This is a genomic window from Stenotrophomonas sp. MMGLT7 (assembly GCF_021168555.1).
Classification (GTDB): domain Bacteria; phylum Pseudomonadota; class Gammaproteobacteria; order Xanthomonadales; family Xanthomonadaceae; genus MMGLT7.
Genome location: NZ_JAJOZS010000020.1, coordinates 1 through 41,102, shown reverse-complemented (window position 1 = coordinate 41,102; position 41,102 = coordinate 1). Strand labels below are relative to the sequence as shown.

General features: G+C 70.5%; 28 protein-coding genes and 1 pseudogene. 9 read left to right on the top strand and 20 right to left on the bottom strand.

Going from position 1 to position 41,102, the window contains the following annotated elements; all coding sequences use genetic code 11:
* Positions 1-156 precede the first annotated feature (156 nt).
* Positions 157-870: pseudogene (locus LRX76_RS17590) on the bottom strand (NYN domain-containing protein); the annotation flags it as partial.
* A 187-nt stretch (positions 871-1,057) separates the two neighbouring features.
* Here LRX76_RS17590 and LRX76_RS17585 point away from each other — a divergent pair.
* Positions 1,058-2,356, top strand: coding sequence for an NAD(P)/FAD-dependent oxidoreductase (locus tag LRX76_RS17585; protein WP_231806932.1), 1,299 nt, complete (start codon positions 1,058-1,060; stop codon positions 2,354-2,356).
* A gap of 530 nt (positions 2,357-2,886) precedes the next feature.
* Here the strand turns inward: LRX76_RS17585 and rpoH are convergent.
* From rpoH to rhlB, 6 genes are all read right to left on the bottom strand, one after another.
* Positions 2,887-3,765, bottom strand: a complete 879-nt coding sequence (gene rpoH / locus LRX76_RS17580) for an RNA polymerase sigma factor RpoH (RefSeq protein WP_231806931.1) — start codon at positions 3,763-3,765, stop codon at positions 2,887-2,889.
* 313 nt (positions 3,766-4,078) lie between these two features.
* Positions 4,079-4,789, bottom strand: a complete 711-nt coding sequence (gene ung / locus LRX76_RS17575; protein WP_231806930.1) for a uracil-DNA glycosylase — start codon at positions 4,787-4,789, stop codon at positions 4,079-4,081.
* Positions 4,786-5,631, bottom strand: a complete 846-nt coding sequence (locus LRX76_RS17570) for a response regulator (protein ID WP_231806929.1) — start codon at positions 5,629-5,631, stop codon at positions 4,786-4,788. Before LRX76_RS17570 ends, ung begins: the two co-directional genes overlap by 4 nt.
* A 4-nt stretch (positions 5,632-5,635) precedes the next feature.
* Complete coding sequence (ftsX, locus tag LRX76_RS17565) at positions 5,636-6,586, bottom strand: permease-like cell division protein FtsX (protein WP_231806928.1); 951 nt, start codon at positions 6,584-6,586, stop codon at positions 5,636-5,638.
* A complete protein-coding gene (ftsE, locus tag LRX76_RS17560; protein ID WP_231806927.1) occupies positions 6,583-7,269 on the bottom strand; it encodes a cell division ATP-binding protein FtsE in 687 nt (228 codons plus the stop codon). The genes ftsX and ftsE overlap by 4 nt, the downstream gene beginning before the upstream one ends.
* 46 nt (positions 7,270-7,315) lie before the next feature.
* A complete protein-coding gene (gene rhlB / locus LRX76_RS17555) occupies positions 7,316-9,082 on the bottom strand; it encodes an ATP-dependent RNA helicase RhlB (RefSeq protein ID WP_231806926.1) in 1,767 nt (588 codons plus the stop codon).
* 197 nt (positions 9,083-9,279) lie between these two features.
* On the opposite strand from rhlB, the gene trxA reads away from it, so the two are divergent.
* The 4 genes from trxA to LRX76_RS17535 all read left to right on the top strand — a co-directional run bounded on the left by trxA (position 9,280) and on the right by LRX76_RS17535 (position 15,665).
* The gene (gene trxA, locus LRX76_RS17550) at positions 9,280-9,621 is read left to right on the top strand and encodes a thioredoxin TrxA (protein ID WP_231806925.1); all 342 of its coding nucleotides are present in this window, start codon (positions 9,280-9,282) and stop codon (positions 9,619-9,621) included.
* A gap of 239 nt (positions 9,622-9,860) precedes the next feature.
* The gene (rho, locus tag LRX76_RS17545; protein WP_231806924.1) at positions 9,861-11,648 is read left to right on the top strand and encodes a transcription termination factor Rho; all 1,788 of its coding nucleotides are present in this window, start codon (positions 9,861-9,863) and stop codon (positions 11,646-11,648) included.
* Between the two features lie 347 nt (positions 11,649-11,995).
* Positions 11,996-14,596: a TonB-dependent receptor gene (locus LRX76_RS17540; protein ID WP_231806923.1), complete on the top strand. Its 2,601-nt coding sequence runs from the start codon at positions 11,996-11,998 to the stop codon at positions 14,594-14,596.
* A 52-nt stretch (positions 14,597-14,648) separates the two neighbouring features.
* Positions 14,649-15,665 carry a nuclease gene (locus LRX76_RS17535; RefSeq protein ID WP_231806922.1) on the top strand — a complete coding sequence of 339 codons (1,017 nt, stop codon included), beginning with the start codon at positions 14,649-14,651 and terminating at the stop codon, positions 15,663-15,665.
* Between the two features lie 31 nt (positions 15,666-15,696).
* Here LRX76_RS17535 and fos read toward each other — a convergent pair whose 3' ends face one another.
* The 4 genes from fos to LRX76_RS17515 form a co-directional block, all read right to left on the bottom strand.
* On the bottom strand, positions 15,697-16,110 hold the full coding sequence (fos, locus tag LRX76_RS17530) for a fosfomycin resistance glutathione transferase (protein WP_231806921.1): 414 nt from the start codon (positions 16,108-16,110) through the stop codon (positions 15,697-15,699).
* Positions 16,111-16,122: 12 nt separating this feature from the next.
* Positions 16,123-17,004: a TonB family protein gene (locus LRX76_RS17525; RefSeq protein WP_231806920.1), complete on the bottom strand. Its 882-nt coding sequence runs from the start codon at positions 17,002-17,004 to the stop codon at positions 16,123-16,125.
* A gap of 238 nt (positions 17,005-17,242) precedes the next feature.
* On the bottom strand, positions 17,243-18,955 hold the full coding sequence (aceK, locus tag LRX76_RS17520; protein WP_231806919.1) for a bifunctional isocitrate dehydrogenase kinase/phosphatase: 1,713 nt from the start codon (positions 18,953-18,955) through the stop codon (positions 17,243-17,245).
* A gap of 9 nt (positions 18,956-18,964) precedes the next feature.
* Positions 18,965-19,921, bottom strand: a complete 957-nt coding sequence (locus tag LRX76_RS17515) for a LysR substrate-binding domain-containing protein (protein ID WP_231806918.1) — start codon at positions 19,919-19,921, stop codon at positions 18,965-18,967.
* Positions 19,922-20,014: 93 nt separating this feature from the next.
* Between LRX76_RS17515 and LRX76_RS17510 the strand changes: the two genes are divergently transcribed.
* Positions 20,015-20,236, top strand: coding sequence for a hypothetical protein (locus LRX76_RS17510; RefSeq protein WP_231806917.1), 222 nt, complete (start codon positions 20,015-20,017; stop codon positions 20,234-20,236).
* Between the two features lie 655 nt (positions 20,237-20,891).
* On the opposite strand, the gene LRX76_RS17505 is transcribed toward LRX76_RS17510, so the two are convergent.
* From LRX76_RS17505 to queF, 4 genes are all read right to left on the bottom strand, one after another.
* On the bottom strand, positions 20,892-23,123 hold the full coding sequence (locus LRX76_RS17505) for an NADP-dependent isocitrate dehydrogenase (protein ID WP_231806916.1): 2,232 nt from the start codon (positions 23,121-23,123) through the stop codon (positions 20,892-20,894).
* A 359-nt stretch (positions 23,124-23,482) separates the two neighbouring features.
* The gene (locus tag LRX76_RS17500; protein WP_231806915.1) at positions 23,483-23,977 is read right to left on the bottom strand and encodes a hypothetical protein; all 495 of its coding nucleotides are present in this window, start codon (positions 23,975-23,977) and stop codon (positions 23,483-23,485) included.
* 69 nt (positions 23,978-24,046) lie between these two features.
* Positions 24,047-24,340, bottom strand: a complete 294-nt coding sequence (locus LRX76_RS17495; RefSeq protein ID WP_231806914.1) for a LysM peptidoglycan-binding domain-containing protein — start codon at positions 24,338-24,340, stop codon at positions 24,047-24,049.
* A 98-nt stretch (positions 24,341-24,438) separates the two neighbouring features.
* A complete protein-coding gene (gene queF, locus LRX76_RS17490) occupies positions 24,439-25,260 on the bottom strand; it encodes an NADPH-dependent 7-cyano-7-deazaguanine reductase QueF (protein WP_231806913.1) in 822 nt (273 codons plus the stop codon).
* A gap of 311 nt (positions 25,261-25,571) precedes the next feature.
* Here queF and LRX76_RS17485 point away from each other — a divergent pair, with 311 nt between their 5' ends.
* The 3 genes from LRX76_RS17485 to LRX76_RS17475 all read left to right on the top strand — a co-directional run bounded on the left by LRX76_RS17485 (position 25,572) and on the right by LRX76_RS17475 (position 33,359).
* Positions 25,572-26,798 carry an efflux RND transporter periplasmic adaptor subunit gene (locus LRX76_RS17485; protein ID WP_231806912.1) on the top strand — a complete coding sequence of 409 codons (1,227 nt, stop codon included), beginning with the start codon at positions 25,572-25,574 and terminating at the stop codon, positions 26,796-26,798.
* 71 nt (positions 26,799-26,869) lie between these two features.
* Positions 26,870-30,103: an efflux RND transporter permease subunit gene (locus LRX76_RS17480; RefSeq protein ID WP_231806911.1), complete on the top strand. Its 3,234-nt coding sequence runs from the start codon at positions 26,870-26,872 to the stop codon at positions 30,101-30,103.
* A gap of 115 nt (positions 30,104-30,218) precedes the next feature.
* A complete protein-coding gene (locus LRX76_RS17475) occupies positions 30,219-33,359 on the top strand; it encodes an efflux RND transporter permease subunit (protein ID WP_231806910.1) in 3,141 nt (1,046 codons plus the stop codon).
* Positions 33,360-33,595: 236 nt separating this feature from the next.
* On the opposite strand, the gene LRX76_RS17470 is transcribed toward LRX76_RS17475, so the two are convergent.
* The 5 genes from LRX76_RS17470 to LRX76_RS17450 form a co-directional block, all read right to left on the bottom strand.
* On the bottom strand, positions 33,596-35,656 hold the full coding sequence (locus LRX76_RS17470) for a TonB-dependent receptor (protein WP_231806909.1): 2,061 nt from the start codon (positions 35,654-35,656) through the stop codon (positions 33,596-33,598).
* A 98-nt stretch (positions 35,657-35,754) separates the two neighbouring features.
* Complete coding sequence (locus tag LRX76_RS17465) at positions 35,755-37,818, bottom strand: TonB-dependent copper receptor (protein WP_231806908.1); 2,064 nt, start codon at positions 37,816-37,818, stop codon at positions 35,755-35,757.
* Positions 37,819-37,896: 78 nt separating this feature from the next.
* Entirely contained in the window at positions 37,897-38,412 is a 516-nt protein-coding gene (locus LRX76_RS17460) for a DUF2946 family protein (RefSeq protein ID WP_231806907.1), read from the bottom strand.
* 36 nt (positions 38,413-38,448) lie between these two features.
* A complete protein-coding gene (locus tag LRX76_RS17455; protein WP_231806906.1) occupies positions 38,449-39,813 on the bottom strand; it encodes a VOC family protein in 1,365 nt (454 codons plus the stop codon).
* A 200-nt stretch (positions 39,814-40,013) separates the two neighbouring features.
* Complete coding sequence (locus tag LRX76_RS17450; protein WP_231806905.1) at positions 40,014-40,580, bottom strand: hypothetical protein; 567 nt, start codon at positions 40,578-40,580, stop codon at positions 40,014-40,016.
* Between the last annotated feature and the right edge of the window lie 522 nt (positions 40,581-41,102).

Genomic DNA, 41,102 nt, shown 5'->3' with positions numbered 1-41,102 from the left:
CGCGATGGGGCTTTGCCGGCAAAGCCCCATCGCGACTGAAGTCGCTCCTACGGGGGGCTCTCCTGGTCATCGGTCCTGTGCGACAGCAGCGGCCTACTGCAATTCGCGATCGCGACCCTACGCCTTGCCGGTCCGCTTCCCGGCCGGACGCACCGGCTTGGGGGTATCGCGCACCCAGATGCCCTGCTCCTCCTGCCTCAGCTCGAACAGCCCGGTGGCTCGGATCAGGTCGCTGAGCTTGCGGTAGCCGTAGTTGCGCGAGTCGAACGAGGCCTGGTTGGCGACCTGCTTGCCGACTGCGCCCAGGTGCGCCCAGCCGTCGTCCTCGCTGGCCGATTCCACCGCGCTGCGCAGCATCTGCACCAGCCGGGTATCGCTGCGCAGTTCCTTCTCGCCCTTGCGCGCGCCGGACCCATCGCCGCCGCCGGCGGTCTCGCCCAGCGCCTCGACGTAGGTGAACTTGGAGCAGGCGTTGACGAACGCGGCCGGGGTCTTCTTCTCGCCGAAACCGTAGACCTTCATGCCGTCGGTCAGCAGCCGCATCACCAGCGGGGTGAAGTCGGCATCGCTGGAGACGATGGCGAAGCCGTCCAGGTTGCGCGCGTACAGCAGGTCCATGCCGTCGATCACCATCGCCATGTCCGAGGCGTTCTTGCCGGTGCTGTAGGCGAACTGCTGGATCGGCCGGATCGCGTACTCCTGCAGCACCGCCTCCCATCCCTTCAGGTGCGGGCTCTTCCAGTTGCCGTAGGCGCGGCGCACGTTGGCCACGCCGTAGCGCGCCACCTCGGCCAGCACCACGTCGATCTTGGCCGCCGGCGCGTTGTCGGCGTCGATCAGCAGGGCAATGCGCTTTTCCACTTCGGCCATGGGTGTTCCTTCCTTCGGGCTCGTCGCGCTCGGGCAGCCTCCGGATCGGAGCCGTGCCCGCGCCCCTGCAGTGTCCGCCGCCGCGGCCTGCATCGCAACGCCAACGGTGGTATAGCTGGGCGGCTGCGCCGCCGGTCCACCGCCACGGCGCGCGCCCCACCCCCACCGTGCTCCCTCTCTCATCCCGATGAATCCAGCCACTCCCCACCTGATCGTGATCGGCGGCGGCTTCGCCGGTCTCTGGGCCACCCGCGCCCTGGCCTCCGAATCGCTGCGCATCACCCTGATCGACCGCCGCAACCACCACCTGTTCCAGCCGCTGCTCTACCAGGTCGCCACCGCCGGCCTGTCGGCGCCGGACATCGCCGCGCCGCTGCGGCACATCCTGCGCCGCCAGCGCAACGTCGAGGTCTGGCTGGGCGAGGTCGCGCAGGTGCTGCCCGACCAGCGCCAGGTGCAGCTGGCCGACGGCCGCACGCTCGGCTACGACTACCTGCTGGTGGCGTCCGGCGCCACCCATGCCTACTTCGGCCACGACGAATGGGCGCGCGACGCCCCCGGCCTGAAGACCCTGGGCAACGCGCTCAACCTGCGGCGCAAGCTGCTGATGGCCTTCGAGCAGGCCGAGATGGAACCGGACCCGCAGGCGCGGCGCGCCTGGCTGGACTTCGCCATCGTCGGCGGCGGCCCGACCGGGGTCGAGCTGGCCGGCACCCTGGCCGAGATCGCCCGCCACACCCTCAAGGACGAATTCCGCCACATCGACCCGCGCCAGGCGCGCGTGCGCCTGATCGAGGCCGGCCCGCGGGTGCTGCCCTCGTTCCCGCCGGACCTGACCGACAAGGCCCGCAAGCAGCTGGAGAAGCTCGGCGTGGAGGTGGTGACCGGCACCCCGGTGACCGAGATCAACGCGCACGGCTACCGCCTGGGCGAGACCTTCGTGCCGTCGCGCACGGTGGTGTGGGCCGCCGGCGTGGCCGCCTCGCCGCTGGGACGCACGCTCGGCGTGCCGCTGGACCGTGCCGGCCGGGTGCAGGTCGGGCCGGACCTGAGCGTGCCCGGTCATCCCGAGATCTTCGTCGGCGGCGACCTGGCCGCGATCGCGCAGGACGGCAAGCCGGTCCCCGGGGTGGCGCCGGCCGCCAAGCAGATGGGCGGGCACATCGCCTCCGTGCTCAAGCGCCGCCTGCGCGGCGATGCCTCGGCGGCGCCGTTCCGCTACCGCGACCACGGCAACCTCGCCACCATCGGCCGCATGGCCGCGATCGTGCACGTGGGCAGGCTCAAGCTGTCCGGGCTGCCGGCCTGGTGGTTCTGGCTGGCCGCACACGTCTACTTCCTGATCGGCTTCCGCAACCGCTTCGTGGTGCTGGTGAACTGGGCGCTGGCGTACTGGAGCTACCAGCGCGCGGCCCGCATCATCTTCGGCCAGCCGGACGAGGGCCAGGCCGGGGAGAAGCAGGAAACCCCGCCGCCTGCGCTCTAGCGCAGGGGCGGCGTCAGCCGCGAGGGCTTTCCCGGAACTGATTCCCCAGCAATCGCATCCAGACCGGGGACAGCAACGGCCGCCCTCCCCAACCCTCCCCTGCTTCGCAAGGGAGAGGACAACAGCAGAGAGCCGGATTCGCCGTGCTGTTGCTGGTAACCGTGAGCGACGAGGACCTCTCCAGACCCACAGGGCGCTGCCCATGGATGGGCAGCGTTTTCCGACCGAGCCAGGGATGGCGAGTCGGAAAATGCCGATAGACCATCGGACGCAGGCTCGTTACCTTGCAGGGAAAGCGTTTTTTCCTTGGTTCCGTTTCTTCTGGCGCTTTCCAAAAGGGTGAACCCAGCCGCGCAGCGGACGGAAACCCTTGCTCCTGCTTCCGGGCAGGGGGAACTTCGAAGGGGCAAGTCCGGGAAAGCCCTCGCGGCTACGCCGCTCCTGCATGACAGACACCTGGCGGTGATTCCCGCACAAACGCAGACGGCCCGGATGACCGGGCCGTCTGGCGATAACCGCTGCAGCGAAGATCAGGCCACGAACAGCGCCTTCATCTTCTTCAGCGCGTTGGCCTCGATCTGGCGGATGCGCTCGGCCGACACGCCGTACTCGTCGGCCAGCTCCTGCAGCGTCACCTTGCTTTCCGAGTCCAGCCAGCGGCGCCGGATGATGTCGCGCGAGCGCGCATCCAGTTCGGCCAGGCCCTCGCGCAGCAGCTGCAGCTGGTTGTCCTCGCTGTCCGCGCGCTCGTAGGCCTGCGACGGATCCTCCTGGTCGGCGACCAGGTAGGCGGCCGGCGACGGCGGCGCGTGGTCGTCGTCCTCGTCGGACGGCGCATCGAAGCCGATGTCGCGCCCGGACAGGCGCGACTCCATCTCCAGCACCTCGCGCTCGGACACGTTCAGGTCCTTGGCCACGGCGCTGACCTCGGCCGCGTTCATCCAGCCCAGGCGGGTCTTGGACTTGCGCAGGTTGAAGAACAGCTTGCGCTGCGCCTTGGTCGTGGCGACCTTGACGATGCGCCAGTTCTTGAGGATGAACTCGTGCATCTCGGCACGGATCCAGTGCACGGCGAAGCTGACCAGGCGCACGCCCATGTCCGGGTCGAAGCGCTTGACCGCCTTCATCAGGCCGATGTTGCCTTCCTGGATCAGGTCGCCCAGCTGCAGGCCGTAGCCGTTGTAGCCGCGGGCCACGTGGACGACGAAGCGCAGGTGCGAATGCACCAGCTCGCGCGCGGCGTCCAGGTCCTCATGGTCGCGGAAGCGCACGGCGAGCGCATGCTCGTCCTCGGCCGTGAGCACCGGGATCTGGTTCACCGCGCCGATGTAGGCATCCAGCGAGCCGAGCGCGCTGGGGATCGGCAGATTGTTGGCCACCAGGGCGGTGGCAGTGGTGTTCTGGCTCATAGGACCTCATCTTAGCAGTCTGGATATTGGACTGCCGGGTATAGAAAAAGTTCCTGCTTTCCGCTCATGGAACACTCCGCTCATGGAGCATCGGCAATGCAGGTCCGTCCGGCCGACAAACGGCTCCCGGCCGGCATCACAGCCCGGCGACCGGAAACAGCCGTCATTCCTCCCAGCCCAGAAGCCTACCACCGGCCACGGCGGCAGGCTGAACCTGGGGGAAAGCGCTTTGGGGCGGGGATTGGGGATTGGGGATTGGCAAAAGCCCCTGGACCTGTTCTTTCCGAATCCCCGGGCTCCGGGGATTCCAGCCCTATGGCAACGCCAGTTCGGCGCGTGGCGGCAGCGACCAGTCGATCGGCGGCTTGCCGTGCCGCTGCAGGTACTCGTTGGCGGCGGCGAAATGGCCGCAGCCGAAGAAGCCGCGGTGCGCCGACAGCGGCGAGGGATGCGGCGCCTTGAGCACGCGGTGGCGGCGCGGGTCGATCACCTTGCCCTTGGCCTGGGCGTAGCTGCCCCACAGCAGGAACACCAGCCCTTCGCGCTCGCGGTTCAGGGTCTCGATCACGTGGTCGGTGAAGCCTTCCCAGCCCTTGCCCTGGTGGCTGCCGGCGCGGCCCTCCTCCACCGTCAGCACCGAGTTGAGCAGCAGCACGCCGCGCCGGGCCCACGGCATCAGGTAGCCATGGTCGGGCGGGGCGATGCCCAGCTCCTGCTGGATCTCCTTGAAGATGTTGACCAGCGACGGCGGCGCCGGCACGCCGGGCAGCACCGAGAAGCACAGCCCGTGCGCCTGGCCGCGGCCGTGGTACGGGTCCTGGCCCAGGATCACCACCTCGACGTCGTCGAACGGGGTGGCGTCGAAGGCGGCGAAGATCTGCCGGCCGGGCGGGAACACGTGCGCGCCGGCGGCCTTGCGCTGGCGCAGGAACGCGGCCAGCGCCTGCATCTCCGGGCGCACCAGCCAGTCGCCCACGCGCGCCTTCCACGACGGCTCCAGCTGCACGCGATCGGCCGCGCTCATGCCACGCTCGCCGCCGGTGCGGCCAGGCGCGCCAGCCGCAGCTGGAACAGCACCTTGGTCACCAGCAGGCGCTCCTCGATGGGCTTCTGCACCAGGTCGTTGGCGCCGGCGCGCAGCAGCTCGGACTGGTTGTGCGGATTGCTGTCGCCGGTCATCACCAGCACCGGCAGGCGGCGCTTGCCGTAGGCGAAGTCGATGCGGATGCGCTCGACCACGTCGCGCCCGCTCAGCTCGCCCTTCAGGGTGACGTCGGTCAGCACCAGGTCGACATGGCGGCTGGTGCGGCCCAGCGACTCGGCGGTGAGCAGCGAGAATGCGTCCTCGGCGGTGAGCACGTGCACCACGTGCAGCTGGTGCCGCTCGAGCATGCGCTTGGTCGCCTCGGCGACGACGCGGCTGTCCTCGACGTACAGCACGGTGGCGCCGGGCATCGGCTCGGGCTGCACGTAGCCGCGGACGAACGCGGCCAGCGCCTCGTGGCCGAGGGCCTTGTCGAAGTAGTCGGTGACGTACTCGTTGAAGCGGCGCTCGACCAGGTGCTGCTGGGCATCGCCGGAAACCACGATCACCGGCACGTAGGCCTGCCCAGAGGCCTCGCGCACGCTGCGCGCCAGTGCCAGGCCGTCGCCATCGGACAGCGCCAGCGCGGTGGTGACCAGGTCGACCGGTCCGGCCTGGAGCGCACGGCGCGCGTCCTCGACGCCGGCGCAGCCCACCACCTCCACGCCCGGCAGCTCGCGCTGCAGCACGTCGGCGATCAGCTTGCGCACCAGGCGCGAGCCATCGACCACCATCACCCGCGGGGCGTCGCTGATCAGATGCCTGAGATCGGTCGCGGGCATGGGCTCAGACCTCGGTCGGGCGGGTCTGGCGCAGGAAGTGCCCGGCCACCAGCCACGCGCCCAGCCAGCCGAGCAGCATCGTGCCGGCCAGCACCATCGCCGAGTGCGGCAGGTCCAGGCCGTGCAGCACGAAGCCGCCGCCGTAGCTGTCGGCCAGCGCCGCCAGCGGCGTGCGCAGCGCCAGCCCGGCCAGGCCGATCAGGCCCAGCGCCACCGCGCCGGCGCCCAGCCCGTACCAGGCGCCCAGGTACAGGAACGGGCGGCGGATGAAGCCGTCGCTGGCGCCCAGCAGCTGCAGCACGCCGATCTCCTCGCGCCGGGTCTGGATGTCCAGCCGCACCGTGTTGCCGACCACCAGCACCGCGCCGACGCCCAGCAGCACCGACAGCACCTGCACCAGCCGGCTGCCGAAGTGCAGCCAGCCGTCGAGCCGCTGCCGCCATACCGCGTCGTGCTGCACCAGGTCGGCCTGCGGCAGTTCCTGCAGCGAAGCCGCCAGGCGGCTGTCGTCGGCCTCGGCCGAAGGGGTGACGACCAGCAGCGTCGGCAGCGGGTTGTCGCCCAGCGCGTCGATCGCCTCGCCCAGCCCGGCGCTGGCGCGCAGTTCCTCCAGGCCCTGCTGCGGCGTGCGCAGCTGCACCGCGGCCACCTCGCCGCGGCCGCGCAGGGTCTCGGCCAGCGCCCGCGCCGGACCGGCGCCGACCTCGGCCTTCAGGAACAGGCTGATGTCGCGCGACTGCTGCACGCTGCCGGCGAAGTGGCGCAGGTTGTCCAGCGCGATCGACATGCCCAGCGGCAATGCCAGCGCCAGCGCCATCACCATGACCGTCAGCAACGTCGACCACGGCCGGCGCAGCGCGCGGCCGAGGCTGAAGGCGATGCTGTGGACGTGGTGGTCCCACCACACGCCCAGCCGCGACGGCGCCGCCGCGGGATTGTTGGCGGGCTTGCTCATTCGGCCAGGTCCTGTGGCGAGATGTCGTCCACCAGCCTGCCGTGGTCGAGGATCAGCACGCGCCTGCGCATGCGCTTGAGCAGCGCCAGGTCGTGGCTGACCACCAGCACGCTGGTGCCGCGTTCGGGCAGTTCGGCGAACAGTTGCATGATCTCCGCGGCCAGGGTCGGGTCGAGGTTGCCGGTGGGCTCGTCGGCCACCAGCAGCTTGGGCTCGCCGACGATGGCGCGGGCGATGCCCACGCGCTGCTGCTCGCCGGCCGACAGCTGCGACGGCAGCGCCTGCTCGCGGTGCGCCAGGCCGATCCGCTCCAGCGCCGAGCGCACCCGCTTGCCGATCTCGCCGCGGCGGGTGCCGCGCAGGATCAGCGGCAGCGCCACGTTCTCGGCGATGGAACGGTCCATCAGCAGGCGGTGGTCCTGGTAGACCGCGCCGACCTGGCGCCGGTGCAGCGGGATGCGCCGGCCGCGCACCTTGAGCAGGTTGCGCTCGTCGAAGATCACCGCCCCGCGCGAGGGCCGCTCGCTGAGGTGGATCAGCTTGAGCAGCGTGCTCTTGCCGGCACCGGAATGGCCGGTGACGAACAGCATCTCGCCGGGCGCCACCTCGAAACTGACATCGACCAGGGCCTGGTGGCCACCGGCATATTGCTTGCTGACGTTGTCGAACCGCAGGACGCTCATGCGGCGATTATGCCGGAGCGTCGTGCGGGAACGGCAGTACCGCCGGTCAGGAACCGGAAACCAGCGAACGGATCTTGCGGCCCAGGCGGGTCAGGAAGGAGTCGTTGTTGCGGTTGCCGGCCGGCTTGGCGATCACCTGCACCGGCTTGCTGCTGCGTGAGGCAGCCGCGCGCGCGGCCGGCTTGGCGGCCGGTTTGGCGGCGGGCGGCGGCGCGACCGGCGCGACCGGCGCGGGCGCGGCAACGCCCTCGCCGCCGGCGCCCTCGAGCGGACGGCCCTTGCGGCGGCGGCGGCGCTTGCGCGGCGCGTGCTCGCCTTCGGCCACGGCGGCATCCGCCGGCGGCGGCGCTGCGACCTGCGGCTTGGCGGCTTCTTCGCCGGCGGCCACGGCCACCGCCTGCCCGTCCGTCGCGGCGGCCGGGGTGCGGCGCGGGCGCGGCTTGCCGTCGCCCCCGCGGGCGCCGCCGCGGGATTCGCCACGGCCGCCGCTGCGCTCGCCCGGACGGCCGCGGCCGCCGCCACGGCGCTGCTCGTCGGCGGCACGCTGCTCGCGCGCCTCGCGGAAGATCTCGCCGATGCTTTCCTCCTCTTCCTCGCCTTCACCGGCCACCGGCGCCGGGCGCTGCGGGCGCGGCTGCGGCGTCAGCAGCTCGGCGGTGACCGGCTCGACCGGGATCTTCTGCTCGATGTAGGCCTCGATGTCCGGCAGGCTCATCGCGTACAGCTCGCAGGCGAAGCTGATCGCATCGCCCTCCTCGCCCAGCCGCGCGGTGCGGCCGATGCGGTGCACGTAGTCCTCGGCGTCGAACGGCAGGTCGTAGTTGTAGACGTACTTGATGCCGTCGATGTGCAGGCCGCGCGCGGCCACGTCGGTGGCCACCAGGATCTCCAGCTGGCCCTTCTGGAAGCGGTTGAGCAGGCTCTCGCGCTTCTTCTGCGGCACGTCGCCGGAGAGCACGCCGACGCGGTAGCCGGCCTTCTCCAGCGAGCGCGCCACCCGCTCCACCCAGGCCTTGGTGTTGACGAACACCATGGTGCGCGCGCCCTCGCTGCGCGAGAGCAGGCCCAGCAGCAGCGGGATCTTCTCCTCGTTGGACGGGAAATACACGCGCTGGCGCACGCGGTCGGCGGTGATGTGGTCGGTCTCCACCACCAGCTTCTCCGGCTCGTTCATGTGCTCGTAGGCCAGCTCCAGCACGCGGTGGCTGAGGGTGGCGCTGAACAGCAGCGTCTGCCGGGTGCCGCGCTCGGGCATGCGCCGCAGCAGGAAGCGGATGTCCTTGATGAAGCCCAGGTCGAACATGCGGTCGGCCTCGTCGAGCACGCAGATCTCGCAGGCGTGCAGCGACACCACCTTGTGCTGCTTGACGTAGTCGATCAGCCGGCCGGGGGTGGCGATGATCACGTCCACGCCCTGCTGCAGCAGCTCGCGCTGCTTGTCGTAGTCCACGCCGCCGTAGACCAGCGCGAAGCGCAGCCCCAGGTCGGAGGCGAACTTGACCGCGTCCTTGTGGATCTGGATCGCCAGCTCGCGGGTGGGCGCCAGGATCAGCGCACGCGGGTCCTCGGGCTTGCGCTCGGCCAGCGCCGGGCGGGTCATCAGGCGGTCGATCACCGCCACCAGGAACGCCAGCGTCTTGCCGGTGCCGGTCTGCGCCTGGCCGGCGACGTCGCGCCCGGCCAGGGCCACAGGTAGGGTCAGGGCCTGGATCGGCGTGCAGCGGGTGAATCCGGCTCCCTCGAGACCGGCCAGCAGTTCCGGCTGCAGGGCGAAGGAGGAGAAGGTTATGTCGGTCAGCGGTTTGTCGCTCATTGATTCCGTCTTTATTGGGCTGCCCGCAATCTGGCGGACGCGGCTTGCATCGGTTCCGGCGGCATCGCACACTGCGGCGCCTGTACCGGATCGCGCGCGAGCGGGGACACACCCTTGATTTCGCGACGCAGTGCTCCAGTTTACCGCAATGCGGCGATCAACCCGCCCCGGGCAGTCGCGCTACCCCAGGAGACGCAATGAACGATAAGGTTTTCCAAGTCAGCGACGCCGACTTCGACAGCGCCGTGCTGCAGTCCGGCGAACCGGTCCTGGTGGATTTCTGGGCCGAATGGTGCGGCCCGTGCAAGATGATCTCGCCGGTGCTGGACGAGCTTGCCACCGCCTACGAGGGCAAGCTGAAGATCGCCAAGGTGAACGTGGACGAAAACCGCGCCACCGCGATCAAGTACCACGTGCGCTCGATCCCGATGCTGCTGCTGTTCAAGGACGGGCAGATCCAGGCCACCCAGATCGGCGCGGTCGGCAAGGGCCAGTTGTCGCAGATGATCGACAAGACCCTGGGCAGCGCGGCGGCCTGAACCCGGCGCGCAGCCACTGCGTTGCCCGCCCCCATGCCCGCCGCCGGGGAAGGCGGCGGCGGCTGAATCGCCTGCCCTGCATGGCTTGCGCACCGCGGCGGGGCAGTGGTAGTGTCGTCGCATCCGGCCCGCATTCGCGTGCCGCACCCTGTCTAGAACCCTCTTTCTAGAACCCTCAATCCACTCCACTTGGTTCGCCCCATCCGGGCGCTCGCACGTCTTAGCGAGGAATCACGCACTTGTCCGAGAACACTCCTACCGATACCGGGAGCGCCGACGCTCCTGTCGAAAAGCGCGTGCGCAAGCCGCGCGTCAGCAAGGCCGCGGCCGGCGGCGAAGGCGCCGCGACCGATGCCGGCCAGCCGAACCTGCCGCTGCCGCCCCCGCCTGCGCCCGCCCCTGCCGAATCCGCACCGGCCGCGCCCAGCGCGCCTGCGCCTTCGGCCGCACCCGCCGAATCCCGCCCCGCCGCACCGGCGACGGCCTCCGGTGAGCAGTCCGGCGGCGGCAATCCGTCGCAGCAGGGCGAATCCGGCGAACCGCGCGAAGGCGGCAACCCGCAGCGCTCCGGCAATCCCCAGGGCAACAACCCGCAGGGCAACAACCAGAACCAGCAGGGCAACCGCCGCGACCGCTTCCGCAACCGCCGCGACCGCGACCGCAACCGTGGCGAGCGCTTCGGCACCGAAGGCCTGCCCAGCGACGGCGGCAACGACAACACCTTCGTCTCGCGTCCGCAGCCGGGCGTGCCCGAGGGCTTCCCGCAGTACTCGCTGAGCGACCTCAAGCAGATGCCGGCGCAGAAGCTGCTGGACATCGCCGAGCAGCTCAACATCCACGACGGCGTGGCCCGCGCGCGCAAGCAGGACGTGATCTTCGCCCTGCTCAAGGTGCTGGCCCGCCACGGCGAGGGCGTGGCCGCCGACGGCGTGCTGGAGATCCTGCCCGACGGCTTCGGCTTCCTGCGCGCGGCCGAGGCCAGCTACCTGGCCGGCCCGGACGACACCTACATCTCGCCCAGCCAGATCCGCCGCTTCAACCTGCGCACCGGCGACTACCTGTCCGGCCGCATCCGCTTCCCCAAGGACGGCGAGCGCTACTTCGCCCTGTCCACGATCGACACCATCAACGGCGAGCCGCTGGAAGCGTCCAAGAACAAGGTCCTGTTCGAGAACCTGACCCCCCTGTTCCCGCGCCGGCGCTTCCGCCTGGAGCGCGGCGACGGTTCCACCGAGGACATCTCCGGCCGCATCCTCGACCTGATGGCGCCGCAGGGCAAGGGCCAGCGCGCGCTGATCGTGTCCCCGCCCAAGGCCGGCAAGACCATGCTGATGCAGCAGGTCGCCACCGCCATCACCACCAACCACCCGGAAGTGCACCTGATCGTGCTGCTGATCGACGAGCGCCCGGAGGAAGTGACCGAGATGCAGCGCACCGTGCGCGGCGAGGTCATCAGCTCCACCTTCGACGAGCCGGCCGCGCGCCACGTGCAGGTCGCCGAGATGGTGATCGAGCGCGCCAAGCGCCTGGTCGAGCACAAGAAGGACGTGGTGATCCTGCTCGACTCGATCACCCGCCTGGCGCGCGCCTACAACAACGTGGTGCCCAGCTCGGGCAAGGTGCTCAGCGGCGGCGTCGACGCCAACGCGCTGCACCGGCCGAAGCGCTTCTTCGGCGCGGCCCGCAACGTCGAGGAAGGCGGCAGCCTGAGCATCATCGCCACCGCGCTGGTGGAGACCGGCAGCAAGATGGACGAGGTGATCTACGAGGAGTTCAAGGGCACCGGCAACAGCGAAGTGCACCTGAACCGCCGCATCGCCGAGAAGCGCGTCTACCCCGCCATCGACATCAACCGCTCCGGCACCCGCCGCGAGGACCTGCTGATCGAGCCGGAACTGCTGCAGAAGATCTGGATCCTGCGCAAGCTGCTGCACCCGATGGACGAGATCGCGGCGATGGAGTTCATGCTCGACAAGATGAAGAACACCAAGTCCAACGACGAGTTCTTCAGCTCGATGAAGCGCTGAGCCAACCGGCCGCGCACGAGCAAACGCCCCGCGATCGCGGGGCGTTTTTCGTTTGCGGGCCGGCATGGCGGTATCGTCGCCGGCCGCTCCGGCGCATCGCGACGACGCCTGCGGGAAATCCGCCACGCCGCCTTGCTGCCCGCGGACGCCGTGCCGGCGGTGCAGTCCCGTTCGCCTGCCCGCCATCGCCGATCCGGCATGGGCACCGCCGCGGGACTGCCTGCGGTGCCCGGCACGGCGGCGCAATCCGACGCGCGTCACATCGATGGCCATTCCGCGGCAAAAGGTAACCGGGGCGCAACAAATGCGACACAGGCTGCGAAGTCCTCCCGCACCCCGCCGCCCACATGAACAATCCCGTCCCGCGCCCGGCGCCGCCGTCGCGTCCTGCCCTGCATCCTTCGATCCTGCATGCCGCGCTGCTGTGCTGCGCATTCGCGACGAACGCGCAGGCCCAGCAGGTCGCCGCCGCACAGCCGCAGGGCCAGGACGCCCCATCCGAACCGGCCGAAAGCGGCAACCCGGCCGCGCGCGCGGCCAGCGCCGGCAAGGACGATGCCGGCATCTTCTCGATGGATCGCCTGATCGTCACCGGTACCGGCCAGGCGCAGACCCAGTTCGATGCCTCGTTCGCCACCACCAACCTGCAGGCCGAGCAGATCGACAAGCTCGCCCCGCTCAACCTGGCCGCGCTGATCGGCTCGATGCCGGGCATCTACGCCGAGTCCAACGGCGGCGAGGTGCAGAACGTCTACCGCGTCCGCGGCATCCCCGACGAGGGCTCGTTCACCGTAATCCAGGAGGACGGCATCTCGCCCTACCCTGACAACAACGGCTACTTCTACAAGACCGAGGGCCTGGTGCGCCCGGACCTGATGATCGAGTCGGTCGAGGCGGTGCGCGGCGGGCCGTCGCCGGTGTTCGCCTCCAACGCCGCGGCCATCGTCAACTTCGTCACCCGCCAGGGCGGCGACACCCCCGAGGGCGCGGTGCGCACCACCTTCGGCGATACCGGCCAGTACCGCCTGGACGGCTACTGGTCCGGCCCGGTCGCCGAACGCACCTACCTGGCGGTGGGCGGCTTCGTGCGCCGCAACGACGGCTACCGCGACGTGGACTTCGCCGCCGACGAAGGCGGCCAGCTGCGCGCCAACCTCACCCGCGCCTTCGACAACGGCAAGCTCAACCTCTCGTTCAAGCACCTGGACGACAAGAACGCGTTCTACATGCCGATCCCGCTGTACGACCCGCGCGATCCGTCGGTCTCGCTCGACTCGCTGATCGACCGCTTCACCGGCACCCTGAGCACGCGCCAGCTGCGCGACGCCACGATCATCGCCAGCGACGCGGACGGCACTCCGTACCGGCAGGCGCGCGACCTGTCCGACGGCCGCCACATGAAGTTCAACAGCATCGGCGCCTCGCTGGACCTGGCCTTCGACAACGGCTGGAACCTGTCGGACAGGTTCGTCGCCAACCGCCTGGACATGAGCTTCGACGCGCTGTACTCGAGCAGCGCGCCGCAGGATGCCGACGGCTACGCCGCCGACCGCCTGGCCGCGGCGGCGGCGGCCTTCCCGAGCACGGCCGCGCTGCGCTACTTCCACGTCGACGACGGCAGCGCCTTCGATCCGGCCAGCACCGCCGGGCTGGTGATCCAGGGCCAGTACCGGGCGATGGACGTGCGCGCCGACTCGATCGCCAACGACGCGCGCCTGACCCGCCGCTTCGACTGGGGCGGCGACAGCCACGACGTCTCGATCGGCCTGTACGGCGCCTACTACGCGCGCTGGTACGACTCGCGCTACCAGAGCTACCTGATGGAGATGCGCAGCAACCCGCGCCTGCTCGACCTGCTCGCGGTCGACGCCGCCGGCGACGTGGTCGGCGCGGTCACCGACGACGGCGTGGTCGGCTACGGCGCCAGCCGCAGCCGCGGCGGCACCTACACCACGCTGCTGGCGCCGTACCTGGCCGACACCTGGCAGGTCAACGAGCGCCTGCGCCTGGAGGGCGGCATCCGCTACGAGCGCTACCGCTACCGCGGCTGGAGCGGGTTGACCGCGCAGGGCACGCTGGGCCTGGACGGCACCCTGGCCGACGACAACGCCCAACTGCTCACCGGCGCGCGCCGGCAGGCGGCGCTGGACGTGGGCGTGACCAACTGGACCGCCGGCTTCAACTACGACCTGACCGGCACCCTGGGCGTGTACGGGCGCGTGGCGCGCGCGCACCGCTCGCCGTCCGAGGGCGCCAACGCCGGCAACGTCACCATCCCGCAGGCCAACCAGTACGAGCTGGGCGTCAAGCTCGACTTCGCCACCGTGGACGTGTTCGCCACCGCGTTCTACACCAAGTACGACCCGTACAACGTCAGCGTCACCAGCATCGATCCGCTCACCGGCGCGTCGGTGGACCAGGACCTGCGCGGCAGCGTGGTCAATCCCGGCATCGAGCTGTCGGCGGTATGGACGCCGCTGCGCTGGCTGCGGCTGGACGTCAACGCCACCTACAACGACACCGAGATCTCCGACCTGACCGCGGTCGGCGACAGCCGCGGCAACAGCGGCGGCGGCACGATCACGGTGGACGGCAACATGCCGATCCGCCAGCCCAGGCTGTACGGCAACCTCGCCCCGACCGTGCTGTTCTCCACCGGAGCGTTCGACTGGGAGGCCAGCCTGCGCTACGCCTACGTCGGCAAGCGCTACGCCGACCTGGAGAACAACACCGTGCTTCCCGCCTACGGCACGCTGGCGGCCACCGTCATGGTCCGCAACGGCCCCTGGGACCTGCAGCTGTCGGTGGACAACCTGACCAACGAGTTCGGCCTCAACGAGGGCAACCCGCGCACCGACGCGCTGTCCGGCCAGGGCGGCGCCAAGGTGATCTACGGCCGCCCGATCTACCAGCGCAACTCGCGCCTGACCGTCACCTACCACTTCTGACGATCCGCGCCGGTGGCGAGCACCGGCCGGCATCCTCACCCGGGAGCACACGATGAAGAAGTACACGCTGGGGATCGCGCTGGCCTGCCTGCTGGCCGCCGCGCCCGACCACGCCCAGGCCTGGGGCGGCCGCGGCCATGCGGTGATCGCCCGCGCCGCGGTCGATGCCCTGCCCGCCGACGGCCCCGTCTTCCTGCAGCGCCAGGCCGACTACATCGCCGCCTCGGCCAGCATCCCGGACGGCTGGCGCAACGAGACCGAGCCGTTCCTGAAGATCGAGGAAGATCCCAACCACGGCTGGTTCCGCGAGCAGTTCGCCTTCATGCGGCAGCCGCCGCGCTCGCGCCATGCCTTCATCCTGGCGCTGCGCGAGGAACAGCAGCGCATCGCGGCCAGCGACCCGGAGCTTGCGCGGCTGATGAACGTGCGTTGGACCGGCACCCTTCCCTACGCGGCGATGGAGGGCTACGGCCGCCTGGTCGCGGGCATGCGCCAGATCCGCCGCGCGCACGCCGCCGGCGAGGACACCGCGGCGCTCGAGCAGACCTGCGCGTTCTACGCGGCGTGGTTCTCCCACTACATCGCCGACGGCGCCCAGCCCATGCACGACACCATCCACCACGACGGCTGGCAGGGTCCCAACCCGCACGGCTACACCCGCGACCCGAAGGTCCACGGCCGGATGGAGAGCGAGTACGTCGAGCTGATCGCGCTGTCCGAGGCCGACCTCGCCCCGCGCCTGCCGGCCGTCCCGGCACACCAGGACGGCGACGTGTTCGAGATCATCCTCGCCCAGCTCGACCGCGGCACCGCACGGGTCGAGCAGGTCTACCAGCTGGACAAGGCCGGCGCCTTCGCCGACGCCGACAACCGCCAGGCGCGCGAACTGGTCTACCTCACCGCCGGCGAGGGCGCCGCGCTGCTGCGCGACCTGCTCTACCGCGCCTGGCGCGAGAGCGCGCTGCCGCAGCCGCCCGTGCCGGTGCCCGGCAGCCCGGACCCGGCCAATCCCGCCTACGACCCGGCCACCGGCAGCGCGCCGGCCGCCCGCTCGCGGCCGCTGGACTGAGCCGCTGCGCCGGGGTGCGCAGCGCCGGCGCTCAGTCCTCGGCCAGGCGCATCCCGGCGTAGGGATGACGGCGGCAGTGCGCCAGCCGCGCCGCCAGGTCGCCGACATGCAGTTCCAGCCGGTGCCCGTCCGGATCGAGGAAGTAGAACGAATCGCCCTCGCTGCGGTTGTCCTGCCACGCCCGCACGCCGTGCCGGCGCAGCTTCGCGACCAGGGCGTCGAAGTCTTCCGCCGCCACCGAGAAGGCGTAGTGCGTGTAGCCGCCCGCCGGCGCCACCTCGCCTGTACGCAGCGCGGACAGGCACAGCCACAGGTCGCCCGCCTGCAGGTAGGCGCCATTCGTCCAGTCCGCGGCCAGCCGCATCCCCAGCAGGTTGCGGTAGAAGCCGACGGCGCGCCCCAGGTCCGCGACCGACAGGGTGAGGTGGTTGAAGCCGCGGATCACCGCCAGGACGGCTCAGCCGCCATCGAGCGGCGTCAGCAGGCGCGGGCCGTTGCCCGCGCCGGCCATGTAGACGCCGCCTGCCTGCGCCAGCGTGTCAGGCGAGAAGCCCGGCGCGTCCTGCTGCGCCCGCCACGGCACCGGCTGGCGCGGGCCGGGCACGTAGGCGCTCCATTTGCCGTAGGCATCCGACTCCGGGTCGCCGTGGAACGCGTAGTTCACCGGCACCCGCACCGTCCAGTACGGCTCGTTGGCTGCATCCCCGCGCACGGGCGGAACGAAGCTCCACCGTCTCGCCGCGGCCACCGAGGCCCTGGCCAGCAGGTCGCGGCCGATCCGCATCTGGTTCTCGCTGGCGATCACCCTGAGATTGACCTGTTCGGCGACGACATCCTCGACACGGCCGTCGCGGCCGACCTTCAGGATGAGGTAGACCGTTCCCTTGAAGCCGCTGCGGTACGCCGCCTCCGGATAGCGCGGCGGATTCATCGACTTGCTCGTCACCGACTCGCCGTCTTCGTCCTTTGCGGGAACGGAGAAATCGGCATGCCGGATCGCGACCTGGTAGTTGCCGTCGTCCCGCTTCTTGGCCACAACGCGCAGGCTCACCGGCGCACGCGCCAGCACCGGCTTGCCGTCGCGCACGACCGGCTCGAACTTCCATTGCGCGACCGAGCCGCGTACGAAATCGACCACGCCCTGCGGCAGCTTGTCCTCCTGCTCCAGCGCCACCTCCGTCACCGATCCGGTACGGTCCAGGTCGATGCTGCCGCGCAGCAGCATGCTGCTCTCGACCTGCTTGCGCACCGCGCCGGGCCCGACCGCGGCCGCGGAGGCGAGGCCGGCGAAGCCGGCCAGCAGCAGCGTCATCCATTGCAAAGCCTTCCTGCCACGCATCATTCACCACTCCATAGTCGTCGATGTGCGCCGATTAGACCGCGCCGAGCCGATCCAGGCAACAAGCGCATGCAGGCCTGGCCAACGTCTTCCAAGGAGCGAAGAACCGTAGGGAGCGACCTCAGTCGCGCTGGAGCTTTCCCGGCAAGGCCCCATCGCGACTGAAGTCGCTCCTGCAGGCGCCGCCGTGCCGATGCGCCGCCGCGACCGGTCGACGCTTCCCGTCCACATCGAGTTCTCAGGCCAGTTTCAGCGATTCGGCGTACGGCGGCGTGTCCGGGTAGTCGCCGGCCGCCAGCCGTGCCTGCAGGTCGCGCCACCACTGCGGGTCGAACAGTTCGCCGTGGGCGGCGCGCACCGCCTCGCGTTGCGCCGCCGGCAGGCCCATGAAGGCGATGAAGCGTTCGGGGAAGGCGTCGTGCGCGCCGACGTGGAACCACGGCTCGGGCGCGATCTGCTGCTCGTAGCCCACCGGCTTGGGCCAGTCGCGGAAGTTGCAGTCGGTGACCAGGCACAGTTCGTCGTAGTCGTAGAACACCACCCGCCCGTGCCGCGACACGCCGAAGTTCTTCAGCAGCATGTCGCCGGGGAAGATGTTGTTGCGCGCCATGTCCTTGATCGCCTGCGCATAGTCCAGCGCGGCCTCGCGCGATGGCTCGGGCGCCTGCTCGCGCAGGTACAGGTTGAGCGGGCGCAGGCGCCGCTGCACGTAGCACAGCGAGATGATCAGGTCGTCGCCGTCGGCCACCATGCCGTTGCCGCAGGTCCGCTGCAGCTCGCGCAGCAGCTCGGGCGAGAATCGCGAGCGCGGGAAGCGCAGCGCGCGATAGGGCTGGGCGTCGAGCAGGCGGCCGACGCGGTCCAGGTGGAACACCAGTTCGTACTTGGCCTCCACGTCCTCGCGGCTCATCATCTTCGGATAGGCGAAGCGGTCGCGGATGACCTTGAACACCAGCGGATAGCTGGGCAGGGTGAACACCGCCATGACCATGCCGGGGGTGCCCTCGGCCAGCACCAGCTGCTCGTCCGGCTGCGCCTGGAAGTGGCGGAAGAAGGTGCGGAAGCGCTCGGTCTTGCCCTGCTTGGCGCGCCCGAGCACCGTGTACAGCTCGTCGATGGGCTTGTGCGGCAGCAGCCCGCGCAGGAACACCACCGCGTCGCCGACGGTGGCCAGGTCGGCATGGAAGTAGCTGCGGGCGATGCCGAACAGCTGCGCCACGCTGGCGCGGCGGGTCAGCACCGCCTCCACCCGCAGGCCGTCGCCGTCGTTGACCAGGGCGATCACGCAGGGCGAGAAGCGCTCCTCGCCGAACACGCGGCCGACCAGGTAGGCGCGGCGCTCGCGGTAGAACACCGTCTCCAGCAGCTCGATCGCCCGCACCGGCTGCTCGCCCCAGTGCGCCAGGTCGTCCTGCAGCCGCACCGCGACGTTGGCCGCGCAGCGCAGCTGGTTGGAATACGGCACGCCGAAGCGGTAGTCGCCGAGCACGCGCATGAAGGTGTCGGTGGGACGCAGGGTGGACACCGCGTAGCTGTGGCGCGCCACCGGATGGGTGATGGCGTCGGTGGGCTCGATGTCGAGCGCGACGAACTCCACCGCCGGGTCGACGCCGCGGGTGTCGAACAGCCGCCGCGACAGGGTGTTGTAGAAGGTCTTGTACAGCTCCTGGTCGATCAGCCCGGCCAGCAGCCGTTCGAACTGGGTGCGCACTTCGGCCCACAGCGCGCGGTCGTGGGCGCGGTCTAGCAGCACCGCCTGCAACCGCAGCAGGCATTCGCCGATGCACTGGTCGTACAGCTCGATGCGCTCGACCGCATCGGCCCGCGCCGCGTTCCAGTCGCCGCTCTCGAAGCGCAGCCGCGCGCGCCGGGTGATCTCGGCAAAGCGCGCGTGGTAGTCCTCGAACGCGTCGCGGACCAGATGGGCGATGGCTTCGGCGGTTCCGCTCATGGCGGCATCTTACCCAGGGTCCGTGCGCGGCCCGTGTCGACCGCGGCGGCCGCGCCGGGACGGCATGGACGCGGTGGCCGGCTCGGCCTGGCGCGCGTGCTCGGCCGCCTGCGCGAACAGCCACTGGCGGAAGGCCAGGAATCCGCGGTGGCCGGCGCTGCGCGGCGGATGGACCAGGTAGTGCGACCAGGCTGTCTTCAGCCGGTGCGGCGACAACACGACGAGCTGGCCGGAATCGAGCAGCAGCCGCGCGCGCGTCACCCGTCCCAGCGCGACGCCCACCCCGTCCAGCGCGGCGCGGTGGTGGGCCTCGGAATCGTCGAACGAGGCCACGTAGCGACTGGCCGGCGGCTCGCCGGCCAGTTCGAACCAGCGTTCCCACTCGCCGTCCGGATCGCCCAGCAGCGGCCAGTCGGCGAGCCTGCGCACGCCCTGCCGGCGCATGCGCGCGATCAGCGCGGGACTGGCCATCGGCACCAGCCATTCGTCCAGCAGCGGCTCGGCGCTCAGGCCCGGCCACTGCCCGGTGCCCACGCGCAGGGCAGCATCGACCTGCAGCTGGCGCTCGAAGTCGACCAGCCGTTCGCTGGACAGCATGTTCAGCTCCAGCGTCGGATGCGCGGCCAGGAAGCTGGGCAGGCGCGGCACCAGCCAGGCCGAGGCCATCGACGGGGTGATGCTGATCGTCAGCACGTCGTCGCGCCGCGCCGCGAACGGCTGCATCGCCTGGGCGATGGCATCCAGGTGCGGGGCGACGCGGTCCAGCAACACGCGGCCCTCGGGCGTCGGGCTCACGCCGCGTGCGTGGCGCTCCAGCAGGCGGTATCCCAGCCGCGTCTCCAGGGTGCGCATCTGGTGGCTGAGTGCGCTGACGGTCAGGTGCAGCGAGGCCGCCGCGCGCGACAGGGTGCCGAAGCGCACGGCGGCGGCGAAGCCTTGCAGGGCGTGCAGCGGGGGACGGGACACTTGAATCTCCTTCAAGTCCTGGTTGCAGAATCGTCGCTTTTTGCCTTGTCAGCGTGCCTCTATCTTGACCACCACTCAAGTGGAGGCATTGCCATGAAGATCCATCGCGACCTGCTGTTCCACCATGGACACGTCGCCAACGTGGAACTGGCGCAGTCGTTGGCCGAGCCGGCGCCGCCGCACGAAGGCGCCGCGGAAGACGCGGCGCAGGCAACGGAACGCAATCCGGCCACGGGGGCCGACCCGGCCGCCACGCGGCGGGATTTGCATGCACGGCTGATCCGCAGCATGACCGCGCTGTCGCCGTTCCGCTGAGGCCGCCACCTTGCCGGAAACGCAGCGGCCTGAGGTTTCCTCCGGCCGCCCGGCAAACCCGGAGGGCCGCGTGGCACGGCCCCGGGGTGGGACTTGGAGCGGCCAACAAGATTCGTCGTATCCGCCAAGACGCACTGCTGTCCGGAGAAAACGCGGGATCGGACAGTCGTCGGCTGAAGTGACGTGGCCCACGTTCGGAAGAACCGAAAGCATCGTCCCCGCACAGGCGGGGACCCAGCGACTTGCACAGTGAAATCGATCAGCTACGCAGTCTTCCGGTAGCCCCACCTTTCAAGGCACAGGCACTGGGTTCCCGCCAGGGCGGGGACGACAAGCCCACGGATGGCGGTCCACGGCCCGGGTCCCGCTGTTGCCAGCGGGGTCGCAAGGCCTCGGCCGCAAGCCCTCGCTGGCCAGCCAGGAAACTTCCCCGCCAGCAGTGCGCGAAGGCGGGAAATGCCTTTCGGCAGCCGAAGCGCGAAGCGCTCCGTCACAGCCGAGCGCTTTACTACGGTCGAACGGCTGGCCGTGGCTGGTCATGGCTGACCCATCCGGTGCCCTTAGTTCGTGGGTGGGAGCCGCCGGTTCCCCGCCTGACCAGCCATGCGGCCGTAGAAAGCCGCGGGGACGACGGCCCTGGTTCTGTCAGCCGCTCCTAGCCGGCCAGCGTGGCCACCGCCTCGTTCAGGGTCTGGCTCGGGCGCATCGCCGCGGCGGCCTTGCCCAGGTCCGGATGGTAGTAGCCGCCGATCGCCACCGGCTTGCCCTGCACCGCGGCCAGTTCGGCGACGATCTTCTGCTCGTCACGCGCCAGCGCTTCGGCCAGCGGCGCAAAGCGGGCCTTCAGCGCCCCGTCCTCGTCCTGCGCGGCCAGCGCCTGCGCCCAGTACAGGGCGAGGTAGAAATGGCTGCCGCGGTTGTCGAGCCCGCCGAGCTTGCGCGACGGCGACTTGTTGTTGTCCAGGATCTGGCCGTTGGCCTGGTCCAGCGTCCTGGCCAGCACCTTGATCGCCGCGTTGCCATAGCGCTCGCCCAGGTGTTCCAGCGAGGCCGCCAGGGCCAGGAACTCGCCCAGCGAATCCCAGCGCAGGTAGTCCTCGGCCAGCAGCTGCTGCACGTGCTTGGGCGCCGAGCCGCCGGCGCCGGTCTCGAACAGGCCGCCGCCGGCCATCAGCGGCACCACGGAGAGCATCTTGGCGCTGGTGCCCAGTTCCATGATCGGGAACAGGTCGGTCAGGTAGTCGCGCAGCACGTTGCCGGTGACCGAGATCGTGTCCTGGCCCTGGCGGATGCGCTGCAGCGACACCGCCATCGCCTGCTGCGGCGGCAGGATGCGGATGTCCAGCCCCGCCAGGTCGTGGTCCTTGAGGTAGCGCTCGACCTTGGCGATCACCTGCGCGTCGTGCGCGCGCTGCGGGTCGAGCCAGAAGATCGCCGGGGTACCGCTCAGGCGCGCACGGGTCACCGCCAGCTTCACCCAGTCCTGCACCGGCGCGTCCTTGGTCTGGCACATGCGCCAGATGTCGCCGGCCTCGACCGGGTGCTCGAACACCACGTTGCCGTCCTGGTCGGTGACGCGCACGCTGCCGTCGGCGGGCACCTGGAAGGTCTTGTCGTGGCTGCCGTATTCCTCGGCCGCCTGCGCCATCAGGCCGACGTTGGGCACGCTGCCCATGGTCGCCGGGTCGAACGCGCCGTGCGCCTTGCAGTCCTCGATCACCACCTGGTAGATGCCGGCGTAGCTGCGGTCCGGGATCACCGCCTTGGTGTCCTGCAGCTCGCCGGCCGCGTCCCACATCTTGCCGGAGTCGCGGATCATCGCCGGCATCGAGGCGTCGACGATCACGTCCGAGGGCACGTGCAGGTTGGTGATGCCCTTGTCGGAGTTGACCATCGCCAGCGCCGGGCGCTTGGCGTACTCGGCCTCCAGGTCGGCCCTGATCTGCGCCTGGGTCGCCTCCGGCAGCACCGCGATGCGCGCGGCCAGGTCGCCGATGCCGTTGTTGGGGTCGAAGCCGGCCTGCCCGAGCGCGGCGGCATGCTTGCCCAGCACGTCCTTGTAGAACTCGCCGACGACCACGCCGAACATGATCGGGTCGGAGACCTTCATCATCGTCGCCTTCAGGTGCAGCGAGAACAGCACGCCCTGCCGCCTGGCGTCCTCGATCTGCGCATCGACGAAGGCGGCCAGCGTCTTGCGGCTCATCACCGAGGCATCGACGATCTCGCCGGCCTTGACCGGGGTCTTCTCCTTGAGCACGGTGGCCGCGCCGTCCTTGCCGACGAACTCGATCTTCAGGCTGCCCTCGCCATCCAGCGTGGCCGACTTCTCGCTGCCGTAGAAATCGCCGCCGTCCATGTGCGCCACGTGGGTCTTCGAATCGGCGCTCCAGGCGCCCATGCGGTGCGGGTGCTTGCGGGCGTAGTTCTTCACCGACAGCGGCGCGCGGCGGTCGGAATTGCCCTCGCGCAGCACCGGATTGACCGCACTGCCCTTGACCCTGTCGTAGCGTGCCTTGATGTCGCGGGCGACGTCGTCGGCAGGCGCGTCCGGATAGTTGGGCAGCGCGTAGCCCTGGTCCTGCAGTTCCTTGATCGCGGCCTTGAGCTGCGGCACCGAGGCGCTGATGTTGGGCAGCTTGATGATGTTCGCTTCCGGCCGCTTGGCCAGCGCGCCCAGCTCGGCCAGGTCGTCGGCGACCTTGTGCGCGGCATCGAGGTAGTCGGGGAACTGCGCCAGGATGCGCGCGGCCAGCGAGATGTCGCGGGTTTCCACGCCGATGCCGGCGGTGCCGGCGAAGGCCTCGACGATCGGCAGCAGCGACTGGGTGGCCAGGAACGGGGCTTCGTCGGTCAGGGTATAGATGATCTTCGGGGTGTCGGACATGATCGGTACGCAGTCTCGGTCGGTTCGTGGGACAACGGGATGGCATCGCTGCGCCCGGGCGCGCATGCGGCCTGCGAGGCGTCGCGGCGCGGGCCAGGGACCGCTGCCGCTTTCGGCAGGCGCGGACGCGCGCGCCGGGCCCTCGATTGTCGCGGTTTACGCAGCCCCGGGAAAGCCGACGTTGGTCGCGTCTGCAACCTTCCGCCCAGGTACCGTGCCCCTCGCACGGGGAGCATCCGTTCGCGGCCGCCATGCGCGTCGCGGTCGACGCGGCGGCACACGCAAAAAGGGCGCAGCCTGCGCTGCGCCCGAAGGTGTAGGTCCCGGGCCGGGAGAGAGTCGGCCCGATGGACGATGGATCACCTCACCTCGAATTCCTGCGCGGTACCGGCAGGCTGGCCGTTCACGGTCACTTCCGCGCGGTACTTGCCGGCCGGCCAGGCGTTGGCGTTGGTGAACTCGATATTGGTGACCTCGGCACCGCCGGTGTTCAGCGACGCGCGCTGCTCGCCGGCCACCTGGCCGTCCTGGTAGGTCAGCTTGGCGCCGATCTCGGCGTTGCTGGCGGCTCCGTCGGTCCTGACCGAGACGATGATCTTGTCGGTGGGCTTGAGCAGCGCCACCGGCGCCACGCTCCTGTCGGCCGCGGCGGTGTTGCCCACGCTCACGCTGGACACGGTCACCGCTGCGGTGGTCGGGGCGGTCGCCGGCGCCTCGCTCATCGGGGCCGGGGCGGTGGTCGCCGCGGTCTCGGTCGCCGGGACGGCTTCTTCCTTCTTCTTGCAGCCGGTCACGGCAACGACGGTACCCACGGCCAGCACGAGTGCGTAGGCGGCTTGCTTGTTGATTTTCATGTTTGGATCTCCAATGCGATTAATACGGGGACGCACGCCCAGCGGCGCGCGACGGGAATGTGTGGCGGATCACTTGGGCGGGATGCGCAGGGTCTGTCCCGGCTGGATCTTGTCCGGGTCCTTGAGCAGGTCGCGGTTGGCCTCGAAGATGCGGTTCCAGGCGTTGCCGTCGCCGTAGAAGTGCTTGGCGATCCTGGACAGCGAGTCGCCGCTCTTGACCGTGTACTGCTGCTCGCCGACGACCTGCGCGGTACTGTCCACGCTGGAGGTGACGCCGGAGAAATCGGCCTTCTGTGCCGGTGCCGCGCTGCTGTCGACCTTGGCGGTCACGCCGGAAAAGTCGGCCTTGTTTTCGTTGGCCATTGCCATGCTCCCTGCTCTTGAATGCTGGAGGCGAACATGACACACGAGTTGTTAACACGGCATCGCATGGGCGTGAACCCCATGCATGCCGCGTCGGTTCACTGCCGCGCGTCGCGGAAGATCCCCAGGGGAGCCGGGACGTCGGCGGTGGCGCGCCAGGGATTGATGTCCAGCCCGCCGCGGCGGGTGTAGCGCGCCTCCACCGACAGCGACGTGCAGCGGCAACGCTGCAGCACGTCCTGGAAGATGCGCTCCACGCACTGCTCGTGGAACTCGGCATGGTCTCGGAAGCTCACCAGGTAGCGCAGCAGGCCCTCGCGGTCGATGCGCGGGCCGCGATAGCGCAGCGTCACGCTGGCCCAGTCCGGCTGGCCGGTGACCGGGCAGTTGGACTTGAGCAGGGCCGAGGTCAGCACCTCCTGCACGTGCTCGCCCGGGGCGGCGAGCAGGTGCCCGGCATGCGGCGGGCCGTAGTCGTCGATGTCGATGTCCAGCACGTCGATGGACTCGCCCTCGCCCGGCGCGTCCACCGGCGGCAGGCCGAACGCCACCTGCACGTCGGCGCCGGCGCGCGCGGACAGGTCGGTGGCGATGCGTTCGCGCACGGCGGCGGCGCTGTTGAAGCGCGCCGAGTTGAGCGAGTTGAGGTAGAGCTTGAACGACTTGGACTCGATCAGGTGCGGCGAGGTCGCCGGCACCAGGAAGGTCGCGGTGGCCACGGACGGCTTGCCGCGCGCGTCCAGCCAGCCCAGCTCGTAGCCGTGCCAGCGGTCGTGGCCGTGGAACGGCAGCGCGGCATCGGCGCCGATGCCGATCTGGGCACGGGCGGCGGCGCGCGGAATCGGGAACAGCAGGGATGGATCGTAGCGGTCGGGGTAGGCGACCTCGCGGCCGAGGCTGGAATCTTGTGGGGTGTTCATCGGCGGCAGTGTAGCGGGGCCGGTTTGAGCGGAGGATGTACGGACCGCGGGCCCGGCCGGACGCCTTGCCGGCGGCCGTCCGCGACCGGATTGCCGGCGGCGTGGCAGGGCTGAACCCTGGCGATCGCGGCCCCCGGCCCGCCGGCCGCCACCCCGCCGCGCCCCAAGTGGAAACAGCCACTTGGCGGGGCCCCGCCGCCGCCGTATGTAACGTCAGTCATGGTCCAATTGCCCGGCGCCGACGATATGCTTGCCGGGCTGAAGCCCCCCAAGCGGGAAATCGTTCCCGTCTTCGCCACAGGAGTCGTTGAATGTCGCGTTTCTGGAAGATTGCGCTGCTCGTCGTGGCAGCGCTGGTCGTCGTGGTGCTCGCCATGCGCCTGTTCGGCGGCAAGTCGCAAGCGGGCGCCGGCCAGCAGGGCGAGGACACCGCGCCGGTGCCGGTCACCGTGGTGGCCGCCACCACCCGCGACGTTCCGGTCTACGCGACCGCACTGGGCACGGTCAGCGCGCTCAACACCGTCACCGTCAACCCGCAGGTGGGCGGCCAGCTGATGAGCATCGACTTCAAGGAAGGCCAGGAAGTGAAGAAGGGCCAGCTGCTGGCGCAGATCGATCCGCGCTCGCTGCAGGCCAGCTTTGACGAGGCCGCGGCGGCCAAGCGCCAGAACCAGGCGCTGCTGGCCACCGCGCGCTCGAACTACCAGCGCTCCAACACGCCCGAGTACCGCCAGTACGTGTCCAAGACCGACCTGGACACCCAGCACAACCAGGTGACGCAGTACGAGGGAGCGGTGGCGGCCAACGACGCCGCCATGCGCGCGGCCCAGGTGCAGCTGCAGTACACCCGCATCACCGCGCCGATCGACGGCATCGCCGGCATCCGCGGCGTGGACGCCGGCAACGTGGTCAGCACCAGCAGCAGCATCGTCACCCTCACCCAGATCCATCCGATCCACGTGCTGTTCAACCTGCCCGAGCGCGAGCTGCAGGGCCTGCGCGAGGCGCAGGCCGCGGGCGCGGTGGAGATCATTGCGCTGGACCGCACCGACGCCCATCCGATCTCCGCCGACGGCCAGCTCGACGTGATCGACAACCAGATCAGCAGCGACAGCGGCACCTTCGCCGTGCGCGCGGCGTTCCCCAACACCGACAACGCGCTGTGGCCGGGCCAGTTCATCAACGTGCGGGTGCGCCTGCGCACCATCGCCGGCGGCGTGGTGGTGCCGGCGCAGGCGGTGCAGCGCGGCCCCGACGGCGACTACGTGTACGTGGTGCAGGGCGACGACACGGTCAAGGTCCAGACCGTCCTGCAGGGCGTGGAGGTCGACGACAGCAACGTGCAGATCGCCTCCGGGCTGAAGGCCGGCGAGCGGGTGGTGACCGAGGGCCAGTTCCGCCTCAAGCCCGGCGCCAAGGTCAACGCGCTCAAGCCGGGCGAGACCCCGGCCGCGCCCACCGAGGCCGAGCTGAAGGCCGCCGCCAGCCAGCAGCACCAGCGCGGCGGCCAGCGCGGCCCCGGCGGCGGGCCGCGCTGAGCGCGCGCATGACCTGACTTCCCCCGCCGGCCCCCGGGCCGGCACCCGATCCATCCAGCAAGGATCCGCCCGTGGGCTTTTCGACCATCTTCATCCGCCGCCCCATCGCCACTTCTCTGCTGATGGCCGGCGTACTGCTGCTGGGCATCCTCGGCTACCGCCAGCTGCCGGTGTCGGCGCTGCCGGAGATCGACGCCCCCAGCCTGGTGGTGACCACCCAGTACCCGGGCGCCAACGCCAGCACCATGGCCTCGCTGGTGACCACGCCGCTGGAGCGCCAGTTCGGGCAGATCTCCGGGCTGGAGCTGATGACCTCCGACTCCTCGGCAGGGCTGTCGACGATCATCCTGCAGTTCTCGATGGACAAGGACATCGACATCGCCGCGCAGGACGTGCAGTCGGCGATCCGCCAGGCCACCCTGCCCTCGTCGCTGCCCTACCAGCCGGTCTACAACCGGGTGAACCCGGCCGACGCGGCGATCCTGACCCTCAAGCTCACCTCCGACACGCTGCCGCTGCGCGAGGTCAACCGCTACGCCGACTCGATCCTGGCGCAGCGGCTGTCGCAGGTGCCGGGCGTGGGCCTGGTGTCGATCGCCGGCAACGTGCGCCCGGCGGTGCGCATCCAGGTCAACCCGGCGCAGCTGTCGAACATGGGCCTGACCATGGAGGCGCTGCGCAGCGCGCTGACCGAGACCAACGTCTCCGCGCCGAAGGGCTCGCTCAACGGCAAGACCCAGTCCTACAGCATCGGCACCAACGACCAGCTGACCACCGCCGAGGAATACGCGCAGACCATCATCAGCTACAGCAACGGCCGCCCGGTGCGGCTGTCGGACGTGGCGCAGGTGGTGGACGGGGTGGAGAACGACCAGCTGGCGGCCTGGGCCGACGGCAAGCCGGCGGTGCTGCTGGAGGTGCGCCGCCAGCCCGGCGCCAACATCGTGCAGACGGTGGAGCAGCTGCGCGCGATCCTGCCGCAGCTGCGCGCGGTGCTGCCGGCCGACGTGCACCTGGACGTGTTCTCCGACCGCACCGAGACCATCCGCGCCTCGGTGGCCGAGGTCAAGTTCACCCTGGTGCTGACGATCTGCCTGGTGGTGGCGGTGATCTTCGTGTTCCTGCGCCGGCTGTGGGCGACGATCATCCCCTCGGTGGCGGTGCCGCTGTCGCTGGCCGGCACCTTCGGGGTGATGGCCTTCGCCGGCATGTCGCTGGACAACCTGTCGCTGATGGCGCTGGTGGTGGCGACCGGCTTCGTGGTGGACGACGCGATCGTGATGATCGAGAACATCGTGCGCTACATCGAGCAGGGCAAGAGCGGGCCGGAGGCGGCCGAGATCGGCGCGCGCCAGATCGGCTTCACCGTGCTGTCGCTGACGGTGTCGCTGGTGGCGGTGTTCCTGCCGCTGCTGCTGATGCCGGGCGTGACCGGGCGCCTGTTCCACGAGTTCGCCTGGGTGCTGTCGATCGCGGTGACGATCTCGATGCTGGTGTCGCTGACGCTGACGCCGATGATGTGTGCCTACCTGCTCAAGCCCGACGCCCTGCCCGAGGGCGAGGACGCGCACGAGCGCGCCGCCGCGGCCGGCAAGCAGAATCTGTGGACGCGCACCGTCGGCCTGTACGAGCGCTCGCTGAACTGGGTGCTGGCGCACCAGCCGCTGACCCTGGGCGTGGCGATCGCGGCGATGCTGCTGACGGTGCTGCTGTACGTGGTCATCCCCAAGGGCCTGCTGCCCGAGCAGGACACCGGGCTGATCACCGGCGTGGTCCAGGCCGACCAGAACATCGCCTTCCCGCAGATGGAGCAGCGCGTGCAGGCGGTGGCCGAGGCGCTGCGCAAGGACCCGGCGGTGACCGGCGTGGCCGCCTTCATCGGCGCCGGCAGCATGAACCCCACGCTCAACCAGGGCCAGCTGTCGATCGTGCTCAAGCAGCGCGGCGATCGCGACGGCCTGGACGCGGTGGTGCCGCGGCTGCAGCAGGCGGTGGCCGGCATCCCCGGGGTGGCGCTGTACCTCAAGCCGGTGCAGGACGTGACCCTGGACACCCGCGTGGCCGCCACCGAGTACCAGTACTCGCTCTCCGACGTGGACAGCACCGAGCTGGCCACCCAGGCCCAGCGCATGACCGAGGCGCTGCGCAAGCTGCCCGAGCTGGCCGACGTGGACAACAACCTGGTCAACCGCGGCAACGCGCTGGAGCTGACCATCGACCGCGACAAGGCCAGCGTGCTGGGCGTGCCGATGCAGACCATCGACGACACCCTGTACGACGCCTTCGGCCAGCGCCAGATCTCCACCATCTTCACCGAGCTCAACCAGTACCGCGTGGTGCTGGAGGTGGCGCCGGAGTTCCGCACCAGCACTGCCCTGCTCAACCAGCTGGCGGTGGCCAGCAACGGCAGCGGCGCGCTGACCGGCTCCAACGCCACCAGCTTCGGCCAGGTCACCTCGTCCAACTCGTCCACCGCCACCGGCATCGGCAACCAGAACACCGGCATCGCCGTCGGCGCCGGCAGCATCATCCCGCTGGCGGCACTGGCCGAGGCCAAGGCCACCCACACCCCGCTGGTGGTCAGCCACGAGCAGCAGCTGCCGGCGGTGACCATCTCCTTCAACCTGGCGCCGGGCTACTCGCTGTCGCAGGCGGTCAAGGCGATCGAGCAGGCGCGCGAGGAACTGCAGATACCGTCGCAGGTGCGCGCGCAGTTCATCGGCAAGGCCGCCGAGTTCACCGGCAGCCAGAGCGACATCGTGTGGCTGCTGCTGGCCTCGGTGGTGGTGATCTACATCGTGCTGGGCGTGCTGTACGAGAGCTACATCCACCCGATCACGATCATCTCCACCCTGCCGCCGGCCGGCGTCGGCGCGCTGCTGGCACTGATGCTGTGCGGGCTGAGCCTGTCGGTGGACGGCATCGTCGGCATCGTGCTGCTGATCGGCATCGTCAAGAAGAACGCGATCATGATGATCGACTTCGCCATCGAGGCGCGGCGCACCGGCGTCAGCGCGGTGGAAGCGATCCACCGTGCCTGCCTGCTGCGCTTCCGCCCGATCATGATGACCACCGCGGCGGCCATGCTCGGCGCGCTGCCGCTGGCGCTGGGCAGCGGCATCGGCTCGGAGCTGCGGCGCCCGCTGGGCATCGCCATCGTCGGCGGCCTGCTGCTGTCGCAGCTGGTGACGCTGTACACCACGCCGGTGATCTACCTGTACATGGAACGCCTGTCCGAACGCCTGCGCGCCTGGCGCGAGCAGCGCGCGGCGCGGCATGCCGTTGCCGCTGCGGAGCGCGCATGAGCCGGCACGCCTGCGGCGCCCCCGTAGCAGCGACTTCAGTCGCGATGGGGCCGTACCGGGAAAGCTCCATCGCGACTGAAGTCGCTCCTGCGGCGATGGGGACAGGAGCCGCGGCATGAACCTGTCCGGCATCTTCATCCGCCGCCCGATCGGCACCAGCCTGCTGGCCGCCGGCCTGTTCGTGATCGGCCTGCTCTGCTACCTGCGGCTGGGCGTGGCGGCGCTGCCCAACATCCAGATCCCGGTGATCTTCGTCCACGCCACGCAGTCCGGCGCGGATGCCTCGACCATGGCCTCCACCGTCACCGCTCCGCTGGAACGGCACCTGGGCCAGCTGCCCGGCATCGACAGCATGCGCTCGTCCAGCTCGGAGGGCAGCAGCATGGTGTTCATGATCTTCCAGAGCAACCGCGACATCGACTCGGCCGCGCAGGACGTGCAGACCGCGATCAACGCCGCGCAGGCGGACCTGCCCTCCGGGCTGGGCACGCCGATGTACCAGAAGGCCAATCCCAACGACGACCCGGTCATCGCCATCGCCCTGACCTCGCGCACGCAGTCGGCCGACGACCTGTACAACGTCGCCGACTCGCTGCTGGCGCAGCGCCTGCGCCAGATCGACGGCGTGTCCTCGGTGGACATCGCCGGCGCCTCGACCCCGGCGGTGCGGGTGGACGTGAACCTGCGCGCGCTCAACGCGATGGGGTTGACCCCGGACGACCTGCGCAACGCGGTGCGCGCGGCCAACGTGACCTCGCCCACCGGCTTCCTGTCCGACGGCCGCTCCACCCTGGCCATCGTGGTCAACGACTCGGTGGCCAGGGCGGCCGACTTCGGCAACCTGGTGGTCGCCACCCAGGACAACGGCCGGGTGGTGCGGCTGAGCGACGTGGCCAACGTCTACGACGGCCAGCAGGACGCCTACCAGGCGGCCTGGTTCGGCGGGCAGAAGGCGGTGGTGATGTACGTGTTCACCCGCGCCGGCGCCAACATGGTCGGCACCGTGGACCGGGTGAAGGCGCAGATCCCCGAGCTGCGCAGCTACCTGCAGCCGGGCACCACGCTCACCCCCTACTTCGACCGCACCCCCACCATTCGCGCCTCGCTGCACGAGGTGCAGGCCACGCTGATGATCAGCCTGGCGATGGTGGTGCTGACCATGGCGCTGTTCCTGCGCCGGCTGGCGCCGACGCTGATCGCCGCGGTCACCGTGCCGCTGTCGCTGGCCGGCTCGGCGCTGGCGATGTACGTGCTCGGCTTCACCCTCAACAACCTGAGCCTGCTGGCGCTGGTGATCGCGATCGGCTTCGTGGTCGACGACGCCATCGTGGTGATCGAGAACATCACCCGCCATCTCGACGAGGGCATGCCGCGACTGCAGGCGGCGCTGGCCGGCGCGCGCGAGATCGGCTTCACCATCGTCTCGATCACCGCCTCGCTGGTGGCGGTGTTCATCCCGCTGCTGTTCGCCAGCGGCATGGTCGGGGCGTTCTTCCGCGAGTTCACCGTGACCCTGGTGGCGGCGATCGTGGTGTCGATGATCGTCTCGCTGACGCTGACCCCGGCGCTGTGCAGCCGTTTCCTGTCGGCCGAGAAGGATGCCGCGCAGCCCGGCCGCATCAGCCGCTGGCTGGACGGCGCGCACGCGCGCATGCTGCGGATCTACACCGCCGCGCTGGATTTCTCGCTGCGCCACGCGCTGCTGCTCTCGCTCACGCCGCTGCTGCTGATCGTGGCCACGGTGTTCCTGATGGGCGCGGTCAAGAAGGGCTCGTTCCCGCCGCAGGACACCGGCCTGATCTGGGGCCGCGCCAGCTCCAGCGCCACCGTGTCGTTCGCCGACATGTCCGAGCGCCAGCGCCGCATCACCGACATGCTGGTGGCCGACCCGGCGGTGAAGATCGTCGGCGTGCGCCTGGGCAGCGGCCGCCAGGGCTCCAGCGCGCAGTTCAACATCGAGCTGAAGTCGCGCGCCGAGGGCCGCCGCGAGAGCACCGCGCAGGTGGTGGCGCGGCTGAGCCTGAAGGCCGACCGCTACCCCGACCTGCAGCTGCGCCTGCGCGCGATCCAGGACCTGCCCAGCGACGGCGGCGGCGGTACCAGCCAGGGCGCGCAGTACCGCGTCTCGCTGCAGGGCAACGACCTGGCGCAGCTGCAGGAATGGCTGCCGAAGCTGCAGGCCGAGCTGAAGAAGAATCCCAAGCTGCGCGACGTCGGCACCGACGTGGACAGTGCCGGGCTGCGCCAGAACATCATCATCGACCGCGCCAAGGCGAAGCGGATGGGGATCTCGGTCGGCGACATCGACGGCGCGCTGTACGGCGCCTTCGGCCAGCGCTCGATCTCCACCATCTACGCCGACCTCAACCAGTACTCGGTGGTGGTCAACGCGCTGCCGCAGCAGACCGCCACCCCGGCGGCGCTGGACCAGATCTACCTGCCCAACAGCGCCGGCACCATGATCCCGCTGACCGCGGTCGCCCGCCAGGAGCCGGGCCTGTCGCCGCCGCAGATCACCCACGAGAACCAGTACACGACGATGGACCTGAGCTACAACCTCGCCCCGGGCGTGAGCACCGGCGAGGCCGACGCGATCATCCAGGCCACCGTCGCCGGCCTGCGCATGCCCGGCGACATCCGCATCTCCGACGGCGGCGGCTTCGGCGTGCAGCTCAATCCGAACTCGATGCTGATCCTGGTGCTGGCGGCGATCATCACCGTGTACCTGGTGCTGGGCATGCTCTACGAGAGCCTGATCCACCCGGTGACGATCCTGTCCACGCTGCCGGCGGCGGGCATGGGCGCGATGCTGGCGCTGTGGCTGACCGGCACCGAGCTGTCGGTGATCTCGATGATCGCGCTGGTGCTGCTGATCGGCATCGTCAAGAAGAACGCGATCATGATGATCGACTTCGCCCTGGTGGCGCAGCGCGAGCATGGACTGACGCCGCTGCAGGCCGCGCGCGAGGCCAGCATCGTGCGCTTCCGCCCGATCATGATGACCACGATGGTGGCGATCCTGGCGGCGGTGCCGCTGGCGGTCGGACTGGGCGAGGGCTCGGAGCTGCGGCGGCCGCTGGGCATCGCGATGATCGGCGGGCTGCTGATCTCGCAGAGCCTGACGCTGCTGAGCACGCCGGCGCTGTACGTGATCTTCTCCTGCCTGAGCCAGCGCTGGCACGACTGGCGCGCGCGCCGCCGCGAGCGCCGGCAGGCACGGGCGGCGGCACGGCGCGGGCCGCTGGCGGCGCCCTAGCCACGCTGCAACGGCAGCAGGCGTGGTCCTCGCCTGCTCGTGCGGGCCGGTGGCCGGTGGCCGGTGCCATGGCACGGGAATGACGGGCAGCAGCCCCCAGCAGGAACGACGTAGGAGCGACTTCAGTCGCGATTGGGCTTCACCGGTAGAGCCCCATCGCGACTGAAGTCGCTCCTACGCCGCTCCTACGTCGCGCATACGGGTCGTCGCACGTACCGGAGACCGCGAACCGGCCGTCAGAAGCTCCGGCTCCAGCTCACATGGAAGGCGCGCCCGTCGCCGGGCGAGTAGCCTTCCGAACCGCTGTCGTACCAGGCGTAGACGTAGGCCCGGTCGGTCGCGTTCCTGACCTGCAACGCCAGCTCGCTGGTGTCGGCCAGGGTCCAGGTGGCGCCCAGGTTGGCCAGCACGTAGCCGCCGTAGCGCCCCTCGGTGTTGCTGCGCTCGATGTAGTAGTCGCCCTGGCCGTTGCCCCAGGCGCTGAGCTTCAGCCGCGGCGTCGCCTGCCAGTCCACGCCGGCGCTGGCCAGCCAGCGCGGCACGTTCTCGATCTGCCTGCCGCGCGTGAGCGGCGCGCTCGGGTCGGGGGCGACGATCCTCGCCGTCTGCCGCGAGTACGCCAGCCATGCCTGCCAGCGCTCGCCCGGCTGCAGGTTCAGCTGCACGTCCCAGCCCTTGCGCACGGTCTTGCCGACGTTGCCGACCTCGCCGGTGCCGACGCTTCCGTCCACGCCGAGGACGGTGGCGACCTCGCCGGACGCGCGCTGTTCCCAGTAGGCCACGCGGGCATCGGCGCGGCGCCACGGCCGCAGCCTCAGGCCCGCTTCCCAGCCGTCGTTGATCGACGGCGACAGCTGGTGCGCCTGGGTGCGGTAGGCGCCGTTGCCGCTGCCGATCTGGAAGGTCCGTCCCCAGTTGGCATAGACGCTGGCATCGGCTCCCAGCGCCTGCGAGACACTGATCTTCGGCTGCCGGATCGTGCCGTAGCCATACACCGGGTAGCGCGCACCGCCATCCACGTCGGTGAAGTCGCCGTACACGCGATCGATGCGATAGGCCGGCACGATCTTCAGCCCGCCCGGCGCGCGGACGACGGCCTGCACGTAGGCCCCGCGCGTGTCCAGCGAGTACGCCCAGTCGCGCAGCACCGCCGAGCGCTCGCCGTCGACGATGGCGAAGCGCCGCGAGACGTTGTCCTGCCACTGCGCGTCCACGCCGGCCTCCACTGCCAGTTCCTCGGCCCAGTCCACCGCGGGCCGCCAGGTGAGGGTGCCCAGCAGGCCACGGTGGGTCTCGTCGCTGTAGCGCTCCTGGCGCACGCCGGCGGCGGTGAACTTGACCACGCGGTCGTTGCGGTAGCGGTTCACGTAGGCCTTGGCGCTCCAGTGCCAGTCGCTGCCGGCCTCGCCCTCGGCGCTGAGCGTGGTCTGCGCCAGCTGCCGCTCGCTGTGGTCCTGGCGCGAATAGTCGGGCGAGCTGCGCGGACGGGCCACCGCGTCGGCGTATTGCAGGTAGCCCGGTTCCTGGGCGTCGTTGCGGTAGTAGCGGCCGCTCAGCCCGGCCTTCCACATGCCCTGCGGGTCGGTATAGAACCACTTGCCGGAGAACACGCGGCGGATGGCCCGGGCGTGGTCGCGGTATCCGTCCGAATCGCGCCAGGCGACGAAGTAGTCCTGGCTCCACGGCCCCTGCACGAATCCCTTGGCCAGCTGGATCTCCCGCGTGCCGAAGCTGCCCGCGCCCAGGCTGACGACGCCGTCGTCGCGGCCCTGCCGGGTCACCACGTTGACGTCGCCGGCGATGGCATTGAGGCCGTAGCGCGCATCGTTGGTGCCGCGCACGATCTCGATGGCCTCGATCTCCAGCGGGAACACCGCGTCCAGGTAGGGCATGCCGCCGGCGTTGTCGTTGCTTGGGACGCCGTCGATCAGCAGCTTGACCGCGTTGATGCGGCCTTCGCCGTTGAAGCCGCGCAAGGAGATGCGGCCGGCGTCGGTGCCCATGCGGAACTCGGTCACCTGCACCCCGGGGGCGCGCTTGAACAGCTCCCAGCTGTAGTCCACGTGCTGGTCCTGCAGCAGGTCGGCGCCGAGGATGTCCACCGAGGTGGACACGTCGCTCGCGGCGATCGCGCCCTTCCTGCCGGCGGCCTCGACCCGGACCTTGCCCAGGGTCAGGACCGCGTCGTCTGCGCCGGCGGCGGCGGTGGCAAGGCACGCGCCGGCCAGTGCGGCGCCGGCGGGCAGGGTCCGGCGCAGGACACGCGCCAGGATCGCGATGGCAGGACGCTTGGTCATGGGATGGTTCATGTCGTTCGGTCTCGAAAGCCGCCGCCCGGCAATCGCCGGACAGCGGACACGGCGTCGCACACCGGTTTCCCGGGGCGACCTCGGGCTCAGTAGCGGTAGCCCAGGCGCACCCACCAGGTGCGGCCGGGCTCGTGGATGCGCACCGGGTCGGCGGGGAAGCCGAAGTCGGCGCTGCCGGCCAGGTTCAGGTGCTCGCTGTAGTCGCGGTCGAACAGGTTGTCCACGCCGGCTGTGAGGCCCAGCGCGTCGCTGAAGCGGTAGCCGCCATTGAGCGCGAAGGTGGCGAAGCCGGCGCTGCGGCCCAGGTCCTGGCCGGTGACGCTGCCTTGCCCCGCGGCCACCCTGCCCTGCCGCGCCACCGCGCGGAACACCGCGCCGGCCGTCCAGCGGCGGCCCTCCCAGGCGGCGGTGACGCGCCCGTCCAGCGGCGGCATCTGCGCCAGCGGGCGGTGCTGGCTGCGGTTCTCGCCCCAGGCGTAGGCCAGCGTGGTGCCCAGCGTCCAGCCGTCGGCCGGGCGCCAGTCCACGCCCATCTCGCCGCCGGCGATGCGCGCGTCCACGTTGCCCGCCTGCGAGCTGTCGCCCATCGCGCCGCCGGCGCCGTAGGTGAACAGGATGTAGTCGCCGATCCGCCCGGCGTAGGCCGATACCCAGGCATCCACGCGCTCGCCGCGGTACTGCGCGCCGATGTCCAGCTGGGTGGTGCGCTCGGGCCTGATCGCGGAGAACGCGTTGACGCTGCCGGCCGGCCCGCTGTCGGCGGAGAACAGTTCCCAGTAGTCGGGCATGCGCTCGCTGCGGCCCAGCCCGGCATACACGTTCCAGCGCGCGTCCAGGTCGCGCTCGTAGCGCAGGAAGGCGCTGCCCAGGTGCTCGCTGCGGGTCTGCCCGCGGGTGGGGTTGGCCATGCCCATCATGCCGGTGGTGGCGCGCTGGTCGCGGGCCTGGGCGCGGTCCAGGCGCAGGCCGCTCACCCAGCGCTGCGGCCGGCCCTTGCCGAAGGTGGCCTCGGCGAACGCACCGGCGCTGCGGAAGGCCGCGTCCTCGCTGCGCGGTTGCAGCCGGTAGGCGCCGCGGCCGCTGGCGCTGCGGCTGCGATGGCGGCTGTCCTGGGCGTCCACGCCGGCGGTCAGGGCGACCTCGCCCCACTGCCAGTCGCCGGCCACGCGCCCGCCGCGGGTGCGGCGGTCGACGTTGGAGGCCATCGCCATCGGCATCGCGCTGTCCGGGTTGGGGGTGCGCAGCGTGTAGTTGTCCATCACGTGGTCGGCGGCGTTGTAGTAGACGTTGGCCGCCAGGCCGGTCCACGTCTCGCTCAAGCGCTTGCGCTCGAAGCGCAGGCCGTAGCTGGTGCGCTCGAACGCGGCGCCGTCCATGCTGCGCCCGGCGTAGCGGGCCAGCGCGTTGCCGCGGCCGGCGCCGAGTTCCAGCACGGTATCGGCATCGGGCGTCCAGCCGACCGCCACGTCGCCGTTCCACTTGCGCCACTTCGACGGCACGACGTTGCCGGCGCCGTCGCGGTAGTCGCCCGACTCGGAGCGGTTGCCGCCCACCCGCACGTAGCCGCCGGGGCTGCCCAGGGTGGCATCGAGCACCTGGTCGTTGCGTCCGCGCGAGCCGCCCAGCGCGCTGGCGTCGAGCTTGATGCCCGGCGCGTCGAAATGCGGCAGCTCGCGCTCGAAGCGGACCGTGCCGGCCGACGCCCCCGGTCCCCACAGCACGGTCTGCGGCCCCTTGACGATGGTCAGCCGGTCGTAGCTCTCCGGGGCGATGTAGGACAGCGGGTTGTCCATGCGCGCCGGGCAGGCGCCGATCAGGCTGCCGTCGTTGCTGAGCACGTTCAGGCGCGAGCCGAACATGCCGCGCAGCACCGGATCGCCGTTGCTGCCGCCCTGGCGCAGCACGGCGAAGCCGGGCACGGTCTTGAGGTAATCGGCGCCGTCGCTGGCCGGCACCGGCTGCCGCGGCAGCTTGGGATCGGTGGTCCAGGTCAACGGCGAGGACGGACGGGTGGCGGTGACGACGATGGCGTCGAAGTTGCGGGCTTCGCCATCGGCGCCGACGTCCTGCGCGGCCAGGGCGGGAAACGCGGCCTGGCACAGGCAGCACGACAGTGCCGCCCACAGCGGCGACGGGGAAAGGGATCGCATGCTGGAACTCCTGAAAGAACACGCACGCGCGTGACGCCGCAGGCGGCATCGCGCGCAGGAACAACGCAAGGGCGTGGATCAGGCCGCCAGCGGCGGGCCGCGGGGCGCATGCGCGCGCCGCAGGACGGGAACGAAGACCGGCAGCAGCCGTCGCACCAGCGGCAGCGGCGGATGCAACGGCGGCAACAGCAGCCAGGCGACGGCCAGGACCAGCAACAGGCGCCCGGCGAGCAGGCAGTAGTCGCAGGCCTCGCCGTGCGCGGCATGGCTATCCCCCACCTGGCCGTGGCTGCCGTGCGCGGCCGCTGTTGCCGCATCGGCCGAACCGTCGGCGGCATGGGCGTGCATCGTCATGGCCATCGCGGCAGCCGCACCGGTATCCGCGGCCATGGCCATATCGGCGTGGGCGTGGCCGGGCATGCCGGCGTGGGCCGCCCCGGAAGTCGTGTGCGCAGGCGCCGCCGGGCCGCGCGGACCCGGCAGCGGGCCATGGGCCTGCACCCAGCGGCTCAGCAGCGGCGCGCACAGCATCAGCAGCACCGCCAGCACGGCGAGCCGCTGCATCAGGCGCGACTGGGGTCGGGACAGGATCACGGCGCCATTGTAGCTAGGCCCGGAAGTCCGCTGGCGTCATTGCCCTGCGCGCAGGCGCCGCAGGGAGTCGTCCTGCAGTTGCGCGTACAGCGCGAACGGATCGGCCACCGCCGCGCCCAGCGCCTGCTCGAACGCGTCGCGGTTGGCGCGGGCCGCGTAGGCGCCCTGTTCTGCACCGCCGAGGTTGGACTGGAAGATGCCCGCCGCGCTGACCGGCAGGAAATCCTCGTAGACGATCGGGTCGGCGCTGGCCAGGCCGTGGGCCAGCAGTTCCTCCAGCGGCCGCGTGCGCAGCGCCTGCGGCTCGGCGCGCCCGGCGGCGGTGGCCGCGTAGCGGAAGTAGCCCAGTTCCTCCCGGCGCAGGGTGTCGTGGTCGTCGGGGAACGCGGCGAAGGCCGCCTGCAGCCGCTGCACGTAGTCGCCGCCGGTGCTGCCCTGGCCTTCGCGCGCCTGGTCCAGCAGCGCGTCGTACAGCGCGCGGCCCTTGGGCGTGAGCGCCAGGCCGCGCTGCTCGATCTCGCCGAAGCGCGCGGTATGGGTGCCGGCCTGCGCGCCGGCGTCGTCCGGGAACAGCACCGGCTCCTGCAGCGCCTTGAAGCTGGTCTGCCGCAGCAGGATCGGGCAGCGCCGCCGCGGCGGGCCCTCGATCACCGCCTTGGCGTCGATGCCGCGGCGCTGCATCTGCGCCTGCGCGGCGTCGATGTCGAGCGTGCGCGGGGTGAGGTGGTTGATGTGCGGGCCGCGGAAGCAGACCACGTCGGCGATCAGCCGGTGCGCGTCGCTCAAGGCGCGGTAGGTCGCCAGCGACACCGTGGCCTGGCGGTGCCAGCGGAACGTCTCCAGCGCCTCGGCGACGAAGCGCCGGGCCTCGTCGTCGTCCAGGCCGCCGGCCTGCTCGCAGCGCTCTATGAGTTCCAGCGCGCCGGCGGTGAAGATGTCGCGCCGCGCCAGGATCGCCGCGGCCTGCGCGCGCAGCGCCTCGTCCTCGATCAGGTCCAGCCGCAGCAGCGAGGTGAACACGCGGAACGGATTGCGCGCCAGCGCCTGCGCCTCGACCGGGCGGAACGCGGTGGAATGCACCGGCACCCCCGCCACCGACAGGTCGTAGTAGCCCACCGGCTGCATGCCCATCACCGCGAACATGCGCCGCAGCGTGGCCAGTTCGCGCGCGCTGCCGACGCGGATGGCGCCGTGGCGCTCCAGGTCCAGCCGCTGCAGGTCGTCGCTGCGCCGCAGTTGCGCGGCCAGCGCCGGATCGGCGTCCAGGGTGTCGGCATTGACCTGCGACACCAGCTCCATCAGCGTGCCGTACAGCGGCACCTCGCTGCGGTACATCTCCGACATCGCCTGCGCGAACAGGCTGCGGATGTGGTCGGGCGAGACGTGGGCGGCATCGTTCATCGGGACATCCGGGGGCGAAGGAGACCGGGCAGGCCCCGGCGAGCGCGCATTCTCGCCCGGCGGCCGCACGGCGGCGAGTTGCGGTGCAGCGTTGGGGATTGGGGATTGGGGATTGGGGATTCGGGATTGGGGATTGGGGATTGGATAAAAGCAGGAGCAACGCTTTTGCGAATCCCCAATCCCGAATCCCGAATCCCCAATCAAAGCCTCGCCTTGTCCGCCGCCTCGGCCGCCTGCGCCGCCTCCCGCGCGCGCTGCAGCCGCCGCTCGCGGTCACCGAGCTGGCGCAGCAGCGTCGCGTCGAGCTCGATCGGCCGGTCCCAGCGGTCATAGCTGGCGACGATGGCGTGGCGCACCGCGCGGTAGTGGAGGTTGTTCGGCTCGATCGGCAGGCGCCCGACCACGCCCTTCCAGCCGTCATGGTGGTCGCGGCTCCAGGCACGCACCGCCTCGCGGCAGGACAGGTTCATGGCGAACGTCCAGGCGCAGGCGAAGTAGATGTCGCCCGGCCGCCAGTGCTGCTGCTCCAGCAGCGCCTGCACGTAGCCGCGGCGGACGTTGGCGTAGCGGGCCAGCTCGTCGAGGAAGCTGTCCGGATAGCGGCGGGCGTAGACGTCGATGTCCGCCAGCTGGCGGTCGATCCAGGCATCGCCGGTGGCCGGCCACTGCACCTGCGCGGCGTCGACGGTGGACGGCGGCGTCGCCGGCGATGCCGCCGGCGACGACAACGGCAGCAACAGGATCAGGCAGGCGAGGTACGGGCGCATGCCCCGATTCTGCCCGCCCCCTGCCCGCCTGTCAGCCGGCATGGCGGCAAGCGTTCACCGCCACGGCGACCGCAACAGCAACGGCCCCCCCTCCCCAGCCCTTCGCAAGGGAGGGAGTAACAGCAGGGCATCCTGCTTCACGAGACGTGCGGGGCTACGGCGCCATTCCTGCCAAGCGTGAGCGACGAGAACCTCCCCAGACCCGGAGGGCGCCGCCCATGGATGGGCGGCGTTTTCCGACCGAGCCATGGATGGCGAGTCGGAAAATCCCGATAACCCATCAGGCGTAGGCTCTTGACGTTGCAGGGAAAGCGTTTTTCTTTGGTTCCGTTTCTTTTGGCGCTTATCCAAAAGAAATGAACCCGGCCGCGTCAGCGGGCGGAAGCCTTTGCTTCCGCTTCCATGCCGAACATGCGGACCAAGAATCTGTCCACGATCTCCTGTAGGAGCGATGTAGGAGCGACTTCAGTCGCGATGGGGCTTTACCGGTAAAGCCCCATCGCGACTGAAGTCGCTCCTACG

Excerpts from the sequence above, each read along its gene's own strand:
- LRX76_RS17570 (WP_231806929.1), bottom strand. The coding sequence starts at position 5,631 with ATGCCCGCGACCGATCTCAGGCATCTGATCAGCGACGCCCCGCGGGTG.
- LRX76_RS17465 (WP_231806908.1), bottom strand. The coding sequence starts at position 37,818 with ATGCGATCCCTTTCCCCGTCGCCGCTGTGGGCGGCACTGTCGTGCTGC.
- LRX76_RS17470 (WP_231806909.1), bottom strand. The coding sequence starts at position 35,656 with ATGACCAAGCGTCCTGCCATCGCGATCCTGGCGCGTGTCCTGCGCCGG.
- LRX76_RS17535 (WP_231806922.1), top strand. The coding sequence starts at position 14,649 with ATGAAGAAGTACACGCTGGGGATCGCGCTGGCCTGCCTGCTGGCCGCC.
- LRX76_RS17500 (WP_231806915.1), bottom strand. The coding sequence starts at position 23,977 with ATGAAAATCAACAAGCAAGCCGCCTACGCACTCGTGCTGGCCGTGGGT.
- aceK (WP_231806919.1), bottom strand. The coding sequence starts at position 18,955 with ATGAGCGGAACCGCCGAAGCCATCGCCCATCTGGTCCGCGACGCGTTC.
- ftsE (WP_231806927.1), bottom strand. The coding sequence starts at position 7,269 with ATGAGCGTCCTGCGGTTCGACAACGTCAGCAAGCAATATGCCGGTGGC.
- LRX76_RS17540 (WP_231806923.1), top strand. The coding sequence starts at position 11,996 with ATGAACAATCCCGTCCCGCGCCCGGCGCCGCCGTCGCGTCCTGCCCTG.
- LRX76_RS17455 (WP_231806906.1), bottom strand. The coding sequence starts at position 39,813 with ATGAACGATGCCGCCCACGTCTCGCCCGACCACATCCGCAGCCTGTTC.
- trxA (WP_231806925.1), top strand. The coding sequence starts at position 9,280 with ATGAACGATAAGGTTTTCCAAGTCAGCGACGCCGACTTCGACAGCGCC.
- ung (WP_231806930.1), bottom strand. The coding sequence starts at position 4,789 with ATGAGCGCGGCCGATCGCGTGCAGCTGGAGCCGTCGTGGAAGGCGCGC.
- LRX76_RS17525 (WP_231806920.1), bottom strand. The coding sequence starts at position 17,004 with ATGCGTGGCAGGAAGGCTTTGCAATGGATGACGCTGCTGCTGGCCGGC.
- LRX76_RS17475 (WP_231806910.1), top strand. The coding sequence starts at position 30,219 with ATGAACCTGTCCGGCATCTTCATCCGCCGCCCGATCGGCACCAGCCTG.
- ftsX (WP_231806928.1), bottom strand. The coding sequence starts at position 6,586 with ATGAGCAAGCCCGCCAACAATCCCGCGGCGGCGCCGTCGCGGCTGGGC.
- LRX76_RS17585 (WP_231806932.1), top strand. The coding sequence starts at position 1,058 with ATGAATCCAGCCACTCCCCACCTGATCGTGATCGGCGGCGGCTTCGCC.
- rhlB (WP_231806926.1), bottom strand. The coding sequence starts at position 9,082 with ATGAGCGACAAACCGCTGACCGACATAACCTTCTCCTCCTTCGCCCTG.
- LRX76_RS17505 (WP_231806916.1), bottom strand. The coding sequence starts at position 23,123 with ATGTCCGACACCCCGAAGATCATCTATACCCTGACCGACGAAGCCCCG.
- LRX76_RS17495 (WP_231806914.1), bottom strand. The coding sequence starts at position 24,340 with ATGGCCAACGAAAACAAGGCCGACTTTTCCGGCGTGACCGCCAAGGTC.
- LRX76_RS17510 (WP_231806917.1), top strand. The coding sequence starts at position 20,015 with ATGAAGATCCATCGCGACCTGCTGTTCCACCATGGACACGTCGCCAAC.
- LRX76_RS17450 (WP_231806905.1), bottom strand. The coding sequence starts at position 40,580 with ATGCGCCCGTACCTCGCCTGCCTGATCCTGTTGCTGCCGTTGTCGTCG.
- LRX76_RS17485 (WP_231806912.1), top strand. The coding sequence starts at position 25,572 with ATGTCGCGTTTCTGGAAGATTGCGCTGCTCGTCGTGGCAGCGCTGGTC.
- queF (WP_231806913.1), bottom strand. The coding sequence starts at position 25,260 with ATGAACACCCCACAAGATTCCAGCCTCGGCCGCGAGGTCGCCTACCCC.
- rpoH (WP_231806931.1), bottom strand. The coding sequence starts at position 3,765 with ATGAGCCAGAACACCACTGCCACCGCCCTGGTGGCCAACAATCTGCCG.